At 42.8% G+C, this 57,671-nt stretch carries 62 protein-coding genes (1 of these 62 running past the window's edge); 43 read left to right on the forward strand and 19 right to left on the reverse strand.

Annotation, left to right across the window (positions count from 1 at the left end):
- Positions 1–154: 154 nt before the first annotated feature.
- The 6 genes from F0249_RS16930 to F0249_RS16955 all read right to left on the reverse strand — a co-directional run bounded on the left by F0249_RS16930 (position 155) and on the right by F0249_RS16955 (position 5,477).
- Positions 155–1,258: a phosphoribosylaminoimidazolesuccinocarboxamide synthase gene (locus tag F0249_RS16930; protein WP_017052532.1), complete on the reverse strand. Its 1,104-nt coding sequence runs from the start codon at positions 1,256–1,258 to the stop codon at positions 155–157.
- Between the two features lie 237 nt (positions 1,259–1,495).
- A complete protein-coding gene (locus F0249_RS16935) occupies positions 1,496–1,966 on the reverse strand; it encodes a hypothetical protein (RefSeq protein ID WP_136993666.1) in 471 nt (156 codons plus the stop codon).
- Between the two features lie 405 nt (positions 1,967–2,371).
- Positions 2,372–2,554 carry a hypothetical protein gene (locus F0249_RS16940; protein ID WP_017052534.1) on the reverse strand — a complete coding sequence of 61 codons (183 nt, stop codon included), beginning with the start codon at positions 2,552–2,554 and terminating at the stop codon, positions 2,372–2,374.
- Positions 2,555–2,723: 169 nt separating this feature from the next.
- Entirely contained in the window at positions 2,724–3,797 is a 1,074-nt protein-coding gene (locus tag F0249_RS16945) for a J domain-containing protein (RefSeq protein ID WP_171757268.1), read from the reverse strand.
- Positions 3,798–3,898: 101 nt separating this feature from the next.
- Complete coding sequence (locus tag F0249_RS16950) at positions 3,899–4,582, reverse strand: DUF2786 domain-containing protein (protein WP_017052536.1); 684 nt, start codon at positions 4,580–4,582, stop codon at positions 3,899–3,901.
- A gap of 205 nt (positions 4,583–4,787) precedes the next feature.
- Positions 4,788–5,477, reverse strand: coding sequence for a DUF3334 family protein (locus tag F0249_RS16955; RefSeq protein ID WP_017052537.1), 690 nt, complete (start codon positions 5,475–5,477; stop codon positions 4,788–4,790).
- Between the two features lie 214 nt (positions 5,478–5,691).
- Between F0249_RS16955 and F0249_RS16960 the strand changes: the two genes are divergently transcribed.
- A complete protein-coding gene (locus F0249_RS16960) occupies positions 5,692–8,742 on the forward strand; it encodes an FAD-binding and (Fe-S)-binding domain-containing protein (protein WP_171757269.1) in 3,051 nt (1,016 codons plus the stop codon).
- A 191-nt stretch (positions 8,743–8,933) separates the two neighbouring features.
- On the forward strand, positions 8,934–9,395 hold the full coding sequence (locus F0249_RS16965; RefSeq protein ID WP_171757321.1) for an isoprenylcysteine carboxylmethyltransferase family protein: 462 nt from the start codon (positions 8,934–8,936) through the stop codon (positions 9,393–9,395).
- Positions 9,396–9,542: 147 nt separating this feature from the next.
- On the opposite strand, the gene F0249_RS16970 is transcribed toward F0249_RS16965, so the two are convergent.
- From F0249_RS16970 to F0249_RS17000, 7 genes are all read right to left on the reverse strand, one after another.
- Positions 9,543–10,271, reverse strand: a complete 729-nt coding sequence (locus F0249_RS16970; RefSeq protein ID WP_171757270.1) for a DUF3581 domain-containing protein — start codon at positions 10,269–10,271, stop codon at positions 9,543–9,545.
- Between the two features lie 223 nt (positions 10,272–10,494).
- A complete protein-coding gene (gene hutH / locus F0249_RS16975; protein WP_171757271.1) occupies positions 10,495–12,027 on the reverse strand; it encodes a histidine ammonia-lyase in 1,533 nt (510 codons plus the stop codon).
- Positions 12,028–12,041: 14 nt separating this feature from the next.
- Entirely contained in the window at positions 12,042–13,736 is a 1,695-nt protein-coding gene (gene hutU, locus F0249_RS16980) for a urocanate hydratase (protein WP_171757272.1), read from the reverse strand.
- A 108-nt stretch (positions 13,737–13,844) separates the two neighbouring features.
- Complete coding sequence (hutG, locus tag F0249_RS16985; RefSeq protein ID WP_171757273.1) at positions 13,845–14,888, reverse strand: formimidoylglutamase; 1,044 nt, start codon at positions 14,886–14,888, stop codon at positions 13,845–13,847.
- A complete protein-coding gene (hutI, locus tag F0249_RS16990) occupies positions 14,881–16,140 on the reverse strand; it encodes an imidazolonepropionase (RefSeq protein ID WP_171757274.1) in 1,260 nt (419 codons plus the stop codon). Before hutI ends, hutG begins: the two co-directional genes overlap by 8 nt.
- A 115-nt stretch (positions 16,141–16,255) precedes the next feature.
- Positions 16,256–16,969 (reverse strand): histidine utilization repressor, encoded by a 714-nt coding sequence (gene hutC, locus F0249_RS16995; protein WP_171757275.1) that lies wholly within the window; start codon positions 16,967–16,969, stop codon positions 16,256–16,258.
- A gap of 181 nt (positions 16,970–17,150) precedes the next feature.
- Positions 17,151–18,131 (reverse strand): DUF3187 family protein, encoded by a 981-nt coding sequence (locus F0249_RS17000; RefSeq protein WP_171757276.1) that lies wholly within the window; start codon positions 18,129–18,131, stop codon positions 17,151–17,153.
- Between the two features lie 475 nt (positions 18,132–18,606).
- Here F0249_RS17000 and F0249_RS17005 point away from each other — a divergent pair, with 475 nt between their 5' ends.
- A complete protein-coding gene (locus F0249_RS17005; protein ID WP_171757277.1) occupies positions 18,607–19,812 on the forward strand; it encodes a site-specific integrase in 1,206 nt (401 codons plus the stop codon).
- On the forward strand, positions 19,809–22,739 hold the full coding sequence (locus F0249_RS17010; RefSeq protein WP_171757278.1) for a pentapeptide repeat-containing protein: 2,931 nt from the start codon (positions 19,809–19,811) through the stop codon (positions 22,737–22,739). Before F0249_RS17005 ends, F0249_RS17010 begins: the two co-directional genes overlap by 4 nt.
- Position 22,740: 1 nt before the next feature.
- On the opposite strand, the gene F0249_RS17015 is transcribed toward F0249_RS17010, so the two are convergent.
- The 3 genes from F0249_RS17015 to F0249_RS17025 form a co-directional block, all read right to left on the reverse strand.
- Positions 22,741–22,953 (reverse strand): hypothetical protein, encoded by a 213-nt coding sequence (locus F0249_RS17015; RefSeq protein WP_171757322.1) that lies wholly within the window; start codon positions 22,951–22,953, stop codon positions 22,741–22,743.
- A 71-nt stretch (positions 22,954–23,024) separates the two neighbouring features.
- Positions 23,025–23,408, reverse strand: a complete 384-nt coding sequence (locus F0249_RS17020; RefSeq protein ID WP_171757279.1) for a hypothetical protein — start codon at positions 23,406–23,408, stop codon at positions 23,025–23,027.
- On the reverse strand, positions 23,405–23,644 hold the full coding sequence (locus F0249_RS17025; protein ID WP_171757280.1) for a hypothetical protein: 240 nt from the start codon (positions 23,642–23,644) through the stop codon (positions 23,405–23,407). The genes F0249_RS17020 and F0249_RS17025 overlap by 4 nt, the downstream gene beginning before the upstream one ends.
- A 261-nt stretch (positions 23,645–23,905) precedes the next feature.
- On the opposite strand from F0249_RS17025, the gene F0249_RS17030 reads away from it, so the two are divergent.
- Positions 23,906–24,160: a hypothetical protein gene (locus tag F0249_RS17030; RefSeq protein ID WP_171757281.1), complete on the forward strand. Its 255-nt coding sequence runs from the start codon at positions 23,906–23,908 to the stop codon at positions 24,158–24,160.
- A gap of 247 nt (positions 24,161–24,407) precedes the next feature.
- On the opposite strand, the gene F0249_RS17035 is transcribed toward F0249_RS17030, so the two are convergent.
- Positions 24,408–24,674, reverse strand: coding sequence for a hypothetical protein (locus F0249_RS17035; protein ID WP_171757282.1), 267 nt, complete (start codon positions 24,672–24,674; stop codon positions 24,408–24,410).
- Between the two features lie 136 nt (positions 24,675–24,810).
- Positions 24,811–25,527: a S24 family peptidase gene (locus F0249_RS17040; RefSeq protein WP_171757283.1), complete on the reverse strand. Its 717-nt coding sequence runs from the start codon at positions 25,525–25,527 to the stop codon at positions 24,811–24,813.
- Between the two features lie 105 nt (positions 25,528–25,632).
- Here F0249_RS17040 and F0249_RS17045 point away from each other — a divergent pair, with 105 nt between their 5' ends.
- From F0249_RS17045 to F0249_RS17075, 7 genes are all read left to right on the forward strand, one after another.
- Positions 25,633–25,887: a hypothetical protein gene (locus F0249_RS17045; protein WP_171757284.1), complete on the forward strand. Its 255-nt coding sequence runs from the start codon at positions 25,633–25,635 to the stop codon at positions 25,885–25,887.
- 39 nt (positions 25,888–25,926) lie between these two features.
- The gene (locus F0249_RS17050) at positions 25,927–26,475 is read left to right on the forward strand and encodes a toxin YdaT family protein (protein WP_171757285.1); all 549 of its coding nucleotides are present in this window, start codon (positions 25,927–25,929) and stop codon (positions 26,473–26,475) included.
- Between the two features lie 179 nt (positions 26,476–26,654).
- Positions 26,655–26,894: a hypothetical protein gene (locus tag F0249_RS17055; RefSeq protein ID WP_171757286.1), complete on the forward strand. Its 240-nt coding sequence runs from the start codon at positions 26,655–26,657 to the stop codon at positions 26,892–26,894.
- Entirely contained in the window at positions 26,887–27,507 is a 621-nt protein-coding gene (locus F0249_RS17060; RefSeq protein WP_171757287.1) for an HNH endonuclease signature motif containing protein, read from the forward strand. Before F0249_RS17055 ends, F0249_RS17060 begins: the two co-directional genes overlap by 8 nt.
- Positions 27,504–28,382, forward strand: a complete 879-nt coding sequence (locus tag F0249_RS17065) for a helix-turn-helix domain-containing protein (protein WP_171757288.1) — start codon at positions 27,504–27,506, stop codon at positions 28,380–28,382. The genes F0249_RS17060 and F0249_RS17065 overlap by 4 nt, the downstream gene beginning before the upstream one ends.
- Positions 28,369–28,788, forward strand: a complete 420-nt coding sequence (locus tag F0249_RS17070; RefSeq protein ID WP_171757289.1) for a hypothetical protein — start codon at positions 28,369–28,371, stop codon at positions 28,786–28,788. Before F0249_RS17065 ends, F0249_RS17070 begins: the two co-directional genes overlap by 14 nt.
- Positions 28,788–29,387, forward strand: a complete 600-nt coding sequence (locus F0249_RS17075; RefSeq protein ID WP_171757290.1) for a hypothetical protein — start codon at positions 28,788–28,790, stop codon at positions 29,385–29,387. The genes F0249_RS17070 and F0249_RS17075 overlap by 1 nt, the downstream gene beginning before the upstream one ends.
- A gap of 302 nt (positions 29,388–29,689) precedes the next feature.
- Here the strand turns inward: F0249_RS17075 and F0249_RS17080 are convergent, their stop codons facing one another.
- Positions 29,690–31,594 (reverse strand): methyl-accepting chemotaxis protein, encoded by a 1,905-nt coding sequence (locus F0249_RS17080; RefSeq protein ID WP_171757291.1) that lies wholly within the window; start codon positions 31,592–31,594, stop codon positions 29,690–29,692.
- 655 nt (positions 31,595–32,249) lie between these two features.
- Here F0249_RS17080 and F0249_RS17085 point away from each other — a divergent pair.
- The 31 genes from F0249_RS17085 to thrS all read left to right on the forward strand — a co-directional run.
- On the forward strand, positions 32,250–32,507 hold the full coding sequence (locus tag F0249_RS17085) for a hypothetical protein (protein WP_253825338.1): 258 nt from the start codon (positions 32,250–32,252) through the stop codon (positions 32,505–32,507).
- The gene (locus F0249_RS17090) at positions 32,500–32,931 is read left to right on the forward strand and encodes a M15 family metallopeptidase (protein ID WP_171757293.1); all 432 of its coding nucleotides are present in this window, start codon (positions 32,500–32,502) and stop codon (positions 32,929–32,931) included. The genes F0249_RS17085 and F0249_RS17090 overlap by 8 nt, the downstream gene beginning before the upstream one ends.
- A 50-nt stretch (positions 32,932–32,981) precedes the next feature.
- A complete protein-coding gene (locus tag F0249_RS17095; RefSeq protein ID WP_171757294.1) occupies positions 32,982–33,251 on the forward strand; it encodes a hypothetical protein in 270 nt (89 codons plus the stop codon).
- Between the two features lie 111 nt (positions 33,252–33,362).
- On the forward strand, positions 33,363–33,617 hold the full coding sequence (locus F0249_RS17100; protein WP_171757295.1) for a hypothetical protein: 255 nt from the start codon (positions 33,363–33,365) through the stop codon (positions 33,615–33,617).
- Positions 33,618–33,956: 339 nt separating this feature from the next.
- Positions 33,957–34,427 (forward strand): hypothetical protein, encoded by a 471-nt coding sequence (locus F0249_RS17105; RefSeq protein WP_171757296.1) that lies wholly within the window; start codon positions 33,957–33,959, stop codon positions 34,425–34,427.
- On the forward strand, positions 34,408–36,495 hold the full coding sequence (locus F0249_RS17110; protein WP_171757297.1) for a terminase gpA endonuclease subunit: 2,088 nt from the start codon (positions 34,408–34,410) through the stop codon (positions 36,493–36,495). The genes F0249_RS17105 and F0249_RS17110 overlap by 20 nt, the downstream gene beginning before the upstream one ends.
- The gene (locus F0249_RS17115; RefSeq protein WP_171757298.1) at positions 36,492–36,698 is read left to right on the forward strand and encodes a hypothetical protein; all 207 of its coding nucleotides are present in this window, start codon (positions 36,492–36,494) and stop codon (positions 36,696–36,698) included. The genes F0249_RS17110 and F0249_RS17115 overlap by 4 nt, the downstream gene beginning before the upstream one ends.
- On the forward strand, positions 36,691–38,178 hold the full coding sequence (locus F0249_RS17120) for a phage portal protein (RefSeq protein WP_253825339.1): 1,488 nt from the start codon (positions 36,691–36,693) through the stop codon (positions 38,176–38,178). The genes F0249_RS17115 and F0249_RS17120 overlap by 8 nt, the downstream gene beginning before the upstream one ends.
- Positions 38,171–40,354 carry a head maturation protease, ClpP-related gene (locus F0249_RS17125; protein ID WP_171757299.1) on the forward strand — a complete coding sequence of 728 codons (2,184 nt, stop codon included), beginning with the start codon at positions 38,171–38,173 and terminating at the stop codon, positions 40,352–40,354. Before F0249_RS17120 ends, F0249_RS17125 begins: the two co-directional genes overlap by 8 nt.
- 76 nt (positions 40,355–40,430) lie before the next feature.
- Complete coding sequence (locus F0249_RS17130; RefSeq protein WP_171757300.1) at positions 40,431–40,763, forward strand: DUF2190 family protein; 333 nt, start codon at positions 40,431–40,433, stop codon at positions 40,761–40,763.
- Positions 40,764–40,767: 4 nt separating this feature from the next.
- Positions 40,768–41,100 carry a hypothetical protein gene (locus F0249_RS17135; RefSeq protein ID WP_171757301.1) on the forward strand — a complete coding sequence of 111 codons (333 nt, stop codon included), beginning with the start codon at positions 40,768–40,770 and terminating at the stop codon, positions 41,098–41,100.
- Positions 41,078–41,605, forward strand: a complete 528-nt coding sequence (locus F0249_RS17140) for a phage tail protein (RefSeq protein ID WP_171757302.1) — start codon at positions 41,078–41,080, stop codon at positions 41,603–41,605. The genes F0249_RS17135 and F0249_RS17140 overlap by 23 nt, the downstream gene beginning before the upstream one ends.
- Entirely contained in the window at positions 41,571–42,077 is a 507-nt protein-coding gene (locus F0249_RS17145) for a hypothetical protein (protein WP_171757303.1), read from the forward strand. Before F0249_RS17140 ends, F0249_RS17145 begins: the two co-directional genes overlap by 35 nt.
- Positions 42,046–42,762, forward strand: a complete 717-nt coding sequence (locus F0249_RS17150) for a phage baseplate assembly protein V (protein WP_171757304.1) — start codon at positions 42,046–42,048, stop codon at positions 42,760–42,762. The genes F0249_RS17145 and F0249_RS17150 overlap by 32 nt, the downstream gene beginning before the upstream one ends.
- Positions 42,759–43,094, forward strand: a complete 336-nt coding sequence (locus F0249_RS17155) for a phage baseplate protein (protein ID WP_216599650.1) — start codon at positions 42,759–42,761, stop codon at positions 43,092–43,094. Before F0249_RS17150 ends, F0249_RS17155 begins: the two co-directional genes overlap by 4 nt.
- Positions 43,091–44,071: a baseplate J/gp47 family protein gene (locus F0249_RS17160; RefSeq protein ID WP_171757305.1), complete on the forward strand. Its 981-nt coding sequence runs from the start codon at positions 43,091–43,093 to the stop codon at positions 44,069–44,071. Before F0249_RS17155 ends, F0249_RS17160 begins: the two co-directional genes overlap by 4 nt.
- Positions 44,055–44,684, forward strand: a complete 630-nt coding sequence (locus tag F0249_RS17165) for a phage tail protein (protein ID WP_171757306.1) — start codon at positions 44,055–44,057, stop codon at positions 44,682–44,684. The genes F0249_RS17160 and F0249_RS17165 overlap by 17 nt, the downstream gene beginning before the upstream one ends.
- On the forward strand, positions 44,665–46,035 hold the full coding sequence (locus F0249_RS17170) for a tail fiber protein (protein ID WP_171757307.1): 1,371 nt from the start codon (positions 44,665–44,667) through the stop codon (positions 46,033–46,035). Before F0249_RS17165 ends, F0249_RS17170 begins: the two co-directional genes overlap by 20 nt.
- Positions 46,032–46,391, forward strand: a complete 360-nt coding sequence (locus F0249_RS17175) for a phage tail assembly chaperone (protein ID WP_171757308.1) — start codon at positions 46,032–46,034, stop codon at positions 46,389–46,391. The genes F0249_RS17170 and F0249_RS17175 overlap by 4 nt, the downstream gene beginning before the upstream one ends.
- Before the next feature lie 95 nt (positions 46,392–46,486).
- Positions 46,487–46,720 (forward strand): hypothetical protein, encoded by a 234-nt coding sequence (locus tag F0249_RS17180; RefSeq protein ID WP_171757309.1) that lies wholly within the window; start codon positions 46,487–46,489, stop codon positions 46,718–46,720.
- Positions 46,720–47,904: a phage tail protein gene (locus tag F0249_RS17185; RefSeq protein ID WP_171757310.1), complete on the forward strand. Its 1,185-nt coding sequence runs from the start codon at positions 46,720–46,722 to the stop codon at positions 47,902–47,904. The genes F0249_RS17180 and F0249_RS17185 overlap by 1 nt, the downstream gene beginning before the upstream one ends.
- Positions 47,894–48,382, forward strand: a complete 489-nt coding sequence (locus F0249_RS17190) for a phage major tail tube protein (protein WP_171757311.1) — start codon at positions 47,894–47,896, stop codon at positions 48,380–48,382. The genes F0249_RS17185 and F0249_RS17190 overlap by 11 nt, the downstream gene beginning before the upstream one ends.
- Before the next feature lie 79 nt (positions 48,383–48,461).
- The gene (locus F0249_RS17195; RefSeq protein WP_253825340.1) at positions 48,462–49,133 is read left to right on the forward strand and encodes a phage tail assembly protein; all 672 of its coding nucleotides are present in this window, start codon (positions 48,462–48,464) and stop codon (positions 49,131–49,133) included.
- 153 nt (positions 49,134–49,286) lie between these two features.
- Positions 49,287–52,343: a phage tail tape measure protein gene (locus F0249_RS17200; RefSeq protein ID WP_171757312.1), complete on the forward strand. Its 3,057-nt coding sequence runs from the start codon at positions 49,287–49,289 to the stop codon at positions 52,341–52,343.
- A gap of 11 nt (positions 52,344–52,354) precedes the next feature.
- The gene (locus F0249_RS17205; protein WP_171757313.1) at positions 52,355–52,735 is read left to right on the forward strand and encodes a phage tail protein; all 381 of its coding nucleotides are present in this window, start codon (positions 52,355–52,357) and stop codon (positions 52,733–52,735) included.
- Positions 52,719–52,922 (forward strand): hypothetical protein, encoded by a 204-nt coding sequence (locus F0249_RS17210; protein WP_171757314.1) that lies wholly within the window; start codon positions 52,719–52,721, stop codon positions 52,920–52,922. The genes F0249_RS17205 and F0249_RS17210 overlap by 17 nt, the downstream gene beginning before the upstream one ends.
- Positions 52,922–53,896, forward strand: a complete 975-nt coding sequence (locus F0249_RS17215) for a hypothetical protein (RefSeq protein ID WP_171757315.1) — start codon at positions 52,922–52,924, stop codon at positions 53,894–53,896. Before F0249_RS17210 ends, F0249_RS17215 begins: the two co-directional genes overlap by 1 nt.
- Entirely contained in the window at positions 53,897–55,147 is a 1,251-nt protein-coding gene (locus F0249_RS17220) for a site-specific integrase (protein ID WP_171757316.1), read from the forward strand.
- 57 nt (positions 55,148–55,204) lie between these two features.
- Positions 55,205–55,492 carry a helix-turn-helix domain-containing protein gene (locus F0249_RS17225; protein ID WP_171757317.1) on the forward strand — a complete coding sequence of 96 codons (288 nt, stop codon included), beginning with the start codon at positions 55,205–55,207 and terminating at the stop codon, positions 55,490–55,492.
- Between the two features lie 837 nt (positions 55,493–56,329).
- Complete coding sequence (locus F0249_RS17230) at positions 56,330–57,049, forward strand: hypothetical protein (protein ID WP_171757318.1); 720 nt, start codon at positions 56,330–56,332, stop codon at positions 57,047–57,049.
- Positions 57,050–57,646: 597 nt separating this feature from the next.
- Positions 57,647–57,671, forward strand: the 5' end (the start) of a protein-coding gene (thrS, locus tag F0249_RS17235; RefSeq protein WP_017052547.1) for a threonine--tRNA ligase. It continues 1,904 nt past the right edge of the window; 25 of the gene's 1,929 nt are visible here — the first part of the coding sequence; the start codon lies at positions 57,647–57,649; its stop codon lies off the right edge, out of view.

The following is a 57,671-nucleotide window of genomic DNA, read 5'->3' on the forward strand; positions in this document are numbered from 1 at the left end:
GCTGCTTCCTTGGCGAAAGCTTCAAGCTCTTTCTTGTTCATATTGCCTATCCTTAGCCTTTAAGGCTTAGTTTAGGCAATTACACAGAAATTGAGACAGTCTCGAGCCAAATGATGGCTCTTTTTTTGTTTTTACCAGAATCGCTTAGATTGGACTAATCAATAAGATTGTACTCTTTGCTTAAGATATCAATGATCTCTTGCTTCGGATTATCGCTTAACTCTATTTTTTGCCCCGTTACCTTTTCCGCAATATCGATATAAGTGCGAGATACCGACATTAATGTATCAAGTGGAAGCGCATTATCACGAGCAAGTGCTTCTCTTTCAGGCATCCTGTTTTTATTAAGAAGGATGTCAGGATCTGGGAAGTGATTGAGTAAAAACTGACGGAAACCCTCTTTAGAGTTCTCAACAATTTTTCCGTGTTGATACTCGTTGCTGTCCCAAATTCTAGAAGAGTCAGGAGTACCGACTTCATCCATATAAATCAGCTTTTCAATGCCTTGTGCATCATTCACATAACCAAACTCAAACTTGGTATCGACAAATGTTTGCCCCACTTGAGCTAAAGCGTTACTTATTACTCCGAAGCCCTCTTTCAATAATTTTTCATACTGAGCGATGTCTTCAATCTTACTGAAATTAAAGTCGGCAAAGTTATCTTCAAGGTTCTTACGTGTAATATTCACATCATCAGCTTCTGGAACGCCAGGAATACCTTTAAGAATCCCCTTAGTTGATGGCGTGATAAGCAAGTTTGGTAGGGCTTTATCTTTTTCAAGGCCATCTGCCATTTCAATACCGCAAAACTCTCGTTCACCGTTGGCATAGGCGCGCCACATCGAACCGGTTATATATTGGCGACAAATAGCTTCAATCATAACTGGGCGCGCTTTTTGGACAATCCAGACAAATGGATGAGGGATATCCAAAATGTGGCTATCCGCTAAGCCATGATCTTTAAATAACTTAAACCAGTGATTAGAAATAGCGTTCAAAGCGGCACCTTTCCCTGGAACACCTTTCAAATCATTCTCGCCATGCCATATACAATCAAATGCAGAAATACGATCACTGATCACCATAATCGCAAGTGGAGCGTCCGGTGAGACGTTGTATCCTTTTTCTTTGATTAATCGTTGGCTGTCTTCTTCAGTCAACCAATAAACAGAGCGTACTTTTCCACTATGAACAGGTTTATTGGTACGAATTGGGAGGTCATCATTTACGGCAAGAACTTGGTCAGCGAAGCTCATTAGACATTCCTATCTTTTATTAAACATCACACGGAGAAAATACCTAGTAGGCGTCATTTCAAGTTGGCATCGTTTCTAGTAGGCATCGTTATTGGATGCATCATACCAGAAAATCAATTTCCATCCAGCAAAAAGCAAACGTTTGCTAAGTGTTAGTGGAAGTAAAAAAAACCTCCGATAAAGGAGGCGAAATAATTTAGTCGAACAGGGCAGTGTTCATGAGGTAAACCAAAATTATTAGTGCAATACCTGAGATGAATGTTCAGTAAAAAACACTTCGCATTGGTGCTTCTTAGCCAAAATGTTGAGTTGGCGTTGACCAAATTCATCAATATTATTGCTAACGACAACAGCACTCGCATTACCTGATTGAATCGCTTTGATTGCGATTTCAAACTCAGACTGGTAGCTAGAAGCCTTCATATGAATCACTTTGCTGCTGCAAGTGTTAAATCGTGTGAGTTGCTTTATGGAAGGGCGCGGACATTGAGCCGTGAAAAGTATCCATTGATTTTGATGCGAGAGCTCAGAGATACGCTTCCAAAACTGTGTCGCTTGAGTTGGCACAGAGTTGATAGAGGTAATATGAGCGTGATGATCAAAAGTGTCAAAGTTAAACGTTAATGGCGTCATCGCTTTTTGAGTCATTGCTTGTTGAGTCAAAGTTTTTTGAGCTAAAGCTTTCTGAATCATAAATACTGGAGTCATGGCACTGTCCTTCTATACATGCTGTACGTCTATACAGTAGTTATTTTGAGGGAGAAGATCAAGTATTAATTGATGGATTTATAGACTCCGATCACAAGCTAAATTTCGACATTAATTATTATTTGTTGATTTTTAAGGATTTATTTTATTTCACACTTTGAGTGTATCGAGAGGTGTTAACGCGAGATGTAGTTAAAAACGTAAATAGGAGGGAGTTTATCCAGTGTAAGTAATGACTTATACAGTAGTTTCTTCAGTCGTTATTATAGATAGAGGAACTGGCGCATAAAGCGTTTGCCTAGATTAAGAGTGATTAAAAATTTATGCTGGGGGATCAAAAAAGCGCCTTGTATGCGGCGCTTTCTATCCATTTTCTGTTTTGAGCAACGATCAGTTATCTATGCTTTAAGATGCTTTTTGAAGCTGTGCGAGCATCTGCTGTTCTGCAATATTGAATTGGCGTACATCCAGTGTTGCCATTGCATTACAGTCTTTACATGAGTGATGGTGTTTCCCATCAATATAATCATGTTTCGCGAGTAGAGCTGGCTGTTTACACCAATCACAAACGCCTTCAATTTTGAACATTATCTTCTCCCCACCTTTTTGTTTTCAGGTGTCATTTTCGGCGTGCATTATGACATACATAGTACAATGAAGTTAACCGTTTGTTACGTATTTTTGAGAGGGAGATCGATTGCTAAGCCAATATTTATAGGAGATAGAGAAAGCTGGACATGATAATTCTGATTATTTGTTACTTTTTTGCAACATTATGAAGAATTGTTTTAAGAGCGCCATTTAAGCGTTTCATCTCTTCTTCACTGCCTTTCATATCTGGATGGTAAATTCTTGATAGTTGTTTAAAGCGTAATTTGATTTTTTTCTCATCGGGTATGTTTGATGGGGTAAAGCCAAATATAGCGCAAGAAATATTCAGTTTTTGATTTTTAGAAGAGTTCTGATGCTTTTTGAATTCACGAAATACCGTCTCTAGTTGGCGCTTAAGCTGCTTTATCGTAAAGGTTTTAGCTTTTAGTTCTTCCTGAAGCTTCAGTTGTTGCTCCATCAATTCATTGGTTTGATCATGACGATTGCGTTTCACTGCCATGATCAATACTAGACTGAGAATGGCGATAATTAGCCAAGGGGCATATATGAAAATGCTGGAGTCACCACTAAAAATATTGAGTTGGTTCATGAACGTTTTAAATGACCAACTATCAGAATTTTCAGGTAGGTCCTGTTCATCTTGAGGAATATCCAGAGTGATGGGGTCAATTTGAGCGTCAAGTTGGTCAATAGAAGAGAGTTGCTTGGCTCTTTGAGTATTGAATTGTCTTTCTAATACTCGATAATAGCCATCCTCCGCTTGAGTGTTTAACTTAGCATCGGAAAGGGTGTCTGCCGCAATTTGGTACCAGATTTCAGCCATATCTAGCTCACTAATATCAACGTTAGTACGTTCAAATAGGCTCGCTAATTTCAAAGGCGCTTTGCTATCCCCCTCAAGAGCAAGTTGTGTGTACCAGCGAAGCGCATGTTCAAGGTTTATCGTGGTGCCTTCCCCGAGTTCATAGGCTTGAGCTAATTTGTACTGCGCGGCTTTATGGCCACTTTTTGCGGCTTGCTGATACCAATGAAATGCTGTGTCGATGTTTTTTTCGGTGTCGACGCCTAAAGCGTAAGATTGAGCGAGGTTATACTGAGCCTGAGGATCGTTTTGATTCGCTTTGGCTGTCAGAAGGGCGATATTATCAGTGCTGGAATACGCTAAATTGCAAGTTAGGCTTACGAAGAGAAAAGCAAAAATGAGCAAATAACGTTTCATTAAATAAGGCTTCTTATAGTCAGGGTAAGTAATCACGCACGATTCAGCTAAAGTATGAACTGAATCGTATGCGGTATCTTGACATTTTATCGCAAGTGCCGTTACTTAAGTCTCTTGAGTTCTTGTGCCCCATTAATCGGACGATTGACAGAGACTTTACGGCCTTTCTTTAATCCAACTTCATAATCAGCGGTTAAATTTTTCATCGCTTCTCTTAATTGCTGCTTGAAGGTTTCGCGATCGATATTTTCAAACTCTTTATCAATGTAATTATTGATCTTATTCGCAGACTCTTCATCAGGCGTAATAATAGGAAGTTTCTCTAGTGCACCTTCAACCCAACCAGAAACAAAGGAATTCACTCGACGAGTCACTTCAAGGTTACTTGTGCCTGAACCAGAAAAACTGTTTCGGAACTGACCAGTATGCTCATTCAATTCACGATAAACGATATCAAAAGCAAAGGCTGCAAAAATAGCGCGGTCAGCTTCACCAATAAATTCAACGCGTTTCAGACCTTTATGATTAAGTAATACGGCTTCGACACCGAATCTAGTATTGATACCGCGGATCACACGTAAAATAGTCGAACTGACATTAGCAGGTAGAAGGTGACTGGACTGAGTTTTGCCCATTTTGATAAATTCAATATCATCCTTATCCAAGCCATATTTAACCATCAAGGCATGAGCCATTTTGATGGCATTAGCTGCTTCATTGACGTTGGCTGAATTTCCAAGCTCTAGGCATTTGGCAATTTTCTTTAGGGCTTTTTTCTTATCCATCTACTGCTTGTTAATATCCGCTTATTTTGAAGAGTCAGACATTTTACCTGTTTTTTAGATTTAACTCAAAACGGTAGAGAGAAAAAAGAATCTTCGCGGAGAGAATGATTGGATATCTTGGAAACATGTGAAATAAAAACGCCATCGAGGCTCGCTTCCAATGAAGTTCGTCGATGGCGTTGATTAGTGTCGTAGAGCGTGAGGGTTAAATACCTAGCTCATCGAGAAGATCGGCTGCTGCATCGTTGCCGCCTGATGCCGCTGCAGTTTTATCCTGCTCTTCTTTCATTTTCTTTTGAGTCGAAGCCAAAATTGAATCTGGGCACTGCTCTTTCTCAATTTCAAACTCTTCTAATTGAATGAATTCTGTTTTATCCATCGCCAACTCAAGGTAGAAAATGTTGTTTTTCTCAGTAGAGAAAGTAACACGACGCGCTTGTGGGCGATCTAGATTAGTATCAACAGAAAGGTTTACCTGTTTATTCAGTGACAACATTTTTGGTTGGTTTTGAGTAATGTTGGTTTGTAATTCTTTACGGATCTTATTGGTAAAGTCGCCAACTAATTGGTTAGTCAGTTCACCAAGAACGTCTCCAACCTCATCTGACGTGTGCAAAACCGCTAATTCATCTTCTGGCATGCCCATATTACGCATGTAGTTCGCGTAAAGCTCTAATGCTGCCTTTGATGTGAAGTTGATAACGACTAACCCAGAAAAGCCACCGTCAAATAGAACGAAACAGCCGAAATCAGGTTTAAGGCTCGTTTTGTTGATTTTCTGAACCATTGCAGAGTAAGACACTTTTGAATTGGTTGCAGATGTGAGTACACCAGACACTGACTGACAAAGTTTGAGAAGGATGTCTTCGGTTGTCACTACTTTATTTTTTTTCATTATTTATTCGCTCGTTAAATGCGTCAATTTATATGCTATATGTCGTCATTGTGACTTGTAAAAATAAAAACGGAAGTACTTGTTTCATTTTCGTCTTGAGATTCTGATTTGATCACCTTTTTAGATGGTGTAAAGTGACTAAATTCAAAGAATAAGATTATTTTAACCAAAACCCATAGCTGATTGGATCAGCGTAGTAGGGGCAGGAAGCGCAATGTTACCAAGACTTCATTTAAATACGGATGTTGATCCCGTTGTCGTCTGCTTTTTAGACGAACTTAAAACCGCTGGTTTCTCTGGCGATATTGAATCTCAATATTCTAGCCGTCTCGCGGTGGCGACAGACAACAGTGTTTACCAACAACTCCCTCAAGCCGTTGTTCACCCTCGAACCACTCAAGATGTCATTCTTATTGGTAAGATTAGCTCAAATCCAAAATATGACCGAGTCACCTTCTCGCCTCGTGGCGGCGGTACGGGTACTAATGGTCAATCTTTGACGCAAGGTGTTGTGGTGGATCTTTCTCGCCACATGAATCAAGTTATTGAGATAAATGATAAAGAAGGTTGGGTTCGAGTTCAGTCTGGGATCGTCAAAGATCAGCTTAATGATGCTGTTCGTCCTTTTGGTTATTTCTTCTCTCCAGATCTATCAACCAGTAACCGAGCGACACTTGGCGGAATGGTTAATACCGATGCCTCTGGTCAGGGGTCGCTGAAATACGGTAAAACATCAGACCATGTTCTTTCACTTCAAGCCGTTTTTGCCGATGGGTCTTGTCTCGAATCTGACTTATCTTGTGGTTTGCCGAGTGAAGATGAACTGGCTCATCAAGCTCTTGCGGTCACAGAGCAGGTGTGCCGAGACAAGCGAAGTCAGATTCTAGATAAATTCCCACCTCTGAACCGTTTCCTTACGGGTTATGATCTCAAAAATGCAATTGATGACGATACCAATGAATTCGATTTAACGCGGGTGCTGTGTGGAGCGGAGGGCTCTTTAGCTTTCATCACTGAAGCCAAATTGAATTTGACGCCAATTCCTAAAGCTCGAACGTTAGTGAATGTGAAGTACAACAGTTTTGATTCGGCGCTGCGTAATGCTCCCTTTATGGTAGAAGCGAATGCCTTGTCGGTTGAAACCATTGATTCAAAAGTATTGAACTTAGCTAAGCAAGATATTGTATGGCACACCGTGAGTGATCTGTTTACCGATGTTCCAGATAAAGAGATGCTGGGCGTTAATATGGTCGAATACGCAGGTCAAGATGAAGCTGAAGTTGAGTCCCAAATTAAAGCACTGACAGACCAACTTGACGTGATGCTAGAAACTGAAGATGCGGGCATTATTGGTTACCAGATTTGTAACGATTTATCGGAGATCGGGCGCATTTACAATATGCGTAAAAAAGCGGTTGGGTTGCTGGGGGCGGCGAAAGGTCGTGCTAAACCTGTCGCATTTGCAGAAGATACCTGTGTCCCACCTGAAAACTTAGCGGATTTTATCGCTGAATTTCGTGAACTACTGGATGCGAAATCATTGAACTACGGTATGTTCGGGCATGTTGATGCGGGTGTACTTCATGTGCGTCCTGCATTGGACTTGTGCGATCCTCAACAAGAGCTATTGATGCACCAAATTTCGGATGAAGTGGTGAAGTTGGTGTCGAAGTATGGCGGTTTGATGTGGGGAGAGCATGGTAAAGGTTTCCGTTCTGAATATGGACCGGAGTTTTTTGGACCTGAATTGTTCACAGAGTTGCGCCGTGTAAAAGCGGCGTTTGATCCGCTCAATAAAATGAACCCGGGGAAAATTTGTACTCCGCTTGATAGCGAGGCCGAGTTAGTTAAAGTGACGGGGACAAAACGTGGTTTTTATGACCGCCAGATTAATGTCCAAGTCCGTGATAGCTTTAAACAAGCGATGGAGTGTAACGGTAACGGACTGTGTTTTAATTACGATACTAGCTCGCCAATGTGTCCATCAATGAAAGTCACGGCTGACAGGCGTCACTCTCCAAAAGGGCGTGCCGGACTCGTCAGGGAGTGGTTAAGGCAATTGACAGAACAGGGCGTAGATATTTTGGATTTGGAACAACAAGTTCTTGAGTCGACGCCAACGATAAAAACCATGGTTGATAAAGTGAGGCATAGTTTCAATAAACGTCATGAAGAGGATTTCTCACATGAAGTTTATGAAGCGATGAATGGTTGTTTAGCGTGTAAAGCGTGTGCGAGTCAATGTCCGATCAAAGTCGATGTACCAAGTTTTCGTTCTCGTTTCCTGAATATCTATTACTCTCGTTACCAGCGTCCTGTAAAAGACTACTTGGTTGCGAATATTGAAACCATGCTGCCGCTTATGGCAAAAGCGCCTTTAGTGGTTAATACCGCTCTGTCGCAGCAATGGATCCAAAGCTTAACCGCCAAAACCGTTGGGTATGTAGACGCTCCGCTGCTGTCTGTTCCCACTTTAGAAAAGCGCTTAAGGAAGGCGAGCCTTCAAGAGTTTGACATGCAAAGACTGGCTGGTCTTTCGAAACAAGATAGAGCCGATCATGTACTGATTGTGCAAGACCCATTTACTAGTTACTACGATGCACAAGTGGTAGAAGATTTTATCTTGCTGGTTGAACGTTTGGGTAAAGTGCCTGTGCTACTGCCTTTTAAACCCAATGGAAAAGCGCTACACATTAAAGGCTTTTTGAAAAAGTTTGCTCAAAGTGCGCAGTCGACATCGGCATTTTTGTCTCAAGTCGCTGATTTAGAAATCCCGCTGGTGGGCGTTGATCCTGCTCTTGTGCTCTGTTATCGAGATGAATATGTCGAGATCCTTGGCGATAAGCGAGGTAATTTTGATGTGTTAACCGTTCATGAGTGGCTATTACCCCGTTTGAATGAATTTGAGCTAGAGACTCAGGCTCGTTCGTCGGAATTGTCACCTTGGTATCTATTCTCACACTGTACTGAAAAAACAAAGCTACCGAACGCTGAAAAAGAGTGGGGCGCGATTTTCACTCATTTTGGTGGCGTGCTGAATACTGTGCCTGTTGGTTGCTGTGGCATGGCGGGTACGTTTGGCCATGAAGTGGATAAACTGCAGATGTCGAAAGATATTTATGGGCTCAGTTGGAAGCCAAGTTTAGCGGACTTACCGAAAGAGAGATGCTTAGTGACGGGATACTCATGCCGTAGCCAAGTGAAACGCTTTGAAGGAGTTAAGTTGGCGCATCCACTGCAAGCATTACTACAATTGGTTGACTAGGATCGCGCGGATTAGAATATCAGTGACACCAGAGTGATCTTAACAACCTTGTTGGGTTTACTCTGGCACATGCGAAGTGGGTATATGCAAAACTGGCACACACAAAAATAGATTGTGGCTCGAGTGTGTAATGTCGAGTGCTGGAATCGATATGGATTGCCTGAATAATAACTAACAAGGAATGTTGAATGATGAAAGCTCTTGAATTAAAGATCCCGCCCGTTGCTGTTTTTATTGTTGTCGTTCTTCTTATGCATTTGGCTCATACGTTTGCAGCGGGGGCCCACATCGCCGTGCCATTCTCGTTGGCTATTTTATTCGTTTCAATCGCCATCAGTGGTGTGGTTGGTATTTCAGGTATTGTGGCGTTTCGCCAAGCTAAAACAACCGTGAACCCAGTTAAACCAGAAGAGGCATCTTCAGTGGTTGACAGTGGCATTTACCGATACACCCGAAACCCGATGTACTTAGGTTTGCTGGTGCTTCTGATTGGGCTTTCGATCTATTACCAAAACCTACTCAGCGTTGCGCTTAATATTGTCTTTGTCATGTATATGAATCGGTTTCAAATCGAGCCGGAAGAGGCGGTGCTAGAGAAGAAATTTGGGGAAGAGTACTTAGATTATAAGCAGAGTGTTAGGCGCTGGATATAGTCGGTATTATTCTAAAACGAATGGTTCTAAACAAACGGTTCTAAAGCGACTCAAACTTTTTAATTTGCCGGAATCAAAAAAGGAACTTAATAGTTCCTTTTTTGTTAATTGCTTCTAGCGTGTTTCTATTGGTTCGAATCAGTGTTGTTATGCTGCTGCTTGAGCAAACTGAGCAAGAAACATCTCTTTTCTTTCGTTGAAGCGATTGACGAGATCATCCACTGATGCTTGGTCATAAGGTTTAAGTCCACTTGCGACCATGCGCTTAACGCCTTTACCTACAACGATGCCATCTTCTTTAAATTCAAAGTTAAGCGTCACCACACCGCGTTTACCGTCAACATTAAAGCTTGCGCCAGCAAATGAGACTTCTGGGTGAGTGAGATCTAGGCGACTGAATTCCACTTCCATGCTCTCATAAATCACTAAAGGACGCTGACAGTTGATCATCATCTGTTGCTCTTCCATCAGAGGCACCATGATGTGAGGGAAGTTCATACCAGAGAATTGTACGTAGTTCGTCACAACATGCTCAATGAACGCTGCGTCATGGCTAACGTCGCCTTGATGATTCATATGCAAATACTCTTTGCCATTAGAATCGACGAGCGAGCTCTCTTTTTCACTCTTATTTTCAACGCTCAGAGCAACACCATCACTGACCATTCCTGAGAAGTCAAAACGCATTTTTTGGCTAATGCCTTCTTTTTGAAGAAGAACGGCAAAGAGAAGATCGCCTGGCACACAAAAACGTTTGTTGTCTTCATCATGAATAGGGTTGAAGTCGCCCGCTACTTTTTTAGCAAAATGACTTGCTTGTTCACGAGTGAATTGGAATCGTTTGTCTGCGTTTGAAAAATAAGGAGATAGAAACATAATTCTCAGCTTGTTGAAAAATCTGTGCTGATTATATCCAACTATCTTCATTTAATGGTCTATCCAGTTGCTGATATGAATAAATTGACTCAGTTCGCGGGTTTTTGTTAATAAAAAAGACCACCGATAATCGATGGTCTAGATGAGGTTCACTTTCTAAGCTAATAATCTATCAAGCTAATTAATTTAGCGATGCCAGAGATGGAAATGACACAGAGTTAAATTAGTAACTGCATAGAACGCTATCAGGCATTAGGTGGTTGTGAACGGCTGACTTTAATAATGCGTTCGCTTTTTCAATGTCTGGAGCAAAATAGCGGTCTTTATCATAGAAGGCGACTTTTTCACGTAAGATGGATTTGGCTTCTTCAATGCGAACTGATGATTTCGTTGGCGCTCGGAAATCAAGACCCTGTGCAGAGGATAGATACTCAACCGCTAGGATCCCACGTGTATTTTCGGCCATGTAGCGAAGGCGACGCGCGGCATAAGTAGCCATGGAAACATGATCTTCTTGGTTTGCAGACGTCGGTAAGCTATCGACAGAGGCAGGATGAGCCAAACTCTTGTTCTCACTTGCCAGAGCGGCAGCCGTCACTTGAGCGATCATAAATCCTGAGTTTACGCCGCCATTGTCTACAAGAAACGGTGGTAATTTACTTAAGGCACTATCAATCAGTAGGGCCATGCGTCGCTCTGATAAACTGCCCATCTCGGCAATCGCAAGTGCAAGGTTATCCGCCGCCATTGCTACAGGTTCAGCATGGAAGTTACCGCCCGAAATAATGTCGCCATCTTCAGCAAACACTAGTGGGTTGTCTGACACTGAGTTCGCTTCAACTTGCAAAATATCGGCTGAATTTCGGATCTGTTGTAAGCAGGCTCCCATCACTTGTGGTTGGCAGCGCAATGAATACGGGTCTTGCACTTTTTCGCACGCGGTATGTGATTCGCCAATCTCGCTGCTGCTATCTAGAAGGTGGCGATAAGCGGTGGCAGCATCCATCTGCCCACGATGTCCACGAACGCGATGAATACGCGGATCAAACGGACGACGGCTTCCCAATGCCGCTTCCACTGACATGGCACCACAAACGGTTGCTGAGGCGAAGAGATCTTCGGCTTCAAATAATCCTTCTAGAGCAAAAGCGGTTGAAGCTTGAGTTCCGTTAAGTAGCGCAAGCCCCTCTTTTGGCGCAAGGGTGATAGGTTCTAGCCCCGCAATTTTAAGCGCTTCAAGCCCAGACATGATTTTACCATTATGACGAGCTTGGCCTTCCCCAAGTAACACAGTACTCATGTGAGCCAATGGAGCTAAATCGCCTGATGCACCCACAGAACCTTTTTGCGGCACGCATGGATACACTTGAGAATTAACCAATTCAATCAGTGCGTTGATCACTTTTAAGCGAATACCAGAGTAGCCACGCGATAAGCTGTTGATTTTGAGCACCATCATCAAACGAACGGTCTCATCCGACATGAATTTGCCAATACCAGCGGCATGCGAAAGGACAATACTGCGCTGTAAGGTTTCTAAATCTTCTGGCGCAATTCGAGTGTTCGCTAATAGGCCAAAACCGGTATTGATTCCATAAACGGTTCTGTCTTCGGCAATCACTTGCTCAACAACGCGGGTGCTAGCCTCGATGTCAGGAATGGCATCAGGATTAAGTGACAGATTAATAGGAGCACGGCTGACGCTGCGAAGTTCAGATAAGCTCAAGTGGCCTGGATTAAGGTGTAAATTTATCATGGTCATATCTTCCATTACAGACGGCTAAGTTCAGCGTTTAACATAGGTAGGTCGAGTTTTTGATCTTTGGCGCACTGTTTGGCAATGTTATAACCCGCATCAGCGTGGCGCATCACACCCGTTGCCGGGTCGTTATGCAATACACGAGCGATACGCTCAGAAGCGTCATCACTGCCGTCACAGCAAATTACCATTCCAGAGTGTTGTGAGAACCCCATGCCAACACCACCGCCGTGATGCAGAGAAACCCAAGTCGCACCGCCTGCTGTATTGAGTAGGGCATTAAGCAGCGGCCAATCTGAAACAGCATCGGATCCGTCCATCATGCCTTCAGTTTCACGGTTCGGGCTCGCGACCGATCCTGAGTCTAAGTGATCTCGACCGATGACGACTGGCGCTTTAAGCTCGCCATTTTTGACCATCTCATTGAATGCTTGACCTAAACGTTCACGATCTTTTAATCCAACCCAACAAATACGAGCAGGGAGGCCTTGGAACTGAATGCGTTCACGTGCCATATCTAGCCAGTTATGCAGTTGCGGGTTATCTGGAATAAGCTCTTTCACTTTCTGATCCGTCTTGTAGATATCTTCTGGATCGCCAGACAGTGCTGCCCAACGGAATGGCCCAATACCTTCACAGAATAGAGGTCGGATATAAGCGGGAACAAATCCAGGGAAATCGAAAGCGTTTTCAACCCCTTCTTCTAACGCCATTTGACGAATATTGTTACCGTAATCGACAGTTGCTGCGCCGCGATCTTGTAGATCGAGCATGGCTTGCACTTGGATCGCCATGGAGTGTTTAGCTGCTTTTACTACCTTCGCTTCATCTTCCAAACGTTCTTGTGCTGCTTTCTCCATTGACCAACCCTGTGGTAGATAGCCATTCAGAGGGTCGTGAGCCGAGGTTTGGTCGGTTACTACGTCAGGAGTGATATTACGTTCAACAAGTTCAGGGAAAACATCCGCAGCGTTGCCAAGAAGCCCAACTGAAATCGGAGCGTCAGACTCTTTTATCATCGCCATTGCTTCATCTAAGCTGGTGGCTTTTTTGTCGACATAACCCGTACGTAGGCGGTAATCAATTCGTGATTCATCACATTCGACTGCGATCATAGAGAAGCCAGCCATAGTCGCCGCAAGAGGTTGTGCTCCGCCCATACCGCCAAGACCACCAGTTAATACCCATTTTCCTTTGGCTTCACCTTGGAAGTGTTTCTTAGCAATGGCGACAAAAGTTTCGTATGTCCCTTGAACAATGCCTTGCGAGCCAATGTAGATCCAACTTCCTGCTGTCATTTGCCCGTACATCATCAAGCCTTTTTTATCTAGCTCATTGAAGTGCTCCCAATTGGCCCAGTGTGGAACAATATTGGAGTTGGCGATTAATACGCGCGGAGCATTCTTGTGAGTCGGGTAGACACCAACAGGCTTACCAGATTGAACTAACAGTGTTTGGTCATCTTCAAGACGCTCAAGAACTTCAACAATTTTGTCATAGCATTCCCAGTTTCGTGCCGCTCGACCGATACCGCCATAGACAACCAGCGCGTGTGGATGCTCGGCAACGTCTGGGTCTAAATTATTCATCAACATTCGAAGCGGGGCTTCTGTTAACCATGATTTGGCGCGTAACGTTGTGCCGTGTGGTGCACGTATGGTGCGTGAAGTATCGAGACGTGGATCAGACGAGTGTTGTTCCGTCATGGTAATGCTCCTTTAAAGGTCAGTTTCACGTTATGGAGGTCTCTTTTGAACCTCTCATTGATGTAGGTGTTGTTTTACAATTGTTATCTAGTGATCGTAATTTTGCCGCTAAATAGTGGGCTTTTGATACGACTCATCGGACATAGCGTTGGCAATATCCCAACACAGTCGAGCCGCCAATCGAGCCGTTTGTCCATCGATGTCAAAGTTCGGGTTGTACTCTGCTATGTCAGCAATAATCAGTTTGTTTTTACAATCTAAAATGCGTTCAAGAAAAGGGGCGATGGTATCGTAGCTGACACCACGGGCGGCTGGGGCACTCACACCCGGAGCGGTTGCTGCTGGGAACACATCAAGGTCGATGGTGAGATAGATAAAATCACACGCATCAATAAAATGCTGTAACTGGGTCAATTGATACACATGATTAAAGTGCGAAAGCTCGGTGTCTTCGACGTACCACACGTTAAGATCATCGGCGCGTTTGAAGAGTGCGGCTGTGTTACTCGCTCGACTCACCCCTAAACAGGCGTAGTGAAAAGGCCAGTTGTTTTCAGAGCAAAAATGTTGGATCTGATTGAATGGTGTACCCGAGCTCGGTTTTACTTCTGGCTGGTCGCTTTCAAAGCTGCGTAAATCAAAATGGGCATCAAAGTTGATAATGCCAATTCTAGGTGGAACGCTTGCGGTTTTAGACTGCGCGTTTATATGCTTGGCCAAACCTTGGAATGAAGCCCACGCGACTTCATGACCACCACCTAAAGTAATTACTGGGCTGTGTTGAAGGGCTTGAGCAATGACATCAGCACATTGAGTTTGACTGGATTCGAGTTGGTCTCCATCACATGAAATATTACCAAAATCATGAATAGCTGAATCTTGGTGCCATGCCATATTCGCTAATGCCTGACGAATAAGATCTGGGGCTTGATGCGCTCCAATTCTACCTTTGTTGCGTTTTACTCCAGCATCACATTCGAACCCGACAATTGCGACGTGTTTGCGTGATTTAAGCTGATCAGTAACTTCTTGGGAGTCCTGAGAACTTACGGTTTGAGTAATGTGATGAACACGAGTCCCTAACGCTCCATCTTCTTTGTCATCTCGCCCATGCCATTTAAAGTTGTGAGAGGTGTGTTTTGAACTAGACATGGTTTATCTCTCCGTGATTGCATAACTGATTGGTGAAGCCGCTGCTTACTTTCCCATTCACAATATGATGAGCTAAGCGGGGAGTTCCCACTTGATAGCTCAAATCGGCAGGATGCTCTATATTCCAAATCGCGAAATCAGCATCGAAGCCCTCTTTTAATTGTCCTCGGGAATCCTGTTTGCCAATGGCTTGCGCGGCATTGCTCGTCACGCCTCTTAATGCCTCTTCTGGCGTAAGTCCGAATAGAGTGCAGGCCATGTTCATCATGAGTGTTATATCTGCAAACGGTGATGTGCCGGGGTTGAGATCCGAAGCGATTGCCATTGGTATATGGTGCTTTCGGAGTAGATTAATAGGAGGCGGCTGAGTTTCTCTTAAGAAGTAGAATGCGCCAGGTAACAAGGTCGCGACGGTATTCGACTGGGCCAGTGCTTTAACGCCATCACTGTCCAAGTATTCAATGTGATCAACCGAGAGGGCGCCGTATTCCGCGGCAAGCGCACTGCCCCCAAGGTTACTGAGTTGCTCGGTATGACCTTTTATTTTGAGGCCATGTTCTAATGCCGTTTGGAAGACTTTTTGCGTCTGATTCAAATTGAAACCGATGCTTTCACAAAAGACATCGACACTGTCTGCGAGTTGTTCTTGGGCGGCCAGTGGAATGATCTCAGAACAGACGTATGAAATGTAATCGTCTGGACGGTTGGTAAATTCTGGAGGGAGTGCGTGAGCTGCCAATAAGGTAGTTGATACTTTAATATTGCGGTGATTTTCTAGCATTTTCGCCGCGCGAAGCATCTTCAGTTCATCGTGTAAATTTAGCCCGTAGCCAGATTTGATCTCTACTGAAGTCACGCCTGAGCGGATAAGACCATCTAAACGGGGTAGGGCAAGTTCAATGAGTTGCTCTTCAGTTGCGTTCCTTGTGGCTTTAACCGTCGATAGTATTCCACCTCCTTGTTTGGCAATTTCTTGGTAGGGAATACCTTTAAGGCGCATTTCAAACTCGTTGGCACGATTACCTGCATAGACAAGGTGAGTATGAGCATCAATAAGCCCTGGAGTCACCAACTTCCCTTGGCAATCGATTTGTTGAGAATCACTAGACTCGATTGGTTGAATGTAGGCACTTGAGTTAATCGAATGGATCTTGCCCTGTTTAACTACCACGGTTTTTGGCTCTGTGACTTGATAGCCATATTCACCAGTTTGCATTGTGACTAAACAAGCGTTGGTAAGAACTAAATTCATATGAGAACTCAACTTCGACGTAAATTTAAATGTATATACAAATAAATAGAGCAAAAATTAGCGTTCGACAAGTCTAATGTTACTAAAATGTGATCGGAAGGTAGAGTAATATGCTTTAGTTCAACTCAATCTTAGAGGTAAGTTTGTATTTGCTTCCTGGGTGGTAGAGTAAAGCTGAACTCACTAATTTATCACCACTCCATGTGCGGCGATTAAGTAGAAGGCAGGGTTCATTATCGGAAAGTGCTAATGAGGCTTTAATATTAGGCTCTGGAACAATGGCTTCTACGCTATGCTCAATGGCGCTCAATGGACAGTTGTTGGAGAGGTATTGATTGGGTGTCACTTTGGAGAAGTTTTGATTTAAATAATCCGGTGCATAGATAGCATTCACCCAGCGGACTTCGAGTTGAATTGGACTATTGTCCTCAAAATGAATGATTTCACTATAAAAAACATCAGATCCAATTCTGATACCTAATTTGATCGCGACGGGTTCATCGGCTTTGATCGCAATCTGTTTTACGACTTGATTGTGATACTGCTTCCCTCTGGTTGAGACTTCTTCTGCGATGTTTCTAATATCAAGCAGTGGTGACTCTGCTTTCTCATCTTGCTGACAAACAAAAGTGCCTAATCGAGGTTTTCGTATTAGTTTTCCTTCTGCAACGAGATCTCGAATGGCTTTGTTTACCGTCATCCGACTAACGTTAAACTGAGTGGTTAGATCCAACTCTGTAGTGATCTTATGCCCAACCGGCCATAAGCCTGAATCGATATTATCGGCGATGAACTGGCGGATCTGAACGTAGAGCGGAGAGTTGGACATGGTCATACTTACTTTTAATTGACTATACAAATAGAGTAAGCCATCTGTGCAAAATTTCAATAGCTTTGATTGAGCAATGAATTTTAGGAGTGGAAATTTTGGGAGTGGACAGTAGGCAGGGTTTAGTGAAGAGAACATTAATCTAAGGAGCGTAATTTAAGGCAAACTCATCAAAGAATCCTTAGTGTAAAGATAAGTGATAACGGTACCCAATCGTAAAAGCGATGTCAGTGCTGTTATCCATATTAAATAAATTTTCGGTTAGAGAAATCTCTAGAGCCGATTGAGGCATGGTATAGCGGTAACCAAGCACAAACTCATTCGATGCTTCAGAAAAACTTTTAGGCGTATCAATGGCACCTTCGTACCAACGGTATTCAAGATGTAGCTCGTGATTAGGTGCAATCTGATATTGATAACCTAAAGTGAGTGACAATGTCACCTTTTTGTGTGTTAGCTGAGTGAATATTCGAACAGTGTCGTGAAAAGCAAGACCAACCGTACTAAATAACTGGTGAGAGCGATTTCGATAGCTGTAGTTAATTTGCACGGCTTGCTCAAAGTCACTGCCTTTAAATGTTCCGCTATTGACGTGGTTGTAATATATAGCCCCTCCTAATGACAACCCGTGGTTCTGTTCATTTAGCCACTGATACTGGAGATATAAAGTGGTGGCACTGGAAAGTGTATCGCTTTGGAAGTCCTCAATGTCTATATCATATTGTGGGATTGAAATTGAGAATTGATGGTTACTTGCCTCATCACGGCCGTTTTGATCAATGCCAAACAGCTGGTGGAAGCTTTTCGTTAATCCATCTAAATGGTTATCTCCTGCATAATTGAGTCTGTATCCGAGATCTATTTGCCAGCGTTCATCTAATTGCCACTTTCCGCCTACATTGACCTGGTTTTGATAATAATCAATCGAATATTCATCGGTATGCGCCCAGATACTCGCGGCTGTGAAATTGGCGTAAAGCTCGACATTGTTCTCTGTTAGAGAGTAGCCAGACCGTAGTTGAGGGGTAAGGCTATTGGATTGTAATGGAGACTGAGCATAGGCATTCAAAGGGCCATAGTTGTGCGCTTCTAACGCAAAACTTGATGATGTTAGAAGTAAAAAAGTAAGAACAATAAAAGAGTGAATGTTTGTTCTTATCAACTTGCCCCCTGCATGCGACGTTCTTCATTTAAGTTTAGCTAATAAATATGAAGTACGAGGGTATTTGTTCTGCCGTGATTTTCGTTGACCACTACAAATCAACGTATGACGTTCAATGAAATATAGGTTATTAAAAATACAAGGCTGCGGTTTTGCAATCAGCGATTTACATAGGTAGAATCTCACCCCTTAACGGTTTCCCCGGTATTCGTATTACTGATAGGCGATCGTTATATTTCACTTTCAAATTAATTGAACATGTGTCGCTTAGTGTATCTCCCTCTCACTTCTCAAGCTCATTTCAGAAATTCCTACTTCCATTCATTTCATTAAATTAATTCCTAAGATACAAATGCTTAACCTAAATCAAAAACATTGAATCAATAATCGTGCTCTCGCCCATACTGAACAGATTTCACTTGCATTCATCGCTTGCTTGTACCAAATTTGTACCAAATATTTATGGTACAAATGAATGGCAATCACAGATGCTTGGCTAAGAGCCACACAAGGAAAGCCTTACAAAGGTAAACCAGAAATCACCCACCGCGATGGTTTGGGTGTGCGTGTGAGCCCCAAAGGAAAAATCACTTGGATATTCCGAGTTACCTACCAAAGTAAACCCATCAAAATGAAGCTTGGTGAATACCCAGCTATGAAAATGCGTGATGCCTTGCGTGAGCGCGACAAGAAAGCAGAATTGGCGATTTTAGGGGTAGACCCTCGCACTGGTATTAATCTTTCTGATAAAGCCTTACCAAGCACCATTGATGATCTCATCACGTATTGGGTAGAGAACCACGCTCAAGACAACATCAAAGGGTGGGAGTCGCTCAAAAAAATGTTTGAGACAGATATCAGCCCTTACCTTGGTCAGCACCAGGCAAAGCACTTGGAACTTGCTGACTTCATGCCTGTATTCAAAAAAGCGAAGCAAAGAGTGAGCGCGAAGCATTCTGCTAACGTAATGGCTCGCTTTAAACAGGTGCTTTCATACGCTGTTCGTCATGGCTTGCTGAAATACAACGTTCTGTCTGAAGTTAAAAAGGCTGATGTTGGTGCTCAAAGCGATACCAAGAAAGCCAAGCAGAACGAAGCCGGTGCAAAAGCTCTATGGAAAGCGGTAGATGATATCGCGGTACATGAGAGCAATAAGAACTTTCTTCGCTTAATGATGATTTTTGCCAATCGAAGTAATGAACTTCGTTTGGCCAAGAAGCGAGATTTTGATTTAGAGAATCTTGTTTGGACGGTACCAGAAGAAAACAATAAAACTCGCAAGAAGCAGGGCGGAGCAATTAGGCGAGCGATTCCGCCGTTAGCTGAAGAGATAATTCGACAGCAGTTTGCCATTTGGCCTGATTTCGAAATCATGTTTCCACCGGTGAACAAAGAAGAAGACAGACCGATGTCTGAAAACGTACCTGTCGAGTTTGGCCGCAAGCTGGCAGATGCGATAGAAGCGGCAGGGTTTCCAAGAACAACCAATCACGATATGCGCAGAACCGCTCGAAACATGTGGGAAGCCATGGGTGTTCCATTCCATGTAGCTGAAACTATGCTCGGCCATAAAGTTCACACAGGCGTACAAAGCCATTATTTAGACTATGACTATTTAGATGAGCAGAGAAAGGCTTATCAAAATTGGTCTTATAGACTTGCGAGAACAGCAGATAAATGAGCGATATAATAATTAGTAAACCGTTACCATTTTTATTAAAAGAAATTGGATTCGATTTTAAATCTACATTGATAACTATTTCAAAAGTTATTGGTGCTGGGATGATGGGCGATGTAAAAGGAGCTTATGAACATATAATCGATATGCTTGGCAGTTTTCATCAATCAAATAGCCCAGAAGAAGAAATGTGGAAGCTTATTGCAACTTCGCTCAGGACATCTCTTGTAGCAACTTCCTTAGACTATAAAGAATTATTTGCCGATCTTGATAGCGGAAATCAACTTGATGGTTTTGACTTAGAACATGAGATCAAGAAAATCGAGTGTACATTTGATGCGTCTTTTTTCTCTCATCCAGAAAAGAATCAATTTCTCAAGGAAATGAAAAACCCAGTAAAAATTTGGTTAGATTTTAATGGGTTTCATGATTATCAAACATTGGCATTCCTCAACAAGTTAGAGTCACATTTCGTTTTCTCTCTTCATCGTGAGTGGGCCGAAAATAGTGAAGCTTATAGTAATTTATCAAGTTTTTTAGTGACACCATTTACAACAGCGACATTAAAACAGCGAAAATGGGCATCGTATCAACAGGGGCTTACGATGATGTCCAAAGACAGAGTCTTTAATGAGGTCTTTTCTTTAGAGGATGTCTATGTTCCGTTACGAGGATACTATTTAGAAAAAAACGATAGTAACAAAAAAAGAGTTGTTGACATTAACTCTCACCTTATTGAGTGGTTAAATGAGTGTAATCTAAAAGACCCAATTAAACTCATTAGTGGCGGGCCGGGTTGTGGTAAGTCTTCATTAACAAAAATATTGACAGTTGATATTTCCAGAAATCGATACTGGAATGTATTACATGTTCCTCTTCACCATTTCGATCTTCAAGATGACTTATTGGCATCTATTGCAAAGTATACATTACAAAATCCAAATATTGGCTTTGATGCAATTGATGTTAATTCAGGCTTTGATAGGCTTGTATTAATATTTGACGGTCTTGATGAGCTATCTATGCAAGGGAAAGCAGCTAGTGAAACTGCTTTAAGGTTTGTTGATGAGCTAGCTAGGATATTATATAGAGTTAATAGCCAAAACCGATCTTGGCAAGCAATTGTAACTGGTCGGGATATATCTATACAAAGTAGTGAGGTAATACTAAAAAATGAGGGTCAAATTTTACATGTGTTACCGTATTTTGTAAACAATCATGAGCGCTATATTTATATAGATCCTGATCAATTACTCTTAACCGATCAGAGGGATGTTTGGTGGAAGAAGTTTGGATTAGCTACTGGAAGACAGTATAAGTCATTTCCATCTGAACTTAATAACAATAATTTAGAACCAATAACTAAAGAACCATTACTTAATTATTTAGTGTCATTCTCATTTGTTAGAGGGAATCTTAATATATCCAAAAATGTTAGCTTAAATAAAATATATGAAGAACTTCTAAGTCAGGTACATTCTAGAAACTATGAAAATCGTTGTCATATAAATACCAATCACTTGTCACGTGAAGAGTTTATTGAAATTCTTGAAGAAATTGCAATCACAGTCTGGAAAGGTAAAAATGGAAGAACAGCTACCGAGCATGAGATATATACTGGCTGTGTAAATAATGGTTTAGCTACTCACTTACAACGTTTTTCTGAGGGTGCAGAAAAAGGAGTTGTGAGGTTGTTAACGGCGTTTTACTTTAGACAATTTGGATCGAATAGCATTGGTGATAGAACCTTTGAATTTACTCATAAATCCTTTGGGGAATATCTTGCAGCAAGGAGGATTTTAGAAGAAGTAAAATATCTTTCGGCACAACTTGAATTTAGGAAGAAGTCTAGAAAACAGGGTATTGATCTGGATATGGCACTTATAAAGTGGCTGGAAATGTTTGGTTCAACGCGTATTGATAAGTATGTTGGTGTTTTTTTCGAAACAGAATTAAAGAACTATTCAGTTAAAGAAGTATTGTTATGGCAGGTTAGTTTATCTACGCTACTGAACGTAGTAATGGTTGATGGGTTACCAGTTGAAAAAGCAGATTTCGGTATATTCTCTAAAATGCTGAATGCTTATAAATATTCGTTAGAGTCATTGTTTTTTATTTATAATTCATGTGCCTCATATACAAAAAAGATAGAAGAACTAAAGTTACCTAACGCTATAGCATTAGGTGAATGTATCAACGTGATTAGAGATTACGGAAGTACTCCATCATTGATAGCTAATTCCTTAGGAGGGTTATTATTATCGGAACAAAATCTTAGTCGATTTGATCTAAATGATTTTAGGTTCGAGTTGGGGCATTTTTTAAATGTTAATTTATTCGAAAGTAATATGAGGGGCGCAAGCTTTTCTAATCACATACTTGATAGATGTGATTGTAGTTATACAAAGTTTAATAATACGGTTCTCTATAAGTCTAAATTCACTAGAACAGTTTTTGAAAAATCATCTGGTTGCAATTGTAGGGCTGAATATTCGGATTTTTTTAAATGTAAATTTGGCGTGGCTAAAATGGAACGTAGTAAGTTTGATGATTGTAATTTTACATCCACAAGATTTCCAGATGCTTCATTTAGATTTAGTGATTTTTTTAAGGTAACATTTAAGGATTGCCAATTTTTAAATGTGAATTTCTCTGATTGTATTTTTATAAAAACCATATTTGATGGAATGAATTTATCCATTGTTGACTTCTCCAATGCGAGACTAAAAAATGTAACTTTTATTGATATAAAAAAATCAAAGTTCAACTTTGAAGGAGCAACATTAGATAACGTAAAATTTATTCGGGTTAATATAAATCCGGAAGAACTTCGCTCCCAAGCGAAAAAATGCTCGGGAGTTGAGATTCAGCTTCGTGAGGAAATTGAAGACTCAATTTACGATGAAGATACAGGTATTATTACTTGGTAACTCACACCATCCCACGCTCTTGCGCCCATGCCAAAAACTCTTTGTATGGGCGCTTGCCTTTCATACCTTTGACAGCTTTTGGGAAGCCAAGTTGTTGAGTCCAGCGCCAAAGGGTAGGTTGGCTGATATCTAACACTTCACGAACTTCCTTATCGCTAATGAACAAACGTGGGATCTGATGTTGAGTGGCAATAGATTTAGATTCCATTTTAATTTCCTTTTTTAGCTGAACTTTTCATATAAAAAACATAAAACACGACACAAATAACGGCATAAGTAACGACACTAATCATTAGGCACTTCCTTTGCTGGTGGAATTAATCTCATCCTGTTTGTGGTGTGCCAACACATGGCATCACCTTTAAATAAGCCGCCTTCACGTAACTTGGCACAACCTTGTGGGAGTTGTTCGCCACACTTACCGCAACAGCCGAGTTCTTCTTCAATCACTGGTAACTCAGCATGAACACGGTGAATCAGTGATTGCAAAGCTTCAACGTGAGCATAAGGCTTAGATGGATAGCCAAAGAACTGGCAAATCTCATTGAGCTTTTCCTGTTCACACTCTGGTAGAGACACTCGAATATCAGAAGCGCCCGATTGTTTACGCTTATCACGTAAGCGCTGTGCTCGAACGGCTGCGAGTTTCTTTTTCCGTTCTTTACTCATTTTGAAACCTTACGCTTTGCTTTTGTTGTTTTGACAGGTGCAAGCAATTGGCGTGCTCGTGTTAAGCTTTCATCAAATACCTTTCCGCGAGCGAATCGAGCATTAGAACGGTAGAAGTTGATTGCGTGCTCTACGGCCTTACTGATTTCAAATGGTTTGTAGCCGTCATCTTCCAATTTAAGAGTTATATGTTTACCGATGAAAGCTTCTTGGCTTGTTTTAAATAATGTACTCATTGCGTTACCTTTTATTTGGGGTGATTCCCCACAATCAGCCTAAGTACTTGAAATTGGTGGTCAGCCAGTTATATACTGATTGCGAGTTCTTGGTTTATCTAAGTCTCATTGCACAAAGTAAGCCCTTATCGGTTTGGTCACTGATAGGGGTTTTCTCTTTTTAAAGCCCTCACAAATCAGAGCTTTAAAAAAAGCCCGAGATATTTACTCACGCTCGGTCGTGGTATCCTTATTTATGTTAACTACTCAAAGGATATAACTATGCTTGGTCAAATTGTGTACCTTAATGAGCACCATGGAATGTTCGCTGTTCAACTTGAAAGTGGCTTATTTACTATTTGTGAACACCTAGACACTTGTGATTTACAGAAAGGACAGCAAGTTAAAGGGCCTTTTGATTCAGTTGGCAGCGAAACGATTTACAACATCGACCTTCAGGAGCCAGTTGAAGTTTGCATTCAGTGGTCTGAACTAAATCGTCGTGATGCTCAAAAAGCTCTTTCTCGATTTTCGTAATATGTGAAATTTGTGTATCTAATGCATTCACTGCTCCTTTACGAAATTGCGGGTGCATTTGTTGGTTCGCGCTCAACTCTTCGTCGTATGGATACCGTAAAGGGCAAAATGAACAACGTATCAACTCCGCATTTTTCTTTAATTCCCTTAAAACGGTTCTAATATCGTTTTGGCATTCACTACTCATAACACTTCCTCAAAAGCAGGAGGGTGGTCAGCCCTCAATAAAGTCTCATTGCACAAAGTTCTAGTTGAACTGAATAACGTTTAACTTACTGCTCAATTGCTCAGAAAGAGCGTTGAACTGGTGGATGATCGCTAAGCTCTCACTGCCAACGTTTATTTCTAAACCTTCACACTGATTACTGAGTTGAATGAGCTGCTTTAGCTCGTCGTAAAACGGGTCTGACTTCGGTGTGTTCGCAAGGAAGTGCTCGAAACTTGCCTTATGTAACTGAATGGCTTTTGAGCCTTCTAGTGTTTTGCTGATAGATTCTATGGATAACAAACTCATTTAGATTCTCCTTAAACTTAACTTGCAGTTACGATAACTAAAAGTTAACTATGATGTCAATAACTTTTGGTTAAGTTTATAGGCAAAAAAATAGCCCGCATAATGCGAGCTACTAAATTCTTCAGATGAAAACTAGTTAAAGATTCATAATTACTTGTTTTACATAACCAACAATACGGCAGTTTCCATTGATTGGAATCGGGTCATATTTTGGATTTAAAGGAACTAAGAAACGATGAGGGCCATCAATTTCTAACTTCTTGATCGTCGCCTCTGGTGCATCATTGAGTGTAGCGACAACAATCTTACCGTTATCTGGACAGCTACAAGGTTCGACAACAACGATTGAACCTGCGGGGATTGATGGTGCCCCATGAGGATTAGTCATTGAATTACCAGTTACTCTCAATGCAAATGCTTGATCTGATGTGTTTGCTGAAACGGTTTGCCATTCAAACTCTGTATCTTGATCAACAACAATCCTTTTCCAATCACCAGCCTGAACCTGGCTTAAAATAGGAATGGCTTTTAAGTTCTGTGAATCTAGGAACTGAGAGTTAGGGATTTGTTTATTTTTGATTTTCCCCCAGAACTCTTTATCACTGTTTGTATCTCTTAGCTCAATTTCATCGCTGTCTAATAAGCTCTCCACAGTTGTTCCAAGTAGAGATGCAATGTCAGAGAGTTTTTTTGTGTTTGGGATTGATTCGCCCACCAACCATTTTCTAACGCCAACTAAAGAGATGTCGAATGGTAGGTGCTTCTGTAGATAGGTAGCTCTTCCGCGTATAGGAATTCCAGCTAAATCACAGGCTTTGTTTAATCTGTCGGTAAACAGTAATTGACGATCCATGTGTTTTAATTCTCAAGTTAACCAATGGTTATTATATCTTGGTTGACACTTAACTATCACTTAATGTTTAATGTGCTTAACTTTTGGTTAAGTAATGAGGTCGAAATGAAACCAAACATAGTTAAGAAAATCCTGAGTCAGTACTTCAAAGGTAATTACCAAGCAATGGGGGAATTATTTGGAGTTACCTCTCAAGCTGTTCGTAAGTGGGAGTTAGTGGGGGAGTTTCCCGCTAAAAATGGCAGAACTCAGCAAGCTCATGAACTAACAAATTTGAGCCACAGGGTACTTACACCATCAGCGTTTAAATCTCCTAACGACTTTAAAACAAGATTAGCAGTTTTTTTGAAAGCTGCTTGATCACCCACATTCTGGATAAATAACCAGTAAGGAAAAAACATGCAACCCAGTTTAAAGAGCGTTATGCATAACGCTGTTGTCGCTTGGCGGAGCGACGCAAACAAAGAGCAAATCGCAGAATACATTGCTCGGCATTATCACAAGATGAAGATTTTCGACGAGGAAGATTGCCAACAAGAGCACATTCTTAAAGTGCCTTCAGCCGCGAACAACTTCAACAACACTCAAAACCTGTTTCGCTATGTGAGCCGAACAAGCATCGAGGCCAAAGCCAACATCATGGATCTGTTGCCTGCCATTATCGCAGCAATGCCAAAGGCGAGGGCAACGGCAGCACTCAACCAGTTTTTGAATCCACTTGGGTTTTCTGTCGCGGCGATTGGAGCAAGCAACACCATGGCGAACCGCGATCAACTTCTTGCCGATTTCAGCAAAGAATCATCTGAAGCCTTTCGTTCTGTGCTGTTACTCAGTGAGTACGCAACACAAGACCAATTACGAGCGGCTTACAAAGAAGTGCAAGAGAGCGAAGGTGCTCACGAACCGTTAATGAATTACCTCGAAACTCTAATTTCGCAAAAAGGCTGACCACCTATGAACTTGCGAACGTTAGTGAAATTTTATGGAGAACTTTGTGCAATGAGTCTTTCTTATCAAAACTACTGCGGCCAAATGATTTTGGTCGCCAACAATGGACACTGTCGCTTTGTCGTTTCTCGTAATAAAGCGAATCAAATTCTTAAAACAATGAAGGCGAGGGCGGCTAGATGAAAAACCAACTGCTTGATCTAAATAACCACCTATTCGCTCAAATGGAACGTTTAGGTGATGAAAACCTATGCGACCAAAAGTTGAAAGTAGAGATCAATCGTGGAAAAGCGATCGCGGCGGTTTCAAAGCAAATTGTCGACAATGCCAGGCTTGCGCTTGATGCCCAAAAATTCAGAACTGAGTACGCAGGAAGAACAGAGCTACCTGAAATGATTGGAGGAAAACCTCATGCCTAGAGGGCAAAGCCATTCATACAGCGAAGAAGAGAAAGCCTTCATCAAAACCAATAGTTTGTTGCCTAGAAAGGATCTTACCGAAATGTTTAATCAACGGTTTGGTATGGAGTTAAAGGTTTCTGCTATGTCGTCATTCTGTAAGCGGCACGGCTGGCTAACGGGGCGTGATGGCAAGCTTGATAAAGGCAATCAACCTTGGAATACAGGGACAAAAGGCGTGTGTAAGCCAAACTCAGGCAGTTTTCGAAAAGGAAGTAAGCCACCGAATCACAAACCATTAGGGCATGAGCGTATCTGTTCTAAGGATGGTTTCATACTGATTAAAGTCGCAGAACCAGACCCTTATACAGAGGCGAAAACTCGGTATCGATACAAACATCATGTTATTTGGGAACAGCATCATGGTGCTATTCCTGCCAAGCATGTGATCCGATTCATCGATGGCGACCCACTAAATTGTGTGATTGAAAATCTCATCTGTGTGACGAAGTTCGTCAACATGAGGATGAATCAGAATCGTGTAAATGATCTGCCAGTAGAGCTACGGCCAACCGCACATGCGATAGCTGAGCTTGAAGTATCGTTATTTGAAAAGGCGAGGGTAAGCCTATGAGTATGATGCTAATGGCAAAGGCGATGAGTATCAAAGTCGGTAACCCAACAAGAAAGTTAGTGCTGCTTAAACTTGCGGATAATGCGAACGACAATGGTAAGTGTTGGCCGTCTTATGATCACATTGCTGAAATGTGCGAAATAGACCGCCGAACCGCCATGCGACACATCAAAGCGTTGTCTGAAACGGGCTTAGTCACTTTGACCTATCGTAAGGGTGAAAAGGGCAACTCTAGCAACATTTATCACCTTCATTTAGATGGTGACAATTTGTCACCCCCTAGTGACACACGATCACTAGGGGTGGTGGCAGAGGATCACCAACCTGGTGATCCTGTGTCACCCAGAACCAGTCATAGAACCAGTCAATTAGAACCTATAAAAAATAAACAAAAAGATGTTGCTGAAATTGAACATTGCTTCGAGCGATTATGGGTTGAGTTTCCAACGAAGAAATCTAAGAAAAATTCTTTAGCGAAATTTAAGAGTGTGGCTCAAGCGAGAAATGAGCCGGTGGATGAATTTACCAACATGCTCTGCACGGATGTAAGAACTCGGCTTACTAACCGCCAATTCGGTTTCGATAAACTGCACCTAACGACTTACTTGAACCAAGAACGCTGGAATGACGAACATGAAAACAATCAATCAAACCACGCTAAGCCAAGCCTTCAGCCAAACCGATACGAACAACACAACGCAGATTTGCTCGCACGATACGGTCACACTGCCGCACCAAGTGGGCAATCAGGTGATCCAGTTGAGCGTGGAGGATTGGGTTCAAATCAAGTTTGTGGAAGCCTACGGGGCGAAGTGGCCACACAAGGAACTACCATCGACTTGGATTCAAGCGATTACCACAATGTCGGCCAGTGAGATCCGTCGAGCAGTAGGCCAAGCGTTGTTGGAAGGGGATGCATGGCCTCCAAGCTTGCCAGAGTTTGTATCGATGGGCCGCAAAGACCTGGTAGATGTGGATGAAGCGTTTGCCAGAATGATTCGAGGTAAGCCGCAAGGTGATATCGAATACTGGACAGCGCAAGAGGTTGGGTTTTTATGTCGAAGTTATTTGAGTGAACGTGATGCAAGAACCAAGCATCGCAAGGCGTTGAAGAAGTACGCCCAGAAAGCCAAGGCGGGTTCGTTACCTGCGAGAAATACCAAGCGTTTGCAAGACAGATCAAACGTGAAACCAATTAGTGATATTCAAAGACCAAGACCAGAGCAATTTGAACAAAGCTCTGTGTTCGCAAGGGTAGCAACAATGGGAGCAAGGGCGTAATGCGAATAGAAAAACTGCTGGCGAAATTCAATGTTAAAGGGATCAACTATGAACCGTCACTTGGTGGCAAGGCGTTGCTGTCATTGGATGAACAGCTCGCTCTTGTCGGTTTAGCCTGGAAAGATTCGCCAGTGGGTTTTCTGGTGCTGTTCGTTGAAATCTTGCACGACAAACCTGCCTTGCATAATTTGTACAAAGCGACTTTGGTTGAAGCCAACACGCTAATGGAAAAGTGGCGCGGCCCATACCCAGAAAAGGCACTAGAAGCTTTGGTGGCAACAGCCATTGCAGAAGCGACTCAGCAGTTCGGCCAAGTTTGCCCCGAGTGTAATGGCAGCGGTAAATACATTGCCAAGAACCGAGCAAGAAGAACCTGCCCATGCTGCGACGGTGGCCGTATCGGTTGGACCCAAGAAACCCGCTTTGCTTTCTTCTGCCAAACCTTACCCGTTACTTTCTCACGCTTTAAGAAGTACGAATCGATCTTAGGCAAGTTGGTTAAGTGGTTAGCGGATAAACGCAATGGAGCTGCATTGGCGTTGCAGGGGCGGTTTGAGAAAGAAGAGAGTATGGCAAAAGTATTAGAAGTTGAAGTTTAAGGAAAAGAAAACCTATTTCGTTGGAGTCGTGGAGCTTGATTATTATTTCTCGATTTGTCTGTGTAATAGAGTTATTGCTACAAGTAATGACTAACCAAAGGCAATGGGCAGCATGTGGTAGATGTTGTTAACCATAATGTGCTTACTGGAATTGTAAAAACAAGTCGAGGTGAGTTATGTTGATTTTTTACGATTACGCATTTTCTGATAAATAAGTGAGTGATAAATATGCTAGCTCATCACTCACTTATTGACAGGTTTATTGTTCCCATGACGCCTTTAAATAAAGACTAGTAAGGATTTTACTTAAGTTTGAATTTACTCACTATTTGAGTGAGTTGTGCATTTATGCTGGAAATGCTTTCAGTTTGTTGTGAAGTTTCTCGCCCATTAACGCTAAGTTGGCTCACCATGTCATTGATGGATGCCATGTTACGGCTTACTTCTTGTGTCACGCTACTTTGCTCTTCTGCTGCTGTTGCAATTTGAGTACTCAAATCATGTATTTCAGATATATGGTGACTCAATCCATTAATACGTTGCCCGACAAGCTCTGTACTTTCAGCTGTTATATTACAAGTGTTCTTCGTAGCATTCATAGAATTGGTGACGGATTGGCTACCACTAATTAAACTATCTAGAGCTTTTTCTATTTCACCAGTACTGATTTGCGTGCGACTTGCCAGTGCTCGAACTTCATCCGCCACAACAGCAAAACCTCTGCCTTGCTCTCCAGCCCTAGCGGCTTCAATTGCAGCATTCAGTGCCAATAGATTGGTTTGTTCAGCTATACCACCAATGACACTTAAAATGGAATTAATGCCTTTGGTCTCTTCGCTCATTGCTTGAATATTATTGGCTGTTTCATCTACCTCTCCTACTAAAGAGGATACACTTGATTGAGCATTATTAACGACTTCTAAAGATTCACCACTCATCGTTGTTGCTTCTGAAGTATATTGTGCCGTTTCTGCTGCGTTGTGAGCCACGGACTCGGCTGTTGAATTCATTTCCTCAATAGCTGTCACGATTTGTTCTGTTTCTACAACATGTTGGGAAAGTATTTGTTCATTGTTCTGAGTCTGGGTTGTCAATGCCTTAACATCACTTTGAAGCATGATCGTGGAAGACTCAATATCCAACATCATGGATTGTAAGCTTGCAATAAAAGTATTGACCCCTTTGGCTATCTGCCCTAAATCATCATTAGAATTAACCGCAAGACGTTGTGTTAAATCACCATCGCCACTGGATAGGCTCTGAATGGTGGTTTTAAGTGCTAGAATAGGGCGATATAAATAATTCAGGATAAGTAATGTTAAAAAAGTACATATAACTAAGTATACGCCTGTTGATATGAAAGCAGTTCGTTTTGCTTCTTCAATTGTTGCAAAAACGACACTTTTATCTAAGGAGATTAACAAATACCAGCTTTTATCTCCAAGTTTTATGCGCTTAGAAAAAAGTACTTTATCTGCCCCTTTCAATTCATAGTCAACCACAGCTGAGGTTTTACCGACCACGGCACTAGCTACATCCCTTAACGATGGATAATCCACCAATTTATCACCACTTTTAATCGTATTCGATGTACTGGCTAACGCAGTCGTGTCGTTTGTCATTAGCATAGCCATTGCACCTGACATATTAATTCCTTTAACTGTATTATCTAGCACTGCTAAAGATACATCGGCTAACACGACACCTGATCCAAATGTTTGAGCGATACTAACTATCTGTTCGCCTGTCGTGGCATCATTATAGACATCAGTATAAGTAAGTTGCCCTGAGCTTTGTGCATCTCTATACCAGGGTCTTACACGAGGATCATAAGAAGGGGGGTTTTTATGATCAATCCAGTTATCATAAGAAACGGAACTGTATGCATCGCCATTTTCTAAACCAATCATCATATTTACAACATCAGCGGAGAGACCACTAATACGCATTCGCTCGGCATGGGAGTCTGAATAGTTATAGTTTTTATAATCGTTAGCTAGGTTACGAACAGCGGTAGCTTTACTTGCCATAAAATCACTGACTCGCTTGGCCTCAACTTCAACGCGCTGACTGGTCGCTTGATAAAGGGTTTTTTGAAGCGCATCACGTTCATTGACAAATGATAAGTAGTTTGCTGTTCCAACTGAAATAGCAACAAGAATGGAGATAGAAGCCAATAAAGCTCCCTTAAAACTGAGTTTTACCATAAAAAAGCCTATATTTATCTGACGGGCATGATTACGTTATTTAGTAAATAAACGAATTTCATCTAGTGTTGTTTTTCCGTTGAATCTTGCCCATTTGAGTTAGAAAACGAATGTATTGCTTGGTTGTTAATTATTTAATTTGATGGGCGTGGGATGTAGAGCCTGTGACTGTGACCGTAATGTAGATATAGAACAGCCCCCATAACCTTTTCTCCGATAACATTGGTTTAAATTTCTGATTTAATAATTATTAGTCTTTTCCATATGCATCAAATTTGTATGGATATATTTTAATATATATTTTGATACAAATATATATTTTATAAATAAGTGTGCATAAATAAAACAATACGAACTGGTTGTTTATTGAACACTTGATGCAAGGCAACAGAAGTGAGCTATCTATTGAGAGGCGTTTAAATATTACATAAGCCATACGATGTTAATTAACCAAAAACCGCAGGCACAGAGCAAGTGACCCGCAACGTAATAAAAAGTACTTCTAACTGCTTGATGTTTTCTTTCTAAGGGAGCATAATTGCCACATTAGAAAACCTCGCCCACTCGGCGGGGTTTTTTCGTTTCTACCGTTTATAACTGACAAAGCACCCCTTTCCATAGCGAATGTCGGGTGCTTTTTTGTATGGGGAAGATCATGCCGCTAGCACGTATAGAAGAGTGGAAAGGGCGAATCATTGCTTATTTCGGTGGCGGCGGAATTGCGGCCTATAGCGACCAAGTAGCAGCTAAAGCACAAGAAGCCGCTCACGTAGCGACAAATCAAGAAATATTCACCGCGCAACTTTTTTCTGGGGTGGGGCTTTTGTTTGTTGGCTGCCGTTTAATCTTCGACATTGTTGTGTTCATCGACAAATGCCGACAGCGAAGAAAGGAGAAAAAAGCACATGGCTAATTACTATCTAGGAAAACGCAGCCTTACACGCTTACATAAGTTAAAACCTCGAATGGCCGCATGCGTTGCTCTCGCCATTACCTTTCTTGAAGATGTTGACCTTTCGGTGAATGAAACGGTACGAACCGTTGAGCGCCAGCATAAGCTTTATTACGGCAGCCCTAAAAAAACATGGACGCTGAATAGTAAGCACCTAATCCAAGACGACGGATTTGGTTACGCGGTGGATCTGGTTCCATTACTTCACGGGAAAGTTGCATGGGATAAATGCCCATTGATAGCTGAAGCCATGTTCAAAGCCGCAGCAATCATTGGTATTCGAATTCGATGGGGTGGGGACTGGAACCAAAACGGCTCAAGCAAAGATGAACATCAACGGGGAAGTTACGACGGCCCTCACTTCGAGTACTTAGGTACTTTATAAGAATCTTATAACCAGCAGCCAAAGGGCTGCTTTTTTAATGGAGGTGATCTGTGAAGCAGATATACCAAATTGTACTCACAACCTGTGCCTTATTATTTACATCGGTAACTTTTGCCGCAACTGGAACCACTGTAGATCCAAACGTTCCAGATTGGTTTTACGCTGCAGTCGGTATAGCAACCACCGTGGCGACATCCATCGCTCATGTGGATGCGCAAGTCAGTGAAGAGTTTAAACGTTCATGGCCTTGGTGGTTTCGTTGGCTTTGGAACCGAGCAGCAGGCAACTATAAGCGCTCTAAAAATGTTGACGGTGCGTAGTGATGAGCTGGCTCAAAGCTCTTCCTATGGTTGGCAAGCTTATTATTGCTGTGTCCAATGCTTGGGATCGGCACCAAAAACGCCAACAACTCAAACTGCAGGAGCAAAAGTATGATGCTATCAAGCAAGATGTTAAAAGCAGCCATAGTCAGCGGTTTGGTCCTAGTTCTGGGAGGGTGCCAAATTCTAACTGCAAAACCAACAAGCATTAATTCGTTTGGTTGCATGCCAATTGCTCCAAGCTTGGAATGGTACGAGCATGAAGGTGGCGGGATTTATTACCCAGAGCGCTCAGTAGAGAATTTGATGATCTACATCGAGCAACTTAACGACTGCATCAATTATTACCAAACCAACCCTGGTTAGCTTGTTATCACTTAACTGGGTTTTACAGAGGACTTTGCTATAGAGCCCTCGATAAAACCAACAAATCAAACACCACCAAGAGCAAAACACTAAACATGCAACCTATTGGCATAGTGCTTACGGTGGTGACCTATTCCTCATAGCGTCGGTTCCTCGCTGTCTCACTTGTTAGCCGTGATCATGTTCAGCTCGCTGCTGAAACTCCTTACATGTTAGCGCAAGTGATGATTCAAAAAGGAACAAGCAAAGTTTGAGAGAACTTCATTAATGGCAACGTCAACCTAATGCGAAGAAGGGCGTGACACTCGGAGAGACGAGACTCATTCAAGAGGGCTTTCAATGAACAATGAAAAACGCCTCTGGAACAAATCAGAGCTAGAGGCATTCGGCTATCACCGTTCCACTATTGCTAAAAAATTAAAGAACGCTGGTATAGATGCCACGGCTTATCACGGTCAAACCCCGCTCTATGATGTTATTCAAGCGGCACCTTATCTTACTCAAGCACCGGTTAAAGAATCAGACGCGCCCGATCTTATGGGCTTTAAAACAGCGGCTGAATTACGGGCATACCTGCAGGCGCAAGGTGAAAAGCATAAGCTAAAACAAGATGTTGGCGACAGTGTTGAGAAAACCGATTATGAAGAGCAGATCGCTATCTGTATTTCAGCGATTAAAGATTTCAAAGAGAAGGTCATCAATCGGATTGAATCCACCATTCCTACCGCCACGCCTGAGCACCTTGAAGACTTAGAACGATTACTGAATTTTGACTTAAAGGCGGTCGCTGATGAGCTTGAAAGAGTTTGATCCTCGGCTTGGTGTTGAATACGCCAATGCCGCACAAATAAGACGAGATTTAGCCTACCTTTGCAGACCAGCGGATAAAACACCGGTGGATGCCGCAGATGAAGGGTTATGGATTTCAGACGGGACAGATGTCACCAAGTTTTTATCTAGCCAAGTTCCTTACATGCGAAAGCCTCTTAATTGTTTGGCAAGGCGCGTATATGAAGCGGTGATTGTGGTTGGCCCTGCACGTTCTGGGAAAACCAAGGCACTGGTTGAAGGATGGATTAACTATGCATTAACGCAAGCACCTGGTGACATGCTTTTAATCTATTCAACGAAAACAAAAGCAGAGGACATGTCCAAGGTGGATTTGTCTCGCTGTTTCTCTGCCACACCTGATATCGCGAAATTAAAAACAGGTCGTAAGTCAGACGACAATATCACCTTCAAACATTTCAAAAATGGCATGAACTTGAAACTGGATTCAGCAACAGAAACCAGTTTATCCGCTTCGACTTACCGTTATGCAGGCTGTACCGATTTTGATCGTGCTGATGATGGCGTAGGCCAAGAGGGGAGTAAGTTTGAGTTAATGCTCATGCGTACTCAGAATGCTAAATCTTCTGGCATGGTGATGGCTGAAAGCTCACCAGGTCGTATCGTTCGTCAGCCTAAAGCCGCTGAAGAACTGACACCGCATGAGGCTCAGCCCTGTGGTGGTATTTCTGAATTATTCAATCAAGGTGATAGGCACCGTTTTTACTGGTTGTGTGAAGATTGTGGCGCATATTTCAGGCCCGAGTTTGAAACGCTGAAATGGGTAGAACATGAAGACCCAATGGAAGCGTCAAAAAGTGCTTGGGTAGAATGCCCACGATGCACTCATAGAGTTAAAGAAGTCGAAAAACAAGCGAAAAACTTGCAAGGTGATTTCTTCAGAGAAGGTGAAATAGATAAGTACGGCCAGCTCGTAACCGATGAATCGCTCATCAGAAAATCCAAATGGGCAACGTTCTGGTTTGAAGGCCCCATTGCAGCTTATGCCAGTTGGCAAAACTTAGTGTATCGCTATCTTAATGCTCAATCTATTTATGATGAAAGTGGTGACGAAAACGCCCTTATCTCATTCATTAATACCCGTATGGGGCGTTCTTACATTCTTCAAAATGAAAGCAACGATATTGGTGCTCATGAGCTGATGCTAAAAGCCGTGGATTACCCAAGGGCTGAAATTCCAATGGGTGGCCGATTCCTGATCATGAGTATCGATGTTCAAGGCGGAAAAAAGAACGCTCGCTTTGTTGTCCAGGCTCAAGTGTTTGGTGAAGGGTTGCAACGTTGGGTGATTGATCGTTTTGAAATACTGGTTAACCCCAACCGAAATAATGACCGGCTTAATCCAGCGGTATACGCAGAAGATTGGGATTTATTGATTGATCAGGTAATGAAGAAAACATATTCGTTGGCTGACGGCTCAGGCCGAGTGATGAAGCCTGTGCTGACTCTGTGTGATTCAGGCGGAAGCGCGGGAGAAAAAGATGGTAAGAAAACTTCAGTGACCGATCAGGCTTACCAGTTTTACAACAGTTTAAAACCAAAAGGATTATCTCATTTGTTCCGTTTGGTTAAAGGGGCCAGTCGAGACATTGACTCATTGGTTAAACAGAGCCATCCAGATAAACGCAGTAAGTTAGCTCATGGTGAAATTCCGCTTCTTTTGCTGCATACCAACCGTTTAAAAAACCGAGTCGCGGCCAGTTATTCACGCTTAGAGTTTGGCTCTCGTTACTTCCATTTACCCAAGTGGGCAGAGCGTTATTGGTATGAAGAGCTCACGGCTGAATATATTAATGATAAAGGCGATTGGGAGTGTCCTGCTAATACGTCAAATGAAACGCTAGATCTATGTTCATACGCAGAAGCAGGAATGCATTACCTCGGCGGTGATGACATCAACTGGGACAAACCACCGTTATGGGCAGCAGATTGGCAGATTAACCCCAATGTCATTGATGCTGATGTGAAACCAGAATTCGAACGTAAACCTAAACGTCGATATAACCATTCAAAAGGCATTTTCGGATGATAACGATACCCACAAACCGTGAGCGCCTTGCGTGGTACATAGACGCTGAGCGCAAGATTTTAATGCAGCAAGAAGTGACGACGGCAGAAGGTGAAAAGCTAACACTAGCGAGCCTTTCTACTGTTCGTAAAGAGATAGAGCGTTTGCAAAGGCTGATTAACGCAGGAAGCCGCTCAATAATTAGGAGGGTGAGGCTTGAATAATCCGCTGAATTTCTTCGATAGAATTGTGGCGACGGTGAGCCCTAGTAATGGCATTAAGCGTTTGCATGATCGCATGCTGCTGAATCGATATAACGCAGCAATGCCAAAAGAGCCGAGAACAAAACGTAAGAATAACTTTTCTAAACAAACCCCAAACCAACTCAATCAAGGTGCTAAAGCGCTGTATCAACGAGCTCGCCATGCCGATGAAAATAACCCGTTCGTAACGGCCATTCTTGATGAACTGTGCGCCAATGTTGTTGGGCCTAAAGGGATCATGATTGAGCCTCAGCCATTGGATCATGAAGGCAATGTTCATGTGGCATTTGCTCAAGCGATCAGTAAATGGCATGAGCTTCATTCATTAACCCAAAACATTAATGGTGAAATGTCTCGCTCAGAAACAGAGTGGTTAGCCTGCCGAACCTGGCTGCGTGATGGTGAAGTGTTTGGCCGTATGTTTATGGGCGAACATGGTGATTTGAATTACCCGTCAGTAACCCCATTTGCTATTCAAGCTTTTGAACCGGACTTTGTGCCTCATCATATTACTGAAGTTCAAGGTGGTTTGATGGAAGGCATTAAACGTAATCAATTTGGGCAAACTGAATCTTACTTGATCCAAAAGGATAGCAAAGGCTTTGAGTATGCGGAAGTCGATGCAGGTTTTATCTGTCACCTTAAATTCACGCGCCGCTTACACCAGAACCGAGGGATATCCATTCTTCACTCAGCGATTGATTTGGCAGATCGAATCGAGAACTACGATTTTACGGAAATGCTAGGGCATGAAATCGCGGCTAAGTTCGCGTTTTATGTACAGCGAGATAAGGACATGCCCAATGCTAACGAGCTTGACCAAGGCGGTGATATTGCTCTGGGGGCGGCTAACTCGTTTGAACTCGCACCAGGTGAGAAAGCGGGGATTGTTGAATCGAATCGGAAAGAGTCGGCCAGTGCTGAGTTTCGGTCTAGCCAACAGAAGTTAGTCAGTAGTGCTGTTGGGGTAAATAACTCTTCGGTGACTCGTAACTATGATGGCTCTTATACATCGAATCGACAAGAGCTCACGGACTCCCACGTTAAGTATAAAGTGCTTCAGCGTGAATTTGTCACGAACTGGACTCGCCCTCAATATCGTCACGCCTTAACAATGGCGATCATGAAAGGGGAGCTAAAAATTCCACCGACGGTTGATGTAAACACGATATTGAATGCCATTTATCAAGCGCCTGTTATGCCTTGGATTGATCCCACGAAAGAGATGATAGGGATCGAGAAAGGGACGCGTTTGGGCTTGTTCTCATTGAGTCACTATCAGCGTGAACGTCATGTAAACCCACTTTCAACTCGTAAAGAGATCAAGGCGGAACGTCAGCAAATGAAAGACGACGGGATCGTTAGCACTTCAGACCCTGCTCATAATCTTGTCGAAACCATTCAAACTAACTCCAATGGTGAGGGAACCTTTAATGCCTAAACCGCAACAGAGTGAACCAAGAAAAAGCTGGTACACATTAAACAACGAAGCCGCGAATAAATCGGCTCAACTCTATATCCATGGCCTCATTGGTGATTACAACATTGAAGCCATTCATTTGGTTCAAGCGTTGCAAGCCGTCGGTTCACAAGACCTTACGATGCGTGTGCAGTCTTATGGTGGCAGTATCTATCAAGGCTTGGCGATGTTTAATGCCATCAAAGCTCATAAGGGCAAAACCACTGGCGTGATAGATGGTATTGCTGCATCCATCGCTGCGTACATTCTTATGGCTTGTGATGAAATCCATATGCCTGAAAACGCGACGTTGATGATCCACATGCCTGAAATTGGTGTGCGAGGTGGCGAGCAAGAAGTTGAATCAGCCCTTACTCAACTTAAGAACTCGAAACAAACCATTTCTGAAGCGTATGCCGAGCGTAGTGGTAAGCCGATTGAAGAAGTGCTTGAAGCGATGGAGAAAGAGACTTGGTTCACCGCTCAACAAGCTTTGGAGTGGGGGCTAATCGATAAGGTTGTTGATGCCGTCGATCTCACAAACCGTTTCAACGAACAAGATGCTACGGAAATAGCTAAGTTTAAAAATGCACCTGAATCCCTTTTAAATTGCATCACGCTTGGTAAGCCAGAGAGTCACGCTGAGCTTGATACAAGTACCCCAACGAATGCGGCACCTGCCGACAACTCTCAACCAGAATCAAACCAATCTGAACAGGTAAGCGACATGCCGAAACCAAACGAAGAACTTATTAATGCTGTAAAAGCAGAAAACAAACGCCAACAAGCCATTCGCAGCCTATGCCATAAGCATGGTGTGAAAGGTGAGTTGGTGAATCAAATGCTTGAAGATATGAGCTGCACGGTTGAACAGGCTTCAGCTCGTATTCTCAGCAATATGAATAATGACCGCGAGAGTCTGCAAAACCTTTGCAGCACTCTGAACCTTGGCGAAGAACTGACGAACCAAGTGTTGAGCGACCCTAATTTTACAATGGAAAATGCATCAAAAAGCCTAATGAACATTCTCGGCCAACAAAGTGCGGAAGGTGGTGCAAATGGTATTACCCCAACGCAGGTTCATGTTGGCAATGGCAATCACGTTAAAGATGAACTGCAAAACGCTTTGAATGCGAGAGCTGGTGTCGCAGAGCTAGAGAAAGATAACTCGTTTGGGCATGAATCATTATTGAATATGGCACGAGCAAGTTTGGGTGCGAACTCTCGCAGTGCGATGACTAAAGACGAACTGGTGAACCGAGCGTTCAACTCTCAAGACTTTGGCGACATTGTCACGGAGAGTATCCGCACTGTAATGCGTGATGAACGTGAAGCGACCACACCGTTATGGCGTGAACTCGCGAATATTGAAAGCTTACCTGATTTCCGAGAAACAGAATTAACCATGGTGAATGACGCACCAGACTTGATGAATATCGGTGAAGACGGTGAATACAAATCAGCCATTTTAAAAGGTAGCGGTGAACGTATTCAACTTGCGACCTTTGGTCGAGGGATCCAGTTTACTCGCCAATCCATTATTAACGATGAGATTGGTCTGATTTCGAAAGTGCCACGTAAGTTCATGCAAGCTGGTTACCGCTTAGCAGACAAGCTGATGTTCAACGCTATTCTTAGCGGGAAAATGGGCGATGGTAAATCTGTCTTCCAGAAGAACGTTCAGGGTGATTGGGGTAACTTAACCGATGGCATTGCTGCAGGTGATCATGAAGCGTTAATTATGGCACTGCATAAGATGTTTGCGACCACGACGACGATCCCGGTCGATGGTAAAGGCACAGGCGACCCATTAGATTTACGTGGTGAAATTCTACTTGCGAATCCAGATCATGCTTCGATGTTTGAAGCTGTGCTCAACACGGCCAGTAAACCTGATCACTATAACCCTGCGTATAAGAAGTTTAAGCGAGTGATTGAAACCGCAAGAGCGAATGCCATTAATGGCGCTATCGGCTTTACTAGCAAAGATTTTGATACGGTTCTTATGGGCTTCTTAGATGGTCAACAAGACCCGTGGCTAGAAACGGGAGACGGTTGGAGTAGTGATGGCGCTAAATTCCGCATTACTTACGACATTACCTCTAAGGTTCTGGATCGTCGTGGAATTAACCAAGCATTGTTCGCTGCCGCTAAATAATTAGCAGGTTATGTTCGTCATTGGGAGGGCTTTTGCTCTCCCTTTTTCATTCTTATTTATTCAGAGAGATGTCCCTATGCATCAAGCAGAAGGTAAAAAAATTGCGGTGGTCGCGCCTGCAGGCGGCTTTGTTAAAGATGTGCCGATCTTAATTGGTGCGTTATTGGTGGTACCTAGCTTTAAAGCAAAAGAAGGTGAAGTGGTGACTTGTACTTATTCAGGTTATTACGACGGTCCGGTTAAAGTCGGTGATGTGCCAGCGTTTGGCTGTGAACCTGTTTACTTTGACGATGGCGCATTCACTAAAACTCAGCCAACTGACGCAGGAAAGGTTGAACAACCTATCGGAGTGTTTGTGGATGGCGGCGTGCTGTTAACGGGTGAGGTGATCACTCAGTTCGTGGCGTAATGTTATGAGTAGTTTATTTGATAATGCCCGAGGGTTACTTCGGGCATCCATTGCCGATTGTTTTGGCTCGCCTAAATCAGTGATTAATGAGCAAGGGGATACGCTATCAATCATTGGGTATGTGAAAAAATCGCAACACGGTGAGCGTATTACCTTTCGGTTATTGACCAGTGAAACTCTTCCAGATCATTGCACTATGGCACATGAAGGGCTCGTCTATTCGTTGTCGTACGCTCAATCATTACCAAGTGGAAATGGCGCGAGTGGCCTTACTAATGAATACACATTGGTAAGACATGCTAAAGGTTCACAAAATGAGTGGTCTGAATTTAACTAGAAACAACCGAGCCTTACTCGATACGGAATTTATTAGGCAATACGAAGCGTTTGAGAAAGAGATACCTAAGGCGGTGAATCGTGCCGCTGTTCTGACGAATCGATGGCTTAAAGCAGTCACTATGGCCGAGCTTGGTTATGAACTTAAGATTGATGCAAAAGCATTACGCTCTCGATTCAAACTGTATAAAAACGGTCGAATTTCAAAGCTTTGGATTGGCGTTAATGAAATCGGTGTTCACCGTATGGGGACGCCAATCCAAAACAAGAAAGGTGTTCGTGTAGGAAGTCATTTTTATGAAGGGGCTTTTATTGCTCCAATGGATAGCGATGAGCTTCTGGTGTGGAGAAGAAAAGGTAAGTCTCGACATAATATTGAGATGATCACCATTGATATTTCACAGGATGCTGAAGAGATTGTTGAGCGATACCTTTCTGATATTAATCGTAAATTTGAGGAGTTTTTCCACCGTGAATTCAAAAACGTTTTATCACTCGCCGCGTGAGTGGGTAACGGCGGTTAAGGACCACCTTGAGCGCAAGATGAATATCGAAATAGGGTCAATTTATAAGCGCAAGCCGGTTGAAATTAGTGAGGTCACATTCAGTTATCAAGTCGGTGAATCGGATCCCTATAACTCGCTGAGCAATGAGGAGCGTTCTCAACACAATATTGAATTACGTTTCATGATTGAAGTTCCCACATCAATTGATGGTTTTGATCTTGAAGCGTTAGATGCCTCATGCCGTTTAGAACGTGAGATTTGTAATCAATATTTCGGTGACGCATTCAATCAAGAAGATGCTCAGCTTGTGTCTAATCTCCCTAGCAAATTTGACCCAGAACATGGTGTGTTTGCGCGTGTGGTGACGATGCGCCAACAAATTTACGTTGGCCCACTGGAACAAGAATATGGATCGCTAGAACTATGTACGGGTGACAACAATGAATTTCATTCTGCGGATTTTGAGCATTGAGAAAAAGCTTAGAGATTTCATTGAAGAGTTTAAAGATTTAGAGAGGCGTGTCGCGAATATTATTCGGCTTGGTACCGTGCAATCTGCCTACGATACCACTGTCGATGTTACGACGAGTTCAAACCTGGCGAAAGGCGTTCCTTTCTTTGTGCCTGCCATGGGTCGAGTGAAAGATTATCGACGGCCAACGGTTGGTGAGCAGTGCATTCTTATTAATCTTGGTAATGGCGATAACCTTAATAATGCGGTGGCGTTAATGGGGTTACGTTCGAGTCGCTTTCCTTTCCCAACACTCAACGAAAACGAAGTGATGCGCGATTATGGTGGCGGCATGAAAGAGGTGTACAACCTTGATAATGGCTCAGTGACTTGTTTTTACCCAGGCGGAATGACCCTCCATGCTGATTTAACCCACATTGGTAACCAAGAACATACCGGTAATACCAATCGAACGGGAGATACGATTTCAACTGGGCAGATCATAAGTACTGGGGTCTTCAATCATGCCGGTGCGTTCTCTGTCTCAATTGGGGCGGTTTATGGCATGGCTCGATCACAAGGTGCTTCTTCGTTCTTTGGCTCTTTACATGTACTGAATGGTGACGTGGTTGTCGATGGTTATAGCGTGAAGCTTCACCACCATATTGGAAATGAAGGCAAACCGACAAGTGAGGCGAAGCAATGATAGTTGCTGTTGATCAAGAGACAGGGCGAACGGTCTATGGTTTGGATGCGTTGGCCTGTCGTTTTAAGCGTGTGCTGACGACGCAAATGAATGAACGGGTTAAGCGTCGGCAGTTTGGTAATAGAGCGCTTAACCGATTAGGAAAAAATCAAACGCCCCACGAAGCGATGATCGTTCAAAACTTATCGATTGAAGCGCTGATGAATCCACATTGTGGTTTACCTGGTGTTGTCATTGAACGATGCAAAGCAACGGCGACAAACCAAGGTTTTCAAGTGAAAGTGTGGGGGAGTTGGCAAGGGCAAGACATTGAGTTGAGTACAAACCTATGAGTGTCTCTACACCTAAAGCATACCAAGAACCAGATTATGAAGTGCTACTGGCTGAATACATTGATCATGCCGTTGTCCATTGTGCAAAGAAAGATGAAGAAAAGGCCAAGTTGCTGAGAGAGAGCTTAGAGAATGATGCCGAGCTGCTTGCACAAGTCATGCAAGCTAACGTTCTCAAGCGTATGGCGGAGATTCGGGAGCAAAATTACTGGGCGCTTCAAATGTTCCGTAAGTATGTAACTGAAACAGATTTAGTTGATCTCATGGCGCTGCAGTATAGCTTAAAGCGTCAGATACTTGAGTCTGAAGATACCAGTGTACATCCACCCAAACCTGCGGTTCTTGAATCGAATGACGATCTTCTTAAGCGTTTTGATATGGCACCGTATCAGTTCCATACCACTGGCACACGCATGGGTTACCGCTTTCATGCGTTAACATTGGATGAGCGCCCGAAGATCACTATTGATTCACAAGAGAATGTCGTCACGGTTCGTTATGAGTTTCCTACAGAGCGGTTGAGCAATCCGGTGAAAGATGCACAGCCGCGCATGGTTGAAGCCAATTCTGGAAAAGTGTGTAACGCTATTTTGAGCCGTGAAACACCAACGGGTGAGCCGTCAGAAACTCTCCTTGCAAGGGTTCTTGCGTACCTTAAACGTGATGATATTGCCCAAGAGTCAGATGATGTCACGGTCAAATCTCCTCAATTCAAAGATTACAAAATACATGTGATCGCGAGAACTGGTGCCGATCCAAATAATGACTTTACAGAAGAGCAGGGAATGGCCGTTGCTCAAGCGTTTGCTGATAGTAAATTCAACCTGAAAACGGATGTTGAAACCGACGAACTAGCCCATGTTTTCTATAAGAATGGTGTAAGACCGATTGTGCTTGAGCCACAGAGCAACATTCATTGTGATTGGGATGAAGTGCCTCGCTGCACTGAGGTGGTGATTGATGTCAGAGCAGAGTGAACCATACAACAGCGTTCAACCTAACAATCGCACCATTATTGAAGAGTCATTAGAGTTTGCCTGGGACAAGGTTTTAAGCCAAACGCAATGCCCATTCCCAAGCTTAAAAAATCCTATGTTATGCCCTGATGGTTTTGTGTCATTACTTGCGGCAGAAAGAGGGGTGCTAGATTGGCAACCTGGTGACACGTTAGAGCAGCAACGGGAAACAACAGATAAAGCTTTTGAGATCCACAGTAAAGCAGGGACAAGATACGGACTTTCAAACTCGATCAACGCGCTGGGTTTTAAGTCTAAAGTTGAGCGAGGCGAATTGCCGTATTCGATTAAAGCCAGTGCTGAGATTGAGAAAGGCAAACTCGATGAGGCACTACAAGCTCGTTTAGAAAGTCGCGTAAATACTTACAAAAGTGAGCGAGATACTGTTGAACTTCAACTCGTCAGAAGTAGTGACATCAACATATATACAGGGGTTATGTGCGAAGTTGCGGTGATCAATGACAGTGAGCCCTACGGGTTTAACGGCATTGATGCCAGCGATGGGGCATACACAGCAGTGATCTTTGAAACCCATATTTATAGTGAGAGCCATTATGCCTCAATTAACTCTTGATGAACTAGAAGCCTTGGACCTACGAGGTTATGTAACGCAGCTTGGTTTTAATGCTGAAGCCAATGCAAAGACCTTCGGGAACAAAATAAAAATAACAAAAATTCAAGTGGATGGTGGGTTGTTACCGATCGAGCGCTCACCTGTTTCAGTTGAAAACGTAGTTCACGATTATGGTGATGAATCTATTTTTGATGCTGTCGTGAATGAAGATGCAGCAGGCGTAATGACCGCGCAGATTTCTATTCCTGTTAGTCATGCTATCAATGGTGGTAGCTATGAAATTTGGGGTTTAGCTGTGATCGCTGAATTGGATGGTGTTGAGTTCATATATTCATATCGCCGGATTGAAGGCGATGTAAAGCTCTTCAATTCTGATAGTTTGAAAAGTTATCTGTTCCGTGTGACTTGGCAAACCTCCAATGCTTCAGTTATTGAATATGTCATAGCGCCTTCAATTGCTTATGTCACTCACAAAGAGATGAGTGAGCATGAAAATAAAGATGACGCTCACAGTCAATACGAACGAAAAGACAACGCCGCAACGAACGACGATATAGACAATAAATCAACAGCAGAAAAACACATTAAGTTGCCTCAACTTTTTCGTGCGTTTTTAGGTTTTATCACTAACCAGTGGAATGGTGATAAAACTGATATCGCGGTCAGTCAGAAAGGTGTCACCGATGGACTCGCGACAAAAATAGATAAAACGTCAATCACTGATAGCATCAATTCAACATCGAGTGTGCTCGTTGCGTCTGCAAAAGCCATTAAAACAGTGAAAGATATTGCCAATGAAAAATGGACCTATGTCACTGCAACGACGGGGCGATACGGTGCTACGTTGTTATCAAATTCTTACACAGGCACAAGCCAAACTAAAGCGGTGACAGAGAAAGCATTAAGTGAGGGTTTAGAGGCTATGGCAGCGAAGAAATATAAAATGGTGTCGATGGTCGGCAATGGCATGGTGCCAAAAACGTATACACCAGACAGTGGAGACACTGGTCAATATGCATATGGAATATTGGTGAGCGATGCTGCTATGGGTTCCACTGGAATCATTCGAATCAATGCGAAAACAGGGCAGTGGTGCAAATTCCATCACATAATGATGGGGCAATATGCGAACACAGTTTTTATTACTAAGTTAATAATTGATGGAACGGTTGTTTCTCAAGGACAAAACTTAGGTTTTGATAGATCTGAAGAGGCATCAAGGGACAATTCATTTAACCTATTTATGACAATGTATTGGCGTACTATAGAAATTCATTGGAAAGCTGTTGAATCTTCGCCTAGCTACAATGACATTTTGGCGGGTTGGGCGGATTATGAGGTGGGATCATGATAATCAAGTACATAGTTGATGGTGCTGAAGTGCTAGATAAACCACAAAATGGTGAGCGTTATACTGAAAATCGTTGGGTTGATGGTGTGCTTGCGGTTTCAATCGAATCGATGGCATCAACACCAGAAAGCCGCTTGGAATCGAAAAAAATTGAAGAACGAGCATGGCGTGACTCTGAAATTGCAATTGTCTCTGAGCTCAAAAAAGAGATAGATCATCCCTATCTAGTCGAACTTAATGATTACTTGCAGTTACTACGGGATTACCCAAGTGAAGCCGATTTCCCAAATGGTGAACGTCCATCAAGACCGATTTCCCCATCAAACCATCAAATCATTTTAACTCCCGCCGCGTAAGCGTTTTTTTATATAAATCTACACCCCAAGCTTCGCTACCGTGCGAGGCTTTTTGTATCCCCAACTTCTTACCTAAGAAAACCGGAGCTTAATCTATGGCGACCTCCGCTAAGACAAAAAGCAAAAAACAGGATTACCCAATCCTTAAGCCATTCCGCTTAAACGGACAGTGGCACTACCCGAAAGAGAAAACTATTCCACTTTCTCTTAAACAAGCCTCGTTTCTTCTGCTAAGTGGCAAGGTCGGCAAGCCTGGCACTAAAGCACCTATTGAAATTGAAGCATCCGTTGATGCAAAAGTATCAACAACTAAAAAGGAGACGAAATAATGTCAGAACCTGCATTAGCTCCAATTCAAGACTTTGAAATGAATGGTGCTGAAGTTCGCACCATTGAGCCTCAACCAAGTATGGGGCCGCTTGCTCTACAGGTCGTACACTTAACGGGAACGGCACCTAACAAACATGCAGGCATGGCGTTTAGCGAATCCACACGCCTGTGGGATTATTCGCATGCCATGATGATGCTTGATACCACAGGAGACAGAGCTGGCACGCTACCGCTCGTTGTTCAATATCTCTTTGAGTACGTGAAAGCGATTGTTTACGTCACGATTGAAGAAGAAGGCGCAGACGCTGCAGCAACTGAAACCAATATCATCGGCGGTATTGATGCTACGACAGGCGCTAAAAAAGGTATTTATACGGCGAAATCATGCGCTGAAACACCAACCATCATCGCGGCCCCAGGTTTTAGCTCAATCACACTTGGTCAAAAGCTATCGCTGATTGGTCGTGATGTGCGATGTCGTCCTGTTCTCGATGGCCCTAACACCAATGATATGGATGCGGCTAAGTTTGCCGCCAATTTTGGCGCAGAAGGTACCGGGCAAGACAAACTCTCTATCATCGACCCTTGGTTTCTCACTAAGCACGATGGTGAACAAGTCTTAATGCCAGCTTCAATCGCACTGGTTGCGGCGATGGCATCTGTTGAAGGGCATGAAAGTCCGCAGAACCAAGGTGTGAACTGTGAAGAGACTTCTCGCCATGTTGAATACATCATCAACGATAAAACCACTCAAGCAAATTTTTTAAACAAGCATGGCGTGGTGACGATTTGTCGAACTCGAATGGGAGGCTGGTCAATTATTGGTAATCGCTGTAATACAGGGCGCTTTATTGGCCATGTAGGCCTAGAAGATTTAATGGCCCGTAAACTAGAAGAAACCTCTCAGCCACTTATGGGCAAGTTACTCACACCTGAGTTCATGCAGCAGGTTATCGATCGTTTAACCAATTGGGGTCAAAGCCTTGTCGCAAGTGGCACCATTCCTAAGTTTAAAGCTTATTTACATCCAGATAAAAACAGTGTCGAGAACTACACCTCTGGGCGTTGGTTTATCTGTTTGGATTATGGTCGTTTCTCACCCAATGAGCACATGGTGTATGAAATGAGTGTGGATAACGGCTTAATTGCAGCAATGTTAGAGGAGATTGTTAATGGCGGCTGATCGTATCGCAAGACGTATCACGGCAGTACTGGAAGGTGTGCCGTGGATGAATGAGATTGTCGAAATCTCAATGCCTGAAATTACGTTCAAAGAGCAGTCTACGGACGGCTCTTTTTTAGAAATGGATGACATGGTTCGCCTGAATAAGTTGACCTGGTCGGCTAAGGTTCGTGGTGATCGCAAAGAGATTTCGAAGGCGCTTGGTAAGTTCATGATGAAGCCTGGTCAATTCAACGTGACGGAAAAAGGAGCCACTCGTCAAGGCGATAAGTATTCGGAAGAACACTCACTCTACACCACAGTGAAAAGTGTCAAACCTAATCCGAAGAAGATGGGCGAGAAGCCAGAAGTGACCATTGAAGGCACTTGTGAAGCCTATACATTGAAAGATACGGGGCAACTAATACACGACATTAACGGCACAACGGGTAAATGTGTTGTATTTGGTACCGATCTCATGAGTGAAGCGGGGATTTAGCGACTCACTTAAAAGCAAATAATTAACTTAGCCTCTTCTTTTGTTGGAAAGAAGAGGCTTTTTTTATGGAGCAAACAAAATGCTAAACGACAAATCAGTTCTAAAATTCTTCAGTCGTGATCATGAAAAGAGCAACAAGCTAGAAGCCGAGCTTGCCTCGTTAAAATCCCAAGTAAAGGCGGTGAATAGCGATACTCCCGAAGCCGATTTAAAAGCATTACAAGCAAAAACAGATAAGATTGCAGCTGAAGTCAAAGCACTGCGAACGGTCGCACTGAAAACCATGTCCATCGAAGCATTTAAAGCGCTACCTCATATCAAGCTTGATGAAAATGAGATGAGCCACTTGCAAGTATTTGAACAGCGTAAAGCGGTGATCATGTTATGCAGTGAATTAACGACTGAACAGTTTGATCTTCTTGCGGCTCCAGATTTTCATAAGCTACACCGTGATACCTGCGATTACATCCTTACGCCTTCCGATGTTGCGATGGATAAGCCGCTTAATGAAGATGTGTTTGCGTGGGATTTGATGCACCCATTTACCAACGAAGTGCAAGAAAGCCACAGTCACATTCGCTTTCATGTACCTAAAACCATCCACTCTGAAGAACTGGCCAAACTGACGGATGACGAACAGCGTGAAGATTTTATGTTTCGCGTTGTTACCGGCTTAGAAAAATCTGATTTTGCTTTCCTTTCTACAAATGACTACCTGGCGCTAAAACCGCAGGTGGGCGCTTTTTTTTAACGATTGGCGGCATTCTTTCTGCTGAGGATGTCGAAGCGCTGATTGATTATATCCCTATGTATCGCAACACCTCTGAAGATGAGCTACGCCAGTGGCCTCAAGATGTGGCGATCCATCGTTACAACCTCATCCTAAAGAATATTGGGGTAAAAGATGTCTGAAAAAATTAGTTTAGTGCTCGATACGGTTGTAAAGGGCACTGAAGATATTCTCTCTACCACCACTGCAACAGAGCGTTTAACTGCTGCCATTGAAGAAGAACGTAACCAAGTTAGAAAGGTTAATGGCGATCTCAAAAAGGTAACCGGTTATCAATCGGCCATTAAGTCGATGAAACGGATGCGTGAACAGTATCGCGCAGCTGAAGCCGATGTGGCTCGATTATCTAAAGAGCAAGCCGATCATAAGGAAACCACACGTAAACTGCGTGTTGAGTATGCGGCTGCGGATACTGAAGTGAGCCGTTTAAATGCTCAACTCAAGAAAACGTCTGGTGAAGGTGCGGTTCAACTTCAAAACAGGTTGGATTCTGCAAAGAATCGAATGAATGCTCTGAATATTGAGATGGGTGAAGGCAAAGTTCGAACGTCTGATCTCAATAAAGCATATAAGCAAGCTACTAAACGAGTTAATACGCTATCTGAAAAGCAAGTTAACCAGACGAATAAGCTTAAAAAATTAGGTGGAGAGCTAAAAGACGCAGGAGTTCATACTAATCGCCTTGCGGCTGAACAGCGTAAGTTAGAGCGTGAATCAGAAAAAGCGACCGCAGCGATTGCAAAGCAAAATGAGCATCTTAAGAAGCGTAATGCTATTAAGTCTCGCATCGATACTCGTAACGCCAAATTAAGTGATATTGGTGGGCAAGCGAGCTCGTTAGCAATGAAGGCTATGCCGCTAGGGGCAAGTGTTTATTCAGCGGTTAAAAATGAATCCTCTTTTGCTGATGTAAAAAAAGTCGTCGATATGTCACCGGAAGAAGCGGCTCAACTTCGTTCTTGGTCGTTACGAACCTCAGCATCAAAAGAAGGCGGTGGGTTAAAGGCCAATGAGATAAACGATATGCTCGCAGCTGGTGGGCAAAGTGGCATTCAAGATGTCGCAGAGCTGAAATCCTTTGTTCTCGATTCAGCTGCGATGGGCGTGGCTTTTGATATGGAAGCGGGTCAAGCGGGAGAAACTCTGGCTACATTCAAAGCTGCTCTAGGTTTAGATCAAGAAGGTGCGATGGGGTTAGCCAGTACCGCAAATAGTCTTTCCAATAAGTTTAATGCTAAAGCGGGGGATATTGCTGGTGTAATGGCTCGGCAAGGGGCCAGTGCAAAAATGGCGGGGTTTAATGTGAATGAATCCAGCGCATTAGCCACCTCGATGCTGGCCACGGGTATGAATGAAGAATCAGCGGCTACGGCGCTTAAGAATATTTCGGGTCGTTTGACCTTAGGCTCTGCTGCAACCAATTCACAGCGAGGCGCACTTTCAAAAATAGGTTATAACTCTGAAGAGTTAGCCAGTTCGATGCAAACGGATGCGTCGGGCACGTTGATGGGCGTACTTGATGCGATAAAAGATGCACCACTTGAGGAACAAGGTGCATTAATCAGTCAAATTTTTGGTGAAGAGGCAAAAGGCGCAATATCTGCATTAGCGGGTAATACGGAGTTATACCAAGAAGCTTTGGCCGTTGCTAACCAAGAACAAAGTACCCACATTGACGGACTTCAAAAAGAGTTTGCAAGCCGCATCTCGACAACTGAAGGGGGCATTTCAGGTTTCATTAATAAAGTGACTAGGCTCAGTGTTATTTTTGGTAATTCGCTTTTACCTGCACTCAATTGGGTGCTTGAGCCATTAGGCAATGCGGCGATGTTACTTGGTGATTTTGCGGAGGCGAACGAAGGTGTAACTTCTGCCGTTGCCATTGGTGTTACTGGGTTTGTTGCGCTGAAGGCCGCTTTACTGGCAGGCAAGGCCGCTTCGTTAATTTTCGGTAATACCCTAGATAAAGGAAAGCTATTTCGAAATGGTTTAGATCGAGAAACATCAACAAGTGGCAAAGCGGCTAAGTTTGCTACGAAGCAGATCCGAAAACTCAGTGATGCGCTTTATGATATTAGATCACATGAAGGAGGGGACCGCTCTCGACCTTATGAGCGAAGGGAACGTGTACGAAAGAGCCAACCGAACCAACGCTCACGAAGCCGTTCTCGTGTACGTAGCCTCAATATGGCTAAAAGTGGTAAGCGAGGGCTATTTGGCAAGATCGTCAATCTTGGCGGCAACGTTCTTTCGTCAGCCTCAAACCGAGTCAGTAACGCTCGAAATATTATCAACAATCGTGGAATAGGTGGTGATGCTCGGCGGTTTAGTTCTTATCAAACAAACACAAGCGATAGCTACCGCTCTAATCGCTCCAAACGCTTTGGGCGTTCTCGTAACCTCACCTCTAGAGTACTGAACATTGGCCGTTCGCTGTTCTCAACGGTTAGCAACAAGATGGGCAACGCTCGTCATGTGGTGGGAAACACCGCCACCAGTGTTGGTGCACGAGCGTTTAATACAACGTCTAATGTTATGCGAGCCAATAAAGGTGCTCTACCCATGTCGTTGGGTGGTGGCGCGTTGGCCATGATGCCGATGATGGCGGCGGCTCAAGATGCGGTTGATATCGGAGGTGATATTGCAGAAGGCATTGGGAAATCTGGATTAAGCAAAGTGCTACGTCCGCTTTCTATGGCGATTTCGGCTGGCAATATTGCTACGGCTTTAACTAATGGCAATACGAAAGAAGCGGTGACTGAAGGTGGAAGCTTACTTGGAGGAATGGGGGGAGCAAGTCTAGGCGCAGCATTAGGCACCGCAATCTTCCCTGGTGTGGGAACGGTGGTTGGTGGTTTAGTTGGTTCATTAGCCGGTGATTTCTTTGGTGGCAGCATGGCGGAATGGTTAGGCGATAAACTCACGCCGATGCCGAATAAGCTCATGCAGCCAGAGGAAGTTGAAACGCGTTTAGCTGAGAATCGTAAGAAAGAGGCCACGGCTAAATCACATCCACCTGTCAAAGTGGATGCCCCTATTCAAATCCATGCAGCACCAGGTATGGATCCTCAACAGATAGCAATGGAAGTAAAACGCCAACTTGAAGAAAGTTTGCAGATGACGGGAATGTCTATCGAAGACTCACTTTCGGTTTCTTACATCGATGCATAAAAGGGTTGCCTATGTATCACTTAGTTATTGGGGATGTGGTGTTCTCGGTTCAAAACCGAACACCTATTTCTCGCCTCTCTCGTACTGATTTCGGAACTTATTCAGAAACAGCGTTAATTGATAACGCAGATTCTGAGCCAACAGGTTCACCACTAAGTAAGATTTCAATTACTGCCACTTGGACTCGCTCTACCGCCACTGAATCGGTCAATAAAGTGCGTGAGTTACTGACGGTTCCTCAGCAAATTAGCGATGGTGATGGTTGGAACCTTGGCCGATGGACCATTTCTCAAATTGAAGAGGTGAAAAGCGAGATCATTCATAACGGTAAAGCGATGAAAACAGAATTATCGATTCAGTTACTGGAGAAGCGCGGTGCAAGTACAAGCTAAAGCTGGTGAGTTAATTACAGACTTATTGTTTAAACACACAAAGTCTGATGATGACGAATTAGAGCGTAAGTTTTATATCGCGAACCCTCATGTTCGTACTGATATTTTCAAACAAGATTGTGTCGTTGTGATCCCTGAAGCGTTCAGGACGACTCGAAAACAAACGGTAACAAGGAGCTGGGACTGATGTTCAAACTTGAAGGTAAAGGTGCTGAAATGATTTTGGCGAATTTAAAAAGTTGGAACTTAACGGATGGCAACGGTGTGGAAGGGGACAGTTTAACGCTGTCCCTTTTTTCTGAGGGTATCTCTGGCATTCCACCAAAAGGTGAGAAGTATGAAGTGTATTTGGGGGAAGTGTTCCGCGATACCTTTCAGATCAGTAAGCGCAGTGCAAAGATGAGCCCGAAAGAGGTGAGTTTGGTGCTGTCTGTCGCGCCATTTAATAAGGATGATGCTAATGGGTTTCGTGCTAAAAAGTCGAACAGTTGGGATAAGGTTTCTATTGAGAAAGTGATGGTCGATAGTTTGCTTCCACACGGCTACTCGGTTTTTGTCCATCCTAAATTACAAAAAATTGAAATCGAGCATTTAGATCGCACAGATGAAAGTTGTAGCGTTTTCTTAAGACGACTAGCGAAGCAATATGATGCAGTGGCAAAACCCGTCGGCAGTACTTATGTGATGGCCCCAAAAGGAGAGGTGTTAAGTGCAAGTGGAAATACAATTGAAACCATTACGTTGTCACTTCCTGTTGGTAATAGCTCAACACTTCCCAACTTCGTGAATGTCGATGTGGAACTTGATGGTCGAGAGGATTTTAACGGTGTGTTGGCCTCTTACCTTTCTACGGATGAGGGCAAGCGGCTTGATGCTAATGCCGGTAGTGCTCCTTTCAAAGTGTTGGGTAAAGATTTCAATAGTGAAGCGGAAGCAAAGCAGGCTTGCCTAACAGAGTTAAGGCGCATCCAAAGAGAGGGGCGAAAACTGACCATTACAGCTCCCGCCAATAGCAGTGCTTTTGCTGAAGGTTTAATAGTGCTCGATGACAGTTTTGATTTGTTATTCAGAGGTTCGTGTTCAATTGATTCAGTGACGTTTTCTGGGCAAGGGCGCCAGGCTAAAACAATGTCCATTCAAGCCACATTGACGGGGGTATAAATGGGAGTTCGCTTAAATACTCATGCGCACTATGCACAAACGGTGAAGTGTAAGATTTCTGATGCAAAGATTCGGCAGTATGCGAAAGAGCCTACGGTTAAGCGTCTTAAAGATGAACGTTTTTCGCTGTATTACGTTTATAAGAAAGATCGCTCTAAAGGAAGTTGGAAGTACTTTAGCTACAGCGAAGGCAAGCAACATAGTGTTGTTTATGCGCACTTCCCCGAAACGCCGACGAAAGTAGCTCTTCAGTTAGCAAAAGAGAAACGAGATGACGATACACCACTAATTCGCAAAAACTTTCTTCCTGATGTTAACGACGTGTTGGAGTGGCACATTACAAGGCAAGAGGAGTTGAGCAAGTTAGAAGATAACCGACTATCTGCTATTCGGAGTATGTTCAATGTTCACCTTTATGCATTTTTTGATGGCGTTGCAGTTTCTGAAGTATCTCATCGTGTGATTGATGAGTATTTCTTTCTGCCGTTCTTAATGCAAGGCTACTCACTCAACTACGCGAAAGGCTTGTTCCAACTGCTAAAGGTGGCATTTTCAACCGCTCATAAAATGGAGAAGTTACACACGAACCCATTGAGCGATATTCAGTGGAAAGATTTTCACAATAGACCGATCCCTCCTAAGCCTCCAAAGCTGATGCCGATCAATATTCTAGATACGATACAAGCGATTCGTCACTCTAAGCCAATCCCCAAAGCACTATGCACATTGATGCTTTATCACGGTACCCGTATTGGTGAAACTCGAATGGCTGAGTGGCGGCATATTGATTTCAGAGCAAAACAATGGGTGATTCCTGCTGAGAACACCAAAACTAAGCGTGCGATTGTTTATCCACTAACGGATAGCATGGTTGAGTTCTTATCTTCATACAAGCAATGGCTTTTGGATAATAATTACAAAGGCAAGTTTGTTTTTCCATTAAGCAAACGAGACAACTTTCCTACTCATAGGGCAAAAGCGTGCAAATTGGTTCGCTTGGTGAGCAAAGGATCGTGGTCTGCTCATGATTTACGAAAGCTTGCACGAACTGTTTGGGCTGATTTAGGCGTCGATTACTTTGTTGCTGAGTCGCTTTTGAATCACGCAAAGGACAAATTAGATGTTGTTTACATTCATTCTCTAGTGGAACTGCAAAAGAAAGAAGCCCTAATTCAGTACCATGAGTGGTTAAATAATTGCTGGCGAACCTTTCCAGCACCTGATCTGCAATCGTCATTAGATCTAAAATGATCTTTAAAATCAATCAACAAGGCGAAAACGTCTTGAGTCTCAGAGAACTGTAATATCATGGCATTTTTACACCAAAACGCACCAATCAACGGTGCGCTCATGGCTGCTGCGCGTTGTTGTCCTCACCAAGTGGTGCGAGTGAAGCCAACCAAAACACAACTGAAAGTGCTTGATGCGATCAATGAAGGCGAAAGCGTGACAGCATTACAAGTGGCTGGGCAATGTGATTTGTCACCCAGCTTTACAAGTACGCTGTTAAAAGGGCTGGTTAGCAAAGGCTATCTCACAAGGAGAGGAGATAGCCGTTCGTTTGGAGGGGTGGAGTTTATCTACTCAGTACTATAGACATTAACGCGCCCATCTTGGGCCCATTGGATTTCTTGGTGTAGCTATCCTTGGTCTATGTTTAGACCAAAATATAATTCCAGTTATAGAATCAGAGTAGGTATATTGACGACATTCTGAATGGAGCAACTTGTTAGCTTCTGAAATACTAAGCTCTGAACCTGTCATCTGCTTATAATGGTTTATAAACTCAACAGTATTAAAGATTGTATTAGGGTATTTACTGATTATCTGAGAAATATTCATATATTATCCTCATAGTTGTAGTTTTGTCGCTCCTACTAGATCTTCAATGTATCGTGTTGTAGTGTGTTTTTCAATCAAATTGGTGGTAACTTGTTGAATTATAATATTTAACGCCGTTGCTACCACAGCCAAAATAGGTTCTTTCTAGTCCTACAGAAGTGCAAACGAGGCTGACTCTCGCGAAATAAAAATTTTTCGGCTCTCTAAGCCATCACCACCAAGATGATACTGGTGGCAAGTTCTTAAAGTGATTAGTTTTGCGTGATGCATAACGTTATATATTTTTTGAAATGAGCCTAAGTGATCTGAATGAAAGCAGGAATCAATAATAAAACTCATATTTTTGAGCGAGCCTACTGAGCGGAGAAGCTTGTTATTCTAATATATGAGAGAAAACTTAAGTGCAATATTTGAATGTTGATCATAATTTGTCCATTTGATTGGGATTTGAGTCTGGTAATATGCAATAGACAAGCGCTATAGGTTGTTAGTTGTTCATTGCTTTTGTGAATAACTGATAGAAAGGCAACAAGAGTAGGCCGCTAGTTGTTTGAATTACACTTATTTCACAGATTAAATAAAGGGTTTATTTTGAAAATTAAAACATTAAATAAAGCTGCTGTATTTGTGGCGTTCTCATTACTTACAGCATGTGGAGGGGAAGATGCTGGTGGTGGTGGTGCACTATATACCGACCCAGGGAAAACCACATCTTGGACCGAAGCACAAATTCAATCTGAAGTTCTGGCTGGTTATCACAGTGATACACTAGTGCGTTGGGAACCACCTATTGAAGTAAATACGAATGGTATTATTAGAGCAGAAGAAGCTTTAGATCGGTATGAAGCATTGTTAGGAGGTGTTGTTTTCTTTTCTAGAGTGACAAGTATACCTGAAAATGGCATTGTTTTTGTTGAAGGAGGGGCTAGAAACGGTGACGATAGCCCTGGTTGCGGAAATGTGAATAACACTCCAGAGCCAGATCGTTTTGTTACTTTCTCTGCGACACAAACCGCAGGGAACACATCACCACTAAAATACAATGGGCTTTATTATATTCATTTAGGCTCAAGTGAGTGTGATGATGAAGAAAATAGTAAAAAGCGAGGGCCTTATGCTTCAGCAATTGCTGAACATGAACTTGGTCATGTTCTTGGGGTAAATATGCATTTTGATGGTTTTGAAGGTAGTGAAGGGCTTGTTCACCCTAATTTCTTCAATGTTATGTATAACCTTTATGCTAACCCTATAGGGGCCAGCGAAAATGATCTTTCTATATCAATAGTTGAAGTTGGCCAATTTGGTGAGTAGTAGCTAATTTTTCTTTATGTCCATTCAAGTTTGATATGTCTGACATGTAGCGTTGGTTTGGTTTATAGCATTTGATAATATTTACGATTCAGTCAGCTTGGCTGAATCGTTTCTATTCAAAGGGGATTTGCGTCAACAAGGTTGCTCTATTGCACTTTATAGGTTAGATGTTAAGTCTATTATCAAACTTACTAAATCATAACTATTTTGATTGTATTAAACTGAAATAGACTGACTCTATTAATATTTAAAAATTGCGAAGCAATGCTGTTGGCATCACCTGCATTACAGAGCAAATATATCAATTAAAGGGCCAGCTAGGAGTAAAAGTTTTAATGCAAGATGATTTGTCCATAACAACGAACTAGTTATGACTTTTTGATATTTGAGTGTTCACCAATTTCATCTGCTGCATTGTTATTTCATTTCAATTCGCTACAATGCCCTGAGTATTTAGGAGGGTTCATCCGTACTTGTACCCGAATTTGTACCAAATCAATTAAACCCACTAACACTTTAACTTAACTCTTTGTTTATTAAAGTGTAAAAACTTAGCATGTGTCGCTTAGTGTGCGACACCACTGTAAAGGATAATATATGCCTGTAATTACTCTTCCTGACG

It is taken from the genome of Vibrio sp. 03-59-1, from assembly GCF_013114135.1.
GTDB lineage: Bacteria > Pseudomonadota > Gammaproteobacteria > Enterobacterales > Vibrionaceae > Vibrio > Vibrio cortegadensis.

Bases quoted from the DNA above. Each gene is read 5' to 3' on its own strand.
- F0249_RS16930 (WP_017052532.1), bottom strand. From the start codon at position 1,258: ATGAGCTTCGCTGACCAAGTTCTTGCCGTAAATGATGACCTCCCAATT.
- F0249_RS16935 (WP_136993666.1), bottom strand. From the start codon at position 1,966: ATGACTCCAGTATTTATGATTCAGAAAGCTTTAGCTCAAAAAACTTTG.
- F0249_RS16940 (WP_017052534.1), bottom strand. From the start codon at position 2,554: ATGTTCAAAATTGAAGGCGTTTGTGATTGGTGTAAACAGCCAGCTCTA.
- F0249_RS16945 (WP_171757268.1), bottom strand. From the start codon at position 3,797: ATGAAACGTTATTTGCTCATTTTTGCTTTTCTCTTCGTAAGCCTAACT.
- F0249_RS16950 (WP_017052536.1), bottom strand. From the start codon at position 4,582: ATGGATAAGAAAAAAGCCCTAAAGAAAATTGCCAAATGCCTAGAGCTT.
- F0249_RS16955 (WP_017052537.1), bottom strand. From the start codon at position 5,477: ATGAAAAAAAATAAAGTAGTGACAACCGAAGACATCCTTCTCAAACTT.
- F0249_RS16960 (WP_171757269.1), top strand. From the start codon at position 5,692: ATGTTACCAAGACTTCATTTAAATACGGATGTTGATCCCGTTGTCGTC.
- F0249_RS16965 (WP_171757321.1), top strand. From the start codon at position 8,934: ATGAAAGCTCTTGAATTAAAGATCCCGCCCGTTGCTGTTTTTATTGTT.
- F0249_RS16970 (WP_171757270.1), bottom strand. From the start codon at position 10,271: ATGTTTCTATCTCCTTATTTTTCAAACGCAGACAAACGATTCCAATTC.
- hutH (WP_171757271.1), bottom strand. From the start codon at position 12,027: ATGATAAATTTACACCTTAATCCAGGCCACTTGAGCTTATCTGAACTT.
- hutU (WP_171757272.1), bottom strand. From the start codon at position 13,736: ATGACGGAACAACACTCGTCTGATCCACGTCTCGATACTTCACGCACC.
- hutG (WP_171757273.1), bottom strand. From the start codon at position 14,888: ATGTCTAGTTCAAAACACACCTCTCACAACTTTAAATGGCATGGGCGA.
- hutI (WP_171757274.1), bottom strand. From the start codon at position 16,140: ATGAATTTAGTTCTTACCAACGCTTGTTTAGTCACAATGCAAACTGGT.
- hutC (WP_171757275.1), bottom strand. From the start codon at position 16,969: ATGTCCAACTCTCCGCTCTACGTTCAGATCCGCCAGTTCATCGCCGAT.
- F0249_RS17005 (WP_171757277.1), top strand. From the start codon at position 18,607: ATGGCAATCACAGATGCTTGGCTAAGAGCCACACAAGGAAAGCCTTAC.
- F0249_RS17010 (WP_171757278.1), top strand. From the start codon at position 19,809: ATGAGCGATATAATAATTAGTAAACCGTTACCATTTTTATTAAAAGAA.
- F0249_RS17020 (WP_171757279.1), bottom strand. From the start codon at position 23,408: ATGAGTAAAGAACGGAAAAAGAAACTCGCAGCCGTTCGAGCACAGCGC.
- F0249_RS17025 (WP_171757280.1), bottom strand. From the start codon at position 23,644: ATGAGTACATTATTTAAAACAAGCCAAGAAGCTTTCATCGGTAAACAT.
- F0249_RS17030 (WP_171757281.1), top strand. From the start codon at position 23,906: ATGCTTGGTCAAATTGTGTACCTTAATGAGCACCATGGAATGTTCGCT.
- F0249_RS17035 (WP_171757282.1), bottom strand. From the start codon at position 24,674: ATGAGTTTGTTATCCATAGAATCTATCAGCAAAACACTAGAAGGCTCA.
- F0249_RS17040 (WP_171757283.1), bottom strand. From the start codon at position 25,527: ATGGATCGTCAATTACTGTTTACCGACAGATTAAACAAAGCCTGTGAT.
- F0249_RS17045 (WP_171757284.1), top strand. From the start codon at position 25,633: ATGAAACCAAACATAGTTAAGAAAATCCTGAGTCAGTACTTCAAAGGT.
- F0249_RS17050 (WP_171757285.1), top strand. From the start codon at position 25,927: ATGCAACCCAGTTTAAAGAGCGTTATGCATAACGCTGTTGTCGCTTGG.
- F0249_RS17055 (WP_171757286.1), top strand. From the start codon at position 26,655: ATGAAAAACCAACTGCTTGATCTAAATAACCACCTATTCGCTCAAATG.
- F0249_RS17060 (WP_171757287.1), top strand. From the start codon at position 26,887: ATGCCTAGAGGGCAAAGCCATTCATACAGCGAAGAAGAGAAAGCCTTC.
- F0249_RS17065 (WP_171757288.1), top strand. From the start codon at position 27,504: ATGAGTATGATGCTAATGGCAAAGGCGATGAGTATCAAAGTCGGTAAC.
- F0249_RS17070 (WP_171757289.1), top strand. From the start codon at position 28,369: ATGTCGGCCAGTGAGATCCGTCGAGCAGTAGGCCAAGCGTTGTTGGAA.
- F0249_RS17075 (WP_171757290.1), top strand. From the start codon at position 28,788: ATGCGAATAGAAAAACTGCTGGCGAAATTCAATGTTAAAGGGATCAAC.
- F0249_RS17080 (WP_171757291.1), bottom strand. From the start codon at position 31,594: ATGGTAAAACTCAGTTTTAAGGGAGCTTTATTGGCTTCTATCTCCATT.
- F0249_RS17085 (WP_253825338.1), top strand. From the start codon at position 32,250: ATGCCGCTAGCACGTATAGAAGAGTGGAAAGGGCGAATCATTGCTTAT.
- F0249_RS17090 (WP_171757293.1), top strand. From the start codon at position 32,500: ATGGCTAATTACTATCTAGGAAAACGCAGCCTTACACGCTTACATAAG.
- F0249_RS17100 (WP_171757295.1), top strand. From the start codon at position 33,363: ATGATGCTATCAAGCAAGATGTTAAAAGCAGCCATAGTCAGCGGTTTG.
- F0249_RS17105 (WP_171757296.1), top strand. From the start codon at position 33,957: ATGAACAATGAAAAACGCCTCTGGAACAAATCAGAGCTAGAGGCATTC.
- F0249_RS17110 (WP_171757297.1), top strand. From the start codon at position 34,408: ATGAGCTTGAAAGAGTTTGATCCTCGGCTTGGTGTTGAATACGCCAAT.
- F0249_RS17115 (WP_171757298.1), top strand. From the start codon at position 36,492: ATGATAACGATACCCACAAACCGTGAGCGCCTTGCGTGGTACATAGAC.
- F0249_RS17125 (WP_171757299.1), top strand. From the start codon at position 38,171: ATGCCTAAACCGCAACAGAGTGAACCAAGAAAAAGCTGGTACACATTA.
- F0249_RS17130 (WP_171757300.1), top strand. From the start codon at position 40,431: ATGCATCAAGCAGAAGGTAAAAAAATTGCGGTGGTCGCGCCTGCAGGC.
- F0249_RS17135 (WP_171757301.1), top strand. From the start codon at position 40,768: ATGAGTAGTTTATTTGATAATGCCCGAGGGTTACTTCGGGCATCCATT.
- F0249_RS17140 (WP_171757302.1), top strand. From the start codon at position 41,078: ATGAGTGGTCTGAATTTAACTAGAAACAACCGAGCCTTACTCGATACG.
- F0249_RS17150 (WP_171757304.1), top strand. From the start codon at position 42,046: ATGAATTTCATTCTGCGGATTTTGAGCATTGAGAAAAAGCTTAGAGAT.
- F0249_RS17155 (WP_216599650.1), top strand. From the start codon at position 42,759: ATGATAGTTGCTGTTGATCAAGAGACAGGGCGAACGGTCTATGGTTTG.
- F0249_RS17160 (WP_171757305.1), top strand. From the start codon at position 43,091: ATGAGTGTCTCTACACCTAAAGCATACCAAGAACCAGATTATGAAGTG.
- F0249_RS17165 (WP_171757306.1), top strand. From the start codon at position 44,055: ATGTCAGAGCAGAGTGAACCATACAACAGCGTTCAACCTAACAATCGC.
- F0249_RS17170 (WP_171757307.1), top strand. From the start codon at position 44,665: ATGCCTCAATTAACTCTTGATGAACTAGAAGCCTTGGACCTACGAGGT.
- F0249_RS17175 (WP_171757308.1), top strand. From the start codon at position 46,032: ATGATAATCAAGTACATAGTTGATGGTGCTGAAGTGCTAGATAAACCA.
- F0249_RS17180 (WP_171757309.1), top strand. From the start codon at position 46,487: ATGGCGACCTCCGCTAAGACAAAAAGCAAAAAACAGGATTACCCAATC.
- F0249_RS17185 (WP_171757310.1), top strand. From the start codon at position 46,720: ATGTCAGAACCTGCATTAGCTCCAATTCAAGACTTTGAAATGAATGGT.
- F0249_RS17190 (WP_171757311.1), top strand. From the start codon at position 47,894: ATGGCGGCTGATCGTATCGCAAGACGTATCACGGCAGTACTGGAAGGT.
- F0249_RS17195 (WP_253825340.1), top strand. From the start codon at position 48,462: ATGCTAAACGACAAATCAGTTCTAAAATTCTTCAGTCGTGATCATGAA.
- F0249_RS17200 (WP_171757312.1), top strand. From the start codon at position 49,287: ATGTCTGAAAAAATTAGTTTAGTGCTCGATACGGTTGTAAAGGGCACT.
- F0249_RS17205 (WP_171757313.1), top strand. From the start codon at position 52,355: ATGTATCACTTAGTTATTGGGGATGTGGTGTTCTCGGTTCAAAACCGA.
- F0249_RS17215 (WP_171757315.1), top strand. From the start codon at position 52,922: ATGTTCAAACTTGAAGGTAAAGGTGCTGAAATGATTTTGGCGAATTTA.
- F0249_RS17220 (WP_171757316.1), top strand. From the start codon at position 53,897: ATGGGAGTTCGCTTAAATACTCATGCGCACTATGCACAAACGGTGAAG.
- F0249_RS17225 (WP_171757317.1), top strand. From the start codon at position 55,205: ATGGCATTTTTACACCAAAACGCACCAATCAACGGTGCGCTCATGGCT.